At 64.5% G+C, this 57,671-nt stretch carries 35 protein-coding genes (1 of these 35 running past the window's edge); 18 read left to right on the top strand and 17 right to left on the bottom strand.

The genetic code is table 11. The annotated features are described in order from the left end of the window. The 8 genes from B9N93_RS00960 to B9N93_RS00990 all read left to right on the top strand — a co-directional run. On the top strand, positions 1-34 hold the 3' end of the coding sequence (locus tag B9N93_RS00960) for a ParA family protein (protein WP_085210053.1). The gene continues 1,322 nt to the left of window position 1, outside the view; the window shows 34 of its 1,356 coding nt (coding positions 1,323-1,356); its start codon lies beyond the left edge, outside the window; it ends in the stop codon at positions 32-34. Continuing rightward, positions 27-1,496 (top strand): hypothetical protein, encoded by a 1,470-nt coding sequence (locus tag B9N93_RS24360; RefSeq protein WP_125468783.1) that lies wholly within the window; start codon positions 27-29, stop codon positions 1,494-1,496. The genes B9N93_RS00960 and B9N93_RS24360 overlap by 8 nt, the downstream gene beginning before the upstream one ends. Before the next feature lie 28 nt (positions 1,497-1,524). Continuing rightward, entirely contained in the window at positions 1,525-2,250 is a 726-nt protein-coding gene (locus B9N93_RS00965; protein ID WP_085210055.1) for a ribulose-phosphate 3-epimerase, read from the top strand. Between the two features lie 357 nt (positions 2,251-2,607). Next, positions 2,608-4,968: a DUF3772 domain-containing protein gene (locus tag B9N93_RS00970; RefSeq protein ID WP_085210057.1), complete on the top strand. Its 2,361-nt coding sequence runs from the start codon at positions 2,608-2,610 to the stop codon at positions 4,966-4,968. Between the two features lie 209 nt (positions 4,969-5,177). Next, positions 5,178-6,092, top strand: a complete 915-nt coding sequence (locus B9N93_RS00975) for an AAA family ATPase (RefSeq protein WP_085210059.1) — start codon at positions 5,178-5,180, stop codon at positions 6,090-6,092. A 72-nt stretch (positions 6,093-6,164) separates the two neighbouring features. Further along, on the top strand, positions 6,165-7,118 hold the full coding sequence (locus B9N93_RS00980) for a DUF58 domain-containing protein (RefSeq protein ID WP_085210061.1): 954 nt from the start codon (positions 6,165-6,167) through the stop codon (positions 7,116-7,118). Then, positions 7,115-9,097: a transglutaminase TgpA family protein gene (locus B9N93_RS00985; RefSeq protein ID WP_085210063.1), complete on the top strand. Its 1,983-nt coding sequence runs from the start codon at positions 7,115-7,117 to the stop codon at positions 9,095-9,097. The genes B9N93_RS00980 and B9N93_RS00985 overlap by 4 nt, the downstream gene beginning before the upstream one ends. Before the next feature lie 120 nt (positions 9,098-9,217). Then, positions 9,218-9,871, top strand: coding sequence for a hypothetical protein (locus B9N93_RS00990; protein WP_085210065.1), 654 nt, complete (start codon positions 9,218-9,220; stop codon positions 9,869-9,871). Positions 9,872-9,878: 7 nt separating this feature from the next. Here B9N93_RS00990 and cysE read toward each other — a convergent pair whose 3' ends face one another. Together cysE and B9N93_RS01000 are read right to left on the bottom strand one after the other, a co-directional pair. Continuing rightward, positions 9,879-10,643, bottom strand: coding sequence for a serine O-acetyltransferase (gene cysE, locus B9N93_RS00995; protein WP_085210067.1), 765 nt, complete (start codon positions 10,641-10,643; stop codon positions 9,879-9,881). Beyond that, on the bottom strand, positions 10,628-11,377 hold the full coding sequence (locus tag B9N93_RS01000) for an RNA methyltransferase (RefSeq protein ID WP_085210069.1): 750 nt from the start codon (positions 11,375-11,377) through the stop codon (positions 10,628-10,630). Before B9N93_RS01000 ends, cysE begins: the two co-directional genes overlap by 16 nt. A gap of 155 nt (positions 11,378-11,532) precedes the next feature. Between B9N93_RS01000 and B9N93_RS01005 the strand changes: the two genes are divergently transcribed. Next, positions 11,533-12,351, top strand: a complete 819-nt coding sequence (locus B9N93_RS01005) for an inositol monophosphatase family protein (RefSeq protein WP_085210071.1) — start codon at positions 11,533-11,535, stop codon at positions 12,349-12,351. Between the two features lie 177 nt (positions 12,352-12,528). Further along, the gene (gene kefC / locus B9N93_RS01010) at positions 12,529-14,331 is read left to right on the top strand and encodes a glutathione-regulated potassium-efflux system protein KefC (protein WP_085210073.1); all 1,803 of its coding nucleotides are present in this window, start codon (positions 12,529-12,531) and stop codon (positions 14,329-14,331) included. Between the two features lie 64 nt (positions 14,332-14,395). Here kefC and B9N93_RS01015 read toward each other — a convergent pair whose 3' ends face one another. From B9N93_RS01015 to B9N93_RS01035, 5 genes are all read right to left on the bottom strand, one after another. Continuing rightward, positions 14,396-15,313: a transporter gene (locus B9N93_RS01015; RefSeq protein WP_085210075.1), complete on the bottom strand. Its 918-nt coding sequence runs from the start codon at positions 15,311-15,313 to the stop codon at positions 14,396-14,398. A gap of 128 nt (positions 15,314-15,441) precedes the next feature. Next, complete coding sequence (locus B9N93_RS01020; RefSeq protein WP_085210077.1) at positions 15,442-19,401, bottom strand: beta strand repeat-containing protein; 3,960 nt, start codon at positions 19,399-19,401, stop codon at positions 15,442-15,444. A 160-nt stretch (positions 19,402-19,561) separates the two neighbouring features. Further along, on the bottom strand, positions 19,562-21,577 hold the full coding sequence (locus B9N93_RS01025) for a hypothetical protein (protein ID WP_085210079.1): 2,016 nt from the start codon (positions 21,575-21,577) through the stop codon (positions 19,562-19,564). A gap of 72 nt (positions 21,578-21,649) precedes the next feature. After that, entirely contained in the window at positions 21,650-23,050 is a 1,401-nt protein-coding gene (locus B9N93_RS01030) for a PKD domain-containing protein (RefSeq protein ID WP_085210081.1), read from the bottom strand. A gap of 22 nt (positions 23,051-23,072) precedes the next feature. Continuing rightward, entirely contained in the window at positions 23,073-24,614 is a 1,542-nt protein-coding gene (locus B9N93_RS01035; protein WP_085210083.1) for a hypothetical protein, read from the bottom strand. A 514-nt stretch (positions 24,615-25,128) separates the two neighbouring features. Between B9N93_RS01035 and B9N93_RS01040 the strand changes: the two genes are divergently transcribed. The 4 genes from B9N93_RS01040 (at position 25,129) to B9N93_RS01060 (ending at position 38,888) form a co-directional block, all read left to right on the top strand. After that, complete coding sequence (locus B9N93_RS01040; protein WP_085210084.1) at positions 25,129-25,680, top strand: molybdopterin-binding protein; 552 nt, start codon at positions 25,129-25,131, stop codon at positions 25,678-25,680. A 51-nt stretch (positions 25,681-25,731) separates the two neighbouring features. Continuing rightward, complete coding sequence (locus B9N93_RS01045; RefSeq protein WP_085210086.1) at positions 25,732-27,078, top strand: hypothetical protein; 1,347 nt, start codon at positions 25,732-25,734, stop codon at positions 27,076-27,078. Positions 27,079-27,296: 218 nt separating this feature from the next. Then, complete coding sequence (locus tag B9N93_RS01055) at positions 27,297-37,958, top strand: filamentous haemagglutinin family protein (RefSeq protein WP_125468784.1); 10,662 nt, start codon at positions 27,297-27,299, stop codon at positions 37,956-37,958. 114 nt (positions 37,959-38,072) lie between these two features. Further along, positions 38,073-38,888 (top strand): TOBE domain-containing protein, encoded by an 816-nt coding sequence (locus tag B9N93_RS01060; RefSeq protein ID WP_085210090.1) that lies wholly within the window; start codon positions 38,073-38,075, stop codon positions 38,886-38,888. A gap of 54 nt (positions 38,889-38,942) precedes the next feature. Here B9N93_RS01060 and B9N93_RS01065 read toward each other — a convergent pair whose 3' ends face one another. The 7 genes from B9N93_RS01065 to B9N93_RS01095 form a co-directional block, all read right to left on the bottom strand. After that, entirely contained in the window at positions 38,943-40,667 is a 1,725-nt protein-coding gene (locus tag B9N93_RS01065) for a mechanosensitive ion channel family protein (RefSeq protein WP_085210092.1), read from the bottom strand. 82 nt (positions 40,668-40,749) lie between these two features. Beyond that, entirely contained in the window at positions 40,750-41,739 is a 990-nt protein-coding gene (locus tag B9N93_RS01070; RefSeq protein WP_085210094.1) for a DUF2950 domain-containing protein, read from the bottom strand. Beyond that, a complete protein-coding gene (locus tag B9N93_RS01075) occupies positions 41,739-43,664 on the bottom strand; it encodes a DUF3300 domain-containing protein (protein WP_085210096.1) in 1,926 nt (641 codons plus the stop codon). Before B9N93_RS01075 ends, B9N93_RS01070 begins: the two co-directional genes overlap by 1 nt. A gap of 173 nt (positions 43,665-43,837) precedes the next feature. Beyond that, positions 43,838-44,710: a Kdo hydroxylase family protein gene (locus tag B9N93_RS01080; protein WP_085210098.1), complete on the bottom strand. Its 873-nt coding sequence runs from the start codon at positions 44,708-44,710 to the stop codon at positions 43,838-43,840. Positions 44,711-44,821: 111 nt separating this feature from the next. Further along, positions 44,822-45,550: an LOG family protein gene (locus B9N93_RS01085; protein WP_085210100.1), complete on the bottom strand. Its 729-nt coding sequence runs from the start codon at positions 45,548-45,550 to the stop codon at positions 44,822-44,824. Positions 45,551-45,767: 217 nt separating this feature from the next. Further along, positions 45,768-46,292 (bottom strand): NAD(P)H-dependent oxidoreductase, encoded by a 525-nt coding sequence (locus B9N93_RS01090; protein ID WP_085210101.1) that lies wholly within the window; start codon positions 46,290-46,292, stop codon positions 45,768-45,770. Positions 46,293-46,438: 146 nt separating this feature from the next. Beyond that, entirely contained in the window at positions 46,439-47,185 is a 747-nt protein-coding gene (locus tag B9N93_RS01095) for a rhomboid family intramembrane serine protease (protein WP_085210103.1), read from the bottom strand. Between the two features lie 485 nt (positions 47,186-47,670). On the opposite strand from B9N93_RS01095, the gene B9N93_RS01105 reads away from it, so the two are divergent. The 4 genes from B9N93_RS01105 to B9N93_RS01120 are packed head-to-tail and all read left to right on the top strand — an operon-like array spanning position 47,671 to position 54,681. Next, a complete protein-coding gene (locus tag B9N93_RS01105) occupies positions 47,671-51,444 on the top strand; it encodes a PAS domain-containing protein (protein ID WP_085210107.1) in 3,774 nt (1,257 codons plus the stop codon). Continuing rightward, a complete protein-coding gene (locus tag B9N93_RS01110) occupies positions 51,441-52,973 on the top strand; it encodes a vWA domain-containing protein (RefSeq protein WP_085210109.1) in 1,533 nt (510 codons plus the stop codon). Before B9N93_RS01105 ends, B9N93_RS01110 begins: the two co-directional genes overlap by 4 nt. Continuing rightward, the gene (locus B9N93_RS01115; RefSeq protein WP_085210111.1) at positions 52,970-53,872 is read left to right on the top strand and encodes a hypothetical protein; all 903 of its coding nucleotides are present in this window, start codon (positions 52,970-52,972) and stop codon (positions 53,870-53,872) included. Before B9N93_RS01110 ends, B9N93_RS01115 begins: the two co-directional genes overlap by 4 nt. Positions 53,873-53,895: 23 nt before the next feature. Further along, positions 53,896-54,681: an oxygen-binding di-iron domain-containing protein gene (locus B9N93_RS01120; RefSeq protein ID WP_085210113.1), complete on the top strand. Its 786-nt coding sequence runs from the start codon at positions 53,896-53,898 to the stop codon at positions 54,679-54,681. A gap of 95 nt (positions 54,682-54,776) precedes the next feature. Here B9N93_RS01120 and gcvPA read toward each other — a convergent pair whose 3' ends face one another. The 3 genes from gcvPA to B9N93_RS01135 all read right to left on the bottom strand — a co-directional run bounded on the left by gcvPA (position 54,777) and on the right by B9N93_RS01135 (position 57,594). Continuing rightward, the gene (gene gcvPA, locus B9N93_RS01125) at positions 54,777-56,138 is read right to left on the bottom strand and encodes an aminomethyl-transferring glycine dehydrogenase subunit GcvPA (RefSeq protein ID WP_085210115.1); all 1,362 of its coding nucleotides are present in this window, start codon (positions 56,136-56,138) and stop codon (positions 54,777-54,779) included. Between the two features lie 33 nt (positions 56,139-56,171). Next, complete coding sequence (gene gcvH / locus B9N93_RS01130; protein WP_085210117.1) at positions 56,172-56,558, bottom strand: glycine cleavage system protein GcvH; 387 nt, start codon at positions 56,556-56,558, stop codon at positions 56,172-56,174. A gap of 145 nt (positions 56,559-56,703) precedes the next feature. Beyond that, on the bottom strand, positions 56,704-57,594 hold the full coding sequence (locus B9N93_RS01135; RefSeq protein ID WP_085210119.1) for an SDR family oxidoreductase: 891 nt from the start codon (positions 57,592-57,594) through the stop codon (positions 56,704-56,706). Positions 57,595-57,671 lie beyond the last annotated feature (77 nt).

The raw sequence follows: 57,671 nt of genomic DNA on the forward strand, positions 1-57,671 counted from the left end.
ATTGATCGAATTTCGGGAGAACACGAGTGAATGAATCCATAGATTTCGGAGCGATACGCCAAGCCCTGGCCGAATTAAGACCGGCATCGTCCCATCACGCCAATATTCCACCCAGCGTCGAAGAAATTTATGCCCCCGAAGGCCATGAAGCCGCGCTGGACCCGGATCGGCCCTTGGTGGTGGGTGGCCGCGGTGTCGGCAAGAGCTTTTGGTCGGGTGCTTTGTATAGCAAAGGAACCCGTGAGCTGATTGCTCGTTATTACCCGCGTTCTGGACTTGATAAATGCAACGTGGCGCTTGGCTTTTCTGGAACGGATACCACACAAGGCGGACCGCCATCCAAGGAAATTATCGATGAATTAATAACCAAAGATGGCTTTAAACCAGAAATAATATGGCGGGCTGTAATATTACACGGCCTTCGCGAATTTATCGATCTGCGATTGCCTAAAAATTGGCGCGGTCCTACTGGTTTAGTGGCTTGGGCGGCGGAAGACTCGGAAAGGCTGCAAATCACTTTCCGCACTGCTGATCGGTACCTTTCAGAGCAAGGTTTGCGGTTGATTGTGGTATTCGACGCCTTGGATAAGCTAGGCGATGATTGGATACAAATAAGGGAGCGCAGCAAAGCCTTGATGCGTGTCGCGCTTGCCTTGCGGAGCTATAAGGCAATCAAACCGAAAATATTCATGCGCGTTGACCAATATGACGATGTAGCGCTTTTTAATTTCCCGGATGCCTCGAAGCTTACAGGAGAAAAAGTTAGTTTAATTTGGGAAAGAAAAGACCTTTATGGAATTTTGTTTTATCAACTAGCTAACAATCAAGCCTCGTCCGCTGTTTTTAAAAGGCTGATGAAAAGTCGATTTGGAACCAATTTGGATGGAAAAAAAAGAAATGATCTGCCTATAGAATTGATACATGACGAACGCAAGCAAGAGGTGCTTTTCACCTTGATTGCTGGCCAATACATGGGTAGCGACCCAAGACGAGGAAAAACATATACTTGGGTACATAATCATTTGGCGGATGGCTTTGGCTTAGTCAGCCCGAGGACGTTTTTAGAATCTTTCAGGGCGGCAGCCCAACGCGGAAATCATTTGATAGGAAAAGCGTTAGACCCAAAAAGCCTGCAATATGGATTGCAAATCGCATCCGACGTTAGGGTGGATCAATTGAAAGAAGATTATGGATGGATCCGAATCGCGCTCGCACCCTTGGCTGACTTAGGTGTACCGTGCCAGGAAGCAGCATTGTTTGATCGCTGGGAATCAACCGATGCCATTAGGGACATACAAAAATCTGCGGAGCGAAAAGAATTCTTGGAGCCCGTGGAATTCAATTCTGGCGTCGGTGGCATGGAAAAATCATTATTGGAAGCGATGCGTCGTATCGGGGTAGCGGAACGTCGCCCGGATGGGCGGATCAACGTTCCCGATATTTACCGCGTAGCAGCGAAATTACTTCGCCGGGGAGGGGTTTCCCCCAGGCGTTGATAAATAGTAGAAAACCATAAGGAACAGTATGAACTCACCGAAATCCCACCACATCGCCATCTCCGCTTCCCTGATTTGCTGCGACCTGCTCAACGTCGAGCGCGAATTGCGCCAGATGGAGGAAGCGGGCATCGACTCCCTCCACATCGACCTGATCGACGGCCATTTCAGCCCGAGCATGCCCTTGGGGCTGGATTTGGTACGGCAGGCCCGCCGGAAAACCCGGTTGCCCTTCGACGCGCACCTGATGGTGGAGAACAACGAATTCTTCGTCCAGGAAATGCTGGATATCGGCGCGGAACGGATCGCCTTCCATTACGAATCGGCCTTCCATGTGGACCGGCTGCTGTGCCTCATCCGTGAGCGCGGCGTCAAGGCCGGGCTGGCGCTGATGCCGACCACGCCGCTGTCGGTGCTGGATTACTGCGTGGACCGGCTGGATTTCGTCCTGCTGATGCTCATCAATCCCGGCTTCGCGGGGCGCAAGGACGAAACCCAGGTACCCTACGCCCTGCGCCGGGTGGCCGATTGCCGCCGTCATCTGCAGGGTTTCGGACTCGATATCCCCATCGAGGTCGATGGCCGGGTGGATTTCGACACTATTCCGGGACTTATCGCCGCCGGAGCCACCGATTTGGTGGTCGGCACCCGCAGCGCCTTCCATCCCGGCGGCACACTGGCCGAAAACATCCACAGGATGCGGCAAGCCGCCGCCGCGGGCTTTTCCAAGCGTCCCGGACCAGCCTGTGGATAACTTTGAGTACGGCCCCGGCCTGTGGATAAGTCTTTGGATAACTACTGTATAACTCCCCCTGAACCCTGTGGATAAGCTGTGGAAAAAATTTCCGGTTGCGGAGACGCCGCTGGAATAGCAGGGTTATCCACAATCCATCCACAGCTTATACACAAGTTTTCCACAGGAAAAAAAGCTACAACATATTGATTTTTAAGTGAAAAAATCACTTATCCACAAAAACAGGGAAAGACAATAATAACAAGGTTTTCTTTTTGGTTTCTATTACGCGCCGGCGTCCGAGAGTTCCGGGAAGCTTCCTGGTGGGTGGGCGGACGAACCCCCATCCCGCGCCGCGCCCAACCCTGCGAATCCTCAATGCCGAAGCATCCTATCCCCCGCATCCACCCTATTCCTGGTTTACCGATCCTGCTGTTCCTAACCATCTCCGCCGCCGGGCTGGCCCAAACCGCCGACGCCCCGAACCCGGGCCTACGGGCGCAGGAATGGCAAAAAAGCCTCGACGAGGCCGAAAAAGCGACTGCGGAACCCAACATCCCGGACAGCAAGCTGGCCGATTGGCGCGACCGCCTGCTCGACCTGATCGCGCAGGCCAGGGAAGCGGTTCATAACGTCGAACCCGATATCCAAACCTTGCGGAGCGACCTGGAAGCGCTGGGACCGGCCCCGGCGGTGGACGCGGCTCCCGAGGCCGCCAACGTCGTGGCCCGGCGCAAGGAACTCAATGCCGGGATCGCCAGCCTGGAAGGCGTGGTGAAGGAGGCCGACCTGGCGTCCGTCCGGGCCGGACGCCTGCTCGCCGAGGTCAAGGCCACCCAGCGCACCCGTTTCACCGGGCGTATCCTGACCCGAAGCCCGTCGCCCTTGAGTCCCGCCATCTGGGGCAAAGCCCTACCCGAACTGGGTTCCGCCCTGGCCGCGCTCTACCACAGCCTGATGGACAAAGCCACGCCAACGGCAATCCTGACCATTGGGCGGCCCCTGGCCTTGGGGATGACCTTGGCCACCTTGCTGGCGTTCCCGCTACGGGCCGGACTGATCCGCAAATTCGGCTACATCGTGGTCGAGGATGCGCCGACCTACATGCAGCGCCTATGGACCGCCCTATTCACCGGCCTGGTGCGGACCTTATTGCCCACAGCGGCGGCGCTGGCCGTCTACCTGGGACTGCTCTACACCGATTGGCCGGGGGAAGCCGTGGCCGATGTGCTACGGGTGGGCCTGCTTTCCCTGGCGGCGCTGTTCTTCGTGACCGGCTTCACCCGTTCAGCCCTGGCACCGGACCAGCCGGATTGGCGGCTGGTACCCATCCACGACCCAGGTGCCCGGACTTTGAACCGGACCGTCACCGGACTGGCGATCCTGTTCGCGCTGGACCACACCTTGGGCGAACTGGCCAACCAGTACGATGCTTCGGTCGAGTTGGTCTCCACACAGAAATTCGTGTTCGGCGCCTTGATTTCGCTGGCGTTGCTCAGACTGGTCGGGCGGGGAGTCTGGCCCGAGGACCCGGCCCGGCCCGGATGGAACCGGGTCCGCTACGGCTTGACACTGCTGATCGCAGCGATACCGGCCTCGGCCATGCTGGGCTATGTGGCGTTGTCACGTCTACTGGCGACGCAATGGGTGCTGACCCTGGGACTCTACGCCACGGTCGCGCTATTGAACCGGATCGTCCAGGAAGCGGTGGAACACGCCTTGAACCCGGCCTCGCCCCAGGGCCAACGCCTGCGCACCGCCCTGGCCCTGGGCGAGGAGGGCGCGGAGATGCTGGCGTTCTGGGCGGTGGGATTCATACGCTGTTCGATCCTGCTGCTGGCGGCCTTGGCCTTGCCCTTACTCTGGGGCGTGCCAGGCAAGGATATCGCCGCTTGGCTCGGGAACGCCTTCGTGGGTTTCAAACTGGGGAATCTCAACCTGTCGCTGGGCGAAATCCTGGTGGCGCTGTTGTCGTTCACCGGGTTGCTACTCGCGACGCGGATGCTGCAAAAGACGCTGGACCAAAGGATTTTCCCCAAGACCCGGCTCGACCAGGGCATCCGCAACTCGATCCGCTCCGGCCTGGGCTATGCCGGTTTCTCCTTGGCCTTGGTGATCGCGGTATCGATCCTGGGGCTGGATTTATCCAACCTCGCCATGATCGCCGGGGCCTTGTCGGTGGGCATCGGTTTCGGATTGCAGAACATCGTCAACAACTTCGTCTCCGGCTTGATCCTGCTGGTGGAACGCCCCATCAAGGCCGGCGATTGGGTGGTGGTCGGCGAATACCAGGGCTATGTCAAGAAAATCAGCGTCCGGGCCACCGAGATTTCCACCTTCGACCGGGCTTCGGTGTTCATTCCCAATTCCAGCCTGATTTCCGGTACGGTGATGAACCGCACCTATGCCGACAAGACCGGGCGAGTACTGTTGCCCATCGGCCTGGCCTACCACTCTGATCCGCACCAAGCCCGCCAGGTATTGCTGGACATCGCCCAGGAACATCCCGATATTCGCGATACCCCGCCACCCTCGGTGTTCTTCCAAAGCTTCGGCGACAGCGCCCTCAACCTGGAATTGGTCGCCGTGCTGCACGATGTAGACAAGGTCAAACAAGTGACCAGCGACCTGTGTTTCGCCATCCACGCGGCCTTCCAACGGGAAGGGATCGAAATTCCGTTCCCGCAACGCGATATCAAACTCAGCCTGGACGAGGAACAACTACGGCGCTACCTCTGACTCCGAATTCAGATAGGCCAGGAAGCCACCTAGACCGTCCATGGCGCGGCGAAACGCCAAATACCGCCCCGCCACATCGGATCACGTTCCTGGCCCCTCAGCGCCCTCACCGCATCCTGGACCGGCGGGGGCATTTCCGCCCCGGCTATTCCAACCCGATAAAACCCTATACTTCTCATCCAACCTCCCAGCCCAACCCGAACAACCCCATGCGCAACTCCCTCGACGCCCTCCTCGCCACTGCCAACACCGTCATCCTGGGAAAACCCCGCCAAATCCGGCTGGCGGTGTGCTGTCTCCTGGCTCGCGGCCACCTCCTCATCGAAGACGTGCCGGGCGTTGGCAAAACCACCCTGGCCCATACCCTGGCCAACCTGTTGGGGTTGGATTACCAACGCATCCAATTCACCAGCGATCTGCTACCCGCCGATGTGCTGGGCGCTTCGATTTACGATGCCAAAAACCATAGCTTCCGGTTCCAACCCGGCCCGATCTTCCATCAGATGATCCTGGCCGACGAAATCAACCGCTCCACCCCCAAGGCCCAGAGCGCCCTGCTCGAAGCCATGGAAGAACACCAGGTCACGGTCGAAGGCGAAACCCGGCCCCTACCCGAACCCTTCTTCGTCATCGCCACCCAGAATCCCATCCATCAAATCGGCACTTTCCCACTACCCGAATCTCAACTCGACCGCTTCCTGATGCGCCTCACCCTGGGTTATCCCGACAGCCGCTCGGAATTGGCGCTGTACAAGGGCGCGGAACGCCACAGCTTGTTGGAAAAACTGCCGGTCCGCCTACCCGCCGATGAATTGCGTGGCTTGCAGGAGGCAATCCGGGCCATCCACGCTTCCGATGCCTTACTGGGCTATGTACAGGCTTTAGTGCGGTTCAGCCGCGAATCCGGGCATTACGAAATCGGCTTGTCGCCACGGGCAGGCTTGGCTTTGCTAAGCGCGGCGCGGGCCTGGGCCTATACCGAAAGCCGCGAAGTGGTGTTACCGGAAGATGTGCAGGCGGTGCTGGCCCCGGTCTGCGGTCACCGGCTGAAACCCGTGGGCAGTGGGGCCGTGACCGCCGAGGCCGTGGTCGGCCCGATGCTGGATCAAATCACGGTCATCTAAAGCTTGAGACCTGAGGCTTGGGGGTCGCAGCCTCGGGCCTCCAGCCCCGTACTTCACGCCGAGTCCCAACCCATGGCTTCCCCCACCCTCAAGCAACGCTTCGACCTGCAACGCTTTTTCCGGGGCGATCAAGCGGTGCCCGGTCCTATCGTGCTGACCCATCGTTTGGTTTTCATCGTACCGAACCAGCGCGGGCTGGGGCTGGCCTTGCTCTTGTTCATCCTGTGGCTGACCTCGATCAACTACAGCAGCAACCTGGGTTTCATCCTGACTTTCCTATTGGTCGCCATCGCCCTGCTGGGGATGCTTCATGGCTATCGCAATCTCGCCGGACTATCGATCCGGCCCAAACCCAGCCCGCCGGTCTTTGCGGGCGAGCAGGCCCGTTGGGAACTCATGGTCGCCAATCCCGGCCTGTTGCCGCGCTACGCGGTGTGGTGCCGCTGCAAGGGGGCGGAGCCGGTACGGATCGATATCGCCGCCGAAGCCACCGCCAACCCCGCGCTGGGCCTGCCGACCGCCCAGCGCGGCTGGCTCGAACCGGGCACGGTGCGGATTTACAGCGAATTCCCGCTGGGCCTGTTCCATGCGTGGTCGCTGCTGAATTTCCAGGAACGCATCCTGGTTTATCCGCGGCCCGCGCCCACGCCCATGGATTTCCCGATCTCGGGCGGCTATGGCCGCTTCAACCGACAAGCGCATAGCGCCGAGGATTTCCACGGCTTCCAGACCTATCAAGCGGGCGATCCCTTGCGACATATCCATTGGAAGGGCGTCGCCAAGGGCCACGATCCGCAAGTCAAACGCTACGTGGGTGGCGAGACCGAGGATTTGGCCTTCGCGTTCGAAGAAACCCCCGGCGGCGACACCGAAAGTCGCTTGAGCCGCCTCTGCCGCTGGATCATCGACGCCGAAGCCGCCGGGCTGCGTTATTCCCTCAGCCTGCCCGGTACCCGCATCGCCGCCAATTCCGGGGCCGCCCATAGCCGCCTTTGCCTCAAAACCCTCGCCCTGTTCCAGCTATGACCGCCATCCCGCTCCGCGATACCCTGACCGCCGCCTTCGAGAAACTGCTGCTGTTCAGTCTGGTGTTCGTCGCCCTGCCTCATGCCGCCAACCTGCATCCCACGGTATTCGGCTTCTTCGCCCTGTTGGCGGCTTGGCGCTATGCCACGGTGGAACGGCCCGGCCTGCGTCCCGGTAAATGGATGCTGGGCTTGTTGATGCTATGCGCCATGGCCTTGGTGTACGCCCATTACCATCGCTTCTACGGGCGGGAAGGTGGCTCGGCCTTGTTCCTGGTCGGCCTGGGGCTGAAGCTCATGGAGATGAAAACCCGGCGCGAGGTGTACCTGGTCATCTTCCTCGGCTTTTTCGTGGCGATGACCCAGTACCTGTTCTCGCAGACCATCCCCATGGCGCTCTATACCCTGGTGGCGGTGGGTTTGTCGGTGGGGGTTTTGATCGGGGCGGGCGGTGGTCCGGCCTTGGCTCCCGCCGCGGCGTTCAAGCGTTCCGCCGCCCTGGTGGCACAGGCCGTGCCGATCATGCTGGTGCTGTTCCTGTTCTTCCCGCGGCTTCCCGGTCCCTTGTGGAAACTGCCCGACGACGAGCGCCACGCCAAGACCGGCCTCAGCGACAAGCTCGAACCCGGCAGCATCAGCCACCTGGGCCGTTCCGCCGAACCGGCGTTCCGGGTCGATTTCCAGGGTGCACCGCCGCCCAACGCCTTGCGCTATTGGCGCGGCCCGGTGTTCTGGCATACCAATGGCACCCGCTGGGATGTGGCGGTGGATAAGCCTTTGCCGCACGACCAGGAACCCAAATTTTCCGGGCCGGCCTACCGCTACGCCATCACCCTGGAACCGCATCGGCGTCGTTGGCTGTTCGCCCTGGATTTACCCAGCGGCTTCCCGTCCGATGTGACGCAGACGGCGGAATATCTGCTGCTGACCAAAGACCCGGTCCACGAGCGCCGCCGGTTCGAGTTGGTTTCGCAACCCGCTTTCCGCACCGGCCCGCTGAGTCCCGTCGAGCGGACGCAAGGTTTACAACTTCCCGACCCACCGGACGGGCGCGTCCGCGCCCTGGTCGAGGCTTGGCGCGGCGAATCGGCCCGGCCCGGCGATTGGGTACAACGGGCTTTGCGCTATTTCCGCGAGGAAGCGTTCTTCTACACCCTCAACCCGCCCGCGCTGGAAGACCATCCCATCGAGCGCTTTCTGTTCGAGACCCGCCGCGGTTTCTGCGAGCACTACGCCACCAGCTTCGTCTACCTGATGCGGGTGGCGGGCATTCCGGCGCGGGTGGTGACGGGCTATCAGGGCGGGGTTTGGAACCCGGTGGGCCGATTCCTCGAAGTACGGCAGGCCGACGCCCACGCCTGGGCCGAGGTCTGGTTGCCGGAGCGGGGCTGGACCCGGATCGATCCCACCGCCGCCGTCGCGCCCGAGCGCATCGAGCAAGGCATCGACCTGGACGCCGCCAGCCCGGAAGGCGATGTGATGTTCAACCCGGTGGGCGAAGCCTTGGCCGGACGCGCCCAAGGCTTCCGCGACTGGCTCCGCCAAGGCCGGATGCTCTGGGCCAGCGTCGATCATGCCTGGAACCAATGGGTGCTGGCCTATGATCCCGAGCAACAACAGCGGTTTTGGGGGAGTCTCGGCATCATGGAATGGGGCAAACTGGCGCTATGGATGGGCGGCTTACTGGGTCTGTGCGGAGCTGCGGCGGCTTTGTTATTCTGGCCCCGCCGGAAAACCCCGCCCGACCCCGCCGTATTGGCCTATCAGCGCTTTTTGGGGAAATTGGCCCGGCGCGGCGTGGTCAAGCGCACCGGCGAAGGGCCGCTGGATTTCTCGCGGCGGGCCATGACCGAGCGGCCCGAGGCTGCCGCGACCATCGTTCGGATCACCGGGATATTCTTGGGATTGCGCTACGGGAAAACGGCGCGGGCGGAGGATTTGGCGCGGTTGCGGCGGCTGGTGCGGGAATTCCGGGTTTAGGGCGCGGAACGATCCCTTCAGGGACGTTCCCGGCGGCGGGGTCGCGCTATACTTGCCCGACCCTTGTGGGCGCAATGGACAAATCCCGGTCCAGCCGCCCATCCCTCAGGAGACCCAGCAGTGTATTACTCCTCCTCTTCCAGAAGCCGGGGCTACCGGAGTTCCGGTTCCCGCCGCTACGATCCCAACGACAATTTCCACCTCAAGTCCCGGAAAGACTCGGGTAAAACCAAGCTGCTGTTCGCGCTCGCGGTATTCCTGGTCCTGCAAAGCCTCTATTTGCTGGTGTCGTATATCCGCATGAGCATCGCCGAGGCCGATACTCTGGAACTCACCCTATCCGAAAGGAAACAGCAGCAGGAATTGGACATCCTGAGGCCGCAGGCGCAAAAGCTCAGGGCCGATATCGAAACCCTGGGCCAAGGCGGCCTGCCCGAACTGACCCGCCTGGAATTCGACAAGGTGTTGACCATGGACCAGGACTATGTGAAGAACATCGTGTTTACGGTCTCCGGCAGGGGCGACGACCGGGTATACGAATACAAGATGGTGATGCACAACGGCAGTTTGAACCTGATCCATCCGCAGGTGGATATCCTGTTCTTCGATCCGCAGGGCATCCAGGTCGGCATGTCGCGGCTGGGAGTGCAGGGCGATGGTGTCACGCCCACCCTGGAAGTCATGGAACGCGGCGAAATCCGCTCGTTCTCCTCGCAAATCCAATTGAGCGACAGCGCCAAGCCGGGTTATTTCCGCTTGAGAATCTGGAAATAAGCCCGGCCTATTCCGCTTTTTCACCGCCTTGCCGCAAGCCGCAAGGTTCGAGTTCGGGCAGCGGCGGCTCGGAGACTTCCAAGCCTTGTTGTTGCAACATCCGCTTGAGGGCTTCGATCTGGCCGTCCAGGGCTTGGATATGGTCGAGCATGTGGTTGACGGCGTGGGCCACCGGGTCGGGCATGTCGGGAGTCATACCGTAGGCGTCGAAGCCCAGCTTGCTGGCGATGTTCTGGCGGCGTTCTTCCTGGGCCTTGCGGTCGGGACTGACCATGTGGCCCGGAATCCCCACCACGGTCGCCCCCGCCGGGACGCTTTTCAACACCACCGAATTGGAGCCGATCCGGGCACCGTCGCCCACCGTGATCGGTCCCAAGATTTTCGCCCCCGCCCCCACCACCACGCCATTGCCCAGGGTCGGATGGCGCTTGCCCTTGCGCCAGGACGTCCCGCCCAGGGTCACGCCGTGATAGAGCGTGCAATCGTCGCCGATGGTGGCGGTTTCGCCGATCACCACGCCCATGCCATGATCGATGAAGAAGCGCCGCCCGATTTGGGCACCGGGATGGATTTCGACCCCGCTCCACCAGCGGGCCAGGGTCGAGAGGAACCGGGCCGGCCATCTCAGGCCATGGTTCCACAGCCGGTGGCTGAGCCGATGGACCAGGACCGCGTGGATACCGGGATAGATGGTGAAGATTTCGAAATAGGACTGGGCCGCCGGGTCGCGCTCGAAGATGCAGCCGTACTCGGCCTTCAGTTTTTCCCACATGTGGATGATCCTTGCCGTTTCAGTTGCAATTGCACGGCGGTGAGGATGCCGCGCAGGATATGGATTTCTTTTTGTTCCAAGCGCACCCGGTTGAAGATGCGCCGCAGCCGCCGCATCAGCGAGGGCGAGGACTTCTTCTCGTGCAGGAAACGCACTTCGTGCAAAGCCGTGTCGAGATGTTGGTAGAAGGATTCCATTTGCTCCGCGGTTGCCAGCGGGGACATGGGTTCTTGCAGGGCTTGGGGTTCGGTTTGGGCGGCGAGGAACAACTCGTAGGCCACCACTTGCAGGGCTGCGGCCACGTTCAGGGAGCTGAATCCGGGGTTGCAGGGGATGTGCAAGAGGTAATGGCAGCGTTCCAGTTCGGCGTTGTCCAACCCGGAATGCTCGCGCCCGAACAGGAGGGCGGTCTTGACCGGCGATTGCGCCACCATTCCGGCGCATTCCCTGGGATCGAGCTGCGGCCAGGGAATGGCGCGGAGCCGGGCGCTGGCCCCGATCACCAACTCGCGGTCGGCGATGGCTTCCTCCAGGCTGGCACAGACCTTGGCCCCGGCCAGGATATCGTCGGCCCCGGAAGCGCGGGCGGTGGCTTCGCCGCTGGGGAAGACCTTGGGGGCCACCAGGGCCAGGTCGGAAAGCCCCATGTTCTTCATGGCGCGGGCCGCGGCACCAATATTGCCGGGATGGGTGGTGCCGACCAGCACGATCCTGACATGCGCTAGGCGTTTCATCCTAAGTTGCGGAAGTCCAAAGCGAAAAAGGGCCAGCATCTTATCAGAACTCTGATAACCTTGTGCCCTCGCGGACTATCGGGCTTGGCCAGCGGGCCGGTCCAAAGCCGCGGGTTTTCCCCATCAATCGACAGCTTAGTGGTAACGATCCGACCATGGACCCCATGCTCACCATCGCGATCCGCGCCGCCAGGGCGGCGGGCGATATCATCGTCCGCGCCATGGACCGGGTGGACCTTCTCAACATCACCCCCAAGGGGCGCAACGACTTCGTCAGCGACGTGGACCGCCAAGCGGAACGCGAGATCATCAACACCTTGCAGCGGGCCTATCCCGGCCATGGCTTCATGGGCGAGGAAGGCGGCGTGCAAGGACCGGCCCACGCCGACCACGTCTGGGTCATCGATCCCCTGGACGGCACCACCAATTTCTTGCATGGCTTCCCCCAGTTCGCGGTGTCCATCGGGCTGTTCCACAAGGGCCGGATCGACAAGGGCGTGGTCTACGACCCGGTCAAGCAGGAGTTGTTCACCGCCGCCCGGGGCGCGGGCGCGACCCTGAACAGCCGCCGTATCCGGGTCACCAAGCAGGTCGGCATGGTCGGCGCTTTGCTCGGCACCGGCATCCCGTTCAAGGACCAGAGCTATCTCGACGCCTATCTGGGGATGCTCAAGGATTTGCTGAAGGATGCCGCCGGCATCCGCCGCGCCGGCTCGGCGGCCTTGGACCTGGCCTATGTGGCGGCGGGCCGCCTGGATGGCTTTTGGGAAATCGGCCTGAAGCCCTGGGACATGGCGGCGGGCATCCTATTGATCCAGGAGGCCGGCGGCATCGTCACCGACCTCGAAGGCGGCGACAAGCATTTCGAGACCGGCGGTGTCCTCGCCGCCACTCCCAAACTGCACCCGATCATGCGCGGTTTGATCGCCCCGCACCTCACCGACAGCCTGCGCCACCGCCCCGCCCAGGACTGACCCCATCCCCGCGACGGTCGCGGCTCGCTCCCGACCGTCTTCCCGCCGCACGACCCACCCGCGCTTTGCCGCCCGTAGAATCTGGGATACGCTCATTTTCCAATGCCGCGCCAAGCGGAACCGGGGAGTCGGCACTCCGACCGACGATGTGTGATAAAGCATTAGCGCGAGGCCACCATGCACGACGCCGTTTTCCTCCAACATTTGCTGATCTACCTGGGCGGGGCGGTGGTCTGTGTGCCCATCGCCAAGCGGCTGGGTTTGGGTTCGGTGCTGGGCTATCTGCTGGCGGGGCTTATCATCGGGCCTTCCGGGCTGGGCTTGATCGGCCGCGGCGAGGAAGTGCTGCATTTCGCCGAATTCGGCGTGGTCATCATGCTGTTCCTGGTGGGGTTGGAACTCGCGCCCAAACGGCTGTGGGAACTGCGCGGCCCGGTCCTGGGCCTGGGCGGCTTGCAGGTGTTGACGACCACGGGGCTGCTGGCGGGGTTCGCCCTGGTGTTCGATCTGGGCGGGCCGGCGGCCTTGATCGCCGCCATGGGCATGGCGCTGTCCTCCACCGCCATCGCCCTGCAAATCCTGGCCGAGCGCAACGCCCTCGCCACCCCGGCGGGACGGCTGGGCTTCGCGACCCTGTTATTCCAGGATTTGGCGGTGATCCCGATGCTGGCCCTGATTCCGCTCCTGGGCGATGGCGCCGCGGGTGGCGGTTTCGACTGGCCGGGCGCGGCCAAGGCGCTGGGGGTCATCCTGGGGATCGTGGTCGGCGGGCGTTTCCTGCTGTTGCCCTGGCTGCGTTTCGTGGCGGTGACCCAGCAGCGCGAGATTTTCACCGCCCTGGCCTTGCTCTTGGTGATCGCCATCGCCTTGTTGATGCGGGGGGTGGGAATGTCGATGGCCTTGGGCACTTTCCTGGCCGGGGTATTGTTGGCGGAATCGGAATACCGCCACGCCCTGGAAGCCGATTTGGAGCCGTTCAAGGGACTGCTGCTGGGCCTGTTCTTCATCGCCATCGGCATGTCGGTGGATTGGGCGACGATCCAGGCGCATTGGCAAACCCTGGTGCTGCTGACCTTGTGCTTCGTGTTGGTGAAGCTGGGCGTGTTGGCGGGACTGGCGCGGCTGTTCGGGATTCCCAAGGCGCAGCGCTTGTTCTTCGCCATCACCTTGTCGCAGGGCGGCGAATTCGCCTTCGTGCTGAACAACACGGCCTTGGCCGAGGGCATCATCCCGGCGGATATCGCCGGTTTGCTGGCAGCGGTGGTGGCGTTGTCGATGATGACGACGCCGATTTTGCTCAGCCTGCACGACCGTTGGCTCGAACCCTATCTCGCCGGGCGCGGCAAGCCGGACTACGACGCGCCGGAGGACGAGGGCAATCCCGTCATCATCGCCGGGTTTGGCCGGTTCGGGCAGATCGTGGGACGCTTGCTAACCGCCAACCGGATCGGCGTGACGGTGTTGGACCACGATCCGGTGCATATCGACACCATCCGCAAATTCGGCAACAAAGTGTTCTATGGCGACGCCACCCGGATCGATTTATTGCGGGCGGCGGGGGCGGAGAAGGCCAAGCTGATGGTGGTCGCCATCGACGATGTGGAGCATTCGCTACGCTTGATCGACGCCGTGCGCGAGGAATTCCCGCACCTCACCCTCCTGGCGCGGGTGCGGAATGTGCAGCACGCTTTCGAGTTGATGGAGCGCGGGGTGCATTTCCAGCGCGAGATTTTCGAGTCGGCCTTGCTGCTGGGGGAACACGCCTTGGTGCGGTTGGGCTATGGCCCGTATGCGGCCAAGCAGGCCGCGCTGAAATTCCGCGCCCACGACCTGCATTCGCTGGTCAAGCGCTACGAGGCCCGCGGCGACGAGGAGGAGTTGATTTCGGTGGTGCGCGAAGCCCGCCAGCAATTGGAGGAGGCCATGAACGCCGACCGCGAGGCTTATCAGTTGCAGGTGGCGCGGGATTATTGGAAGTGAGGGGCATGGGAATGACCAACCCGGTTTATCGAAGGCGTCCGTCCACAACTCAAACACCCACTCCTCAAGGCGTCCAAGCAAACCCGAAATAAGCCGTCACCGGCGGCGTCGATGAAGTCAAACCCACGCCGATATTGCCGAACACCGCGACATGGTCGTCCACGGTCCAGAGGGTGCCGCCGCCGATCATATGCTGTACATAATTCGCGGCGTCGTCGGCATATTGCTGGACCAGTTCCTCGGTACGGCACGGCCCGGAATGCGGACAAACCCGCACGTATTTGTCGGCCAGCCGTCCGATCCTCGGCAAGTTCGAGGCATTATGGTAGCCATTCACGAACACCGCGACATCCTCGACCACATCCCGTTGCAAGGCCCAGGACAGCGTGAAATCCCAGACCTGATCGGTCGGGTCGTCCGGGTCTTGGAACCGGGCCGCGCCCAGGTTGTATTCGAGGTCCACATCCCAGGGCAGCCCTTGGTCGAAGTTGAAGCTGAACGAGGGTTCGGTCCCGGCATCGAAGGCCGACGAGCCCAGCCAGGTGGTTTGCACCATGACTTCGAGTCCCGCCGCCGGCAGGAAATAAGCCTCGATCTCGTCCCAGAGATGGATTTTGGTATCCAGGGTCAGGGGGCTGAACCCCGTGGCGGAATTGGGACTGCCCTGCACTGAAAATCCCTGCGAATACAGCCGCAGTTCCACGGCGTCGAACAGCCCGTAGCGCAGCATATATTCCCAGTTGTATTGGGCCGAGAGGCGGCTGCTCTCCGTGCTGAAGAAGGCTGGGGCCATTTCCAGATAGAAACCGCCCCGCGGCAGGGTGAACGCGCTATTGGGGAAATTGGCGAGGTCCGCGCCGGGGTCGCGGATATCCAGGGGTTTTTTTTCCTCGGCGATGACATAGCCCGGCGGCGCGGCCAGGAGGATGGCGGCGAGCCAAGCCGGGATGCGGGTGGAGGAGGAACGGTTGCGTCCGATCATCGGGGGAGGGGTTTGGGTGGCGGTGGGTTCTCGATGCGCTTGGAGGCATCGAGGGCGTTCTGGCCCGCTTCAAGCCAAGCCGGGTGGACATGAGTATAGGCCCACCCGGCCCAGTCCGCCCCAATCCCTCACACCGCCGTCAAGGCCGCGTTGAGCAGGAGGTGCGCCGTCCCATTGTCGAACACATGATAGGTCACGCCGACCAGGGTCACGTCGGCCTTCTGCGCCCAGCCGGTATCCGAGAAGTGGTAATGGTCCCCGGCATTGCCGTTCACTTGCAGGGTGTTGCTAGTATCCGAAAGATTGACGAGGTCGCGTTTGAGCAGGGTCAGGGTATTGTCGCCGCCGCCGGTCAGGTCGATCTTCTCGATCCCGGCGATCCGGTCGCGGAAATTCGCCAGATTGAGGTTCAGGCCCGCGCCGCCCAGGGCCAGGGTATCGCTGCCGCCGCCGCCATCGACCCGGCGGAAGTTGAGGTCGGACAGCTTGATGAGGTCGTCGCCCTGCCCGCCATAGCACACATCCGCCCCGCCACCCCCTACCAGGGTGTCGTTGCCTTGCCCGCCGACGTAGCGCTCGGCGGCACCGGTGCCGGTCAGGCTGTCGTTGCCGGTGCCGCCCAGTTTGGCGACCGCGTTGGTGAAGTTGCCGCCGAACAGCACATAGCTGGAACCCGCCTGGCTGTTGCCATGGGGACTGGCTGTGGGATCGCCGATGATGAGATCGGAGAAGCCATCGCCGTTGACATCCCCGGCGGGGCCGACCCGGTCCGCGCCATCCAGGCGGAAGCCGTTGGTCCCGGTGAGGGTGGCGGCATCCAGGCGGGCCGGGAAGCCCGTGGCCTTGCCATAGATGACATAACTTGCGGCTTGATAGCTTTGGCTGGCCGGGTCGTATTGCTTGGTTCCGATCAACACATCGTCGTAGCCATCGCCGTTGACATCGCCCGCTGTGGCCACGGTAGCGAGGGCACCATAGCCCGTCCCCAGGCCGGTGATCTGGAATCCATTGCTCCCGTCGAGCGTGGACAAATCCAGGCTGGAACCAAACCCTGCGGCCTTGCCGAATACCACGGTGGCGCTATCGTCCGAGCCCACGATCACATCGCCGAACCCATCGCCGTTGACATCGCCCGCCGCAGCCACCGCGCCGGTATAGCCGTCGCCAGCGTCCAACCGGAAGCCATTGCCGCCATTGAGCGTGGATAAATCCAGGCCGGACCCGAAGCCGGTGGCCTTGCCGAACACCACATAACTCTGTTTGGCCTGGGCCGAGCCATAGGGCCGCACGCTATCGACCAGCAAATCGGCGTAGCCATCGCCATTGATATCGCCCGCCGAACCCACTACCACGCCGGAATGCTGCCCCGCCACGCCATCGATGCGGAAACCGTTGCTGCCGTTGAGGGTGGAGAGGTCCAGCCCGGCGCTGAAACCCGCAGCCTTGCCGAACACCACGAAGCTGGACCCGGCATAATCGCGGCCCAGGGGCGAGGCGTTCTTTTCGCCGACGATGATATCGGCGTAGCCATCGCCGTTGACATCGCCCGCCGCTCCGACCACCACGGCGGAAGGGTCCACGGCGGCGCTGTCGCTGAAGCGGAAGCCGTTGGTTCCGGTCAGCGTGGACAAATCCAGCAGGGACGAGAAGCCGCTGCCGCTGCCGAACACCACATAGCCGGTGGGCGTGCCGCCGGAGTCATCGCCCACCACCACATCGGCATAGCCATCGCCGTTGATATCGCCGGCCCCGGCGATGGAGAACTCCCCGCCGTACAGCGCGAAGCCATTGCCGCCGTTGAGCGTGGACACATCGGCGCTGGCCGCGAAGCCGCCCGCCTTGCCGAACACCAGATAGCTCATTCCGCTATAGGCCGTGGTCACGGCCAGATCGCCGTAGCCATCGCCGTTGATGTCGCCCGCCGCGCCCACCGCGGTTCCCGAGTAATCGAAGGTCGCGCCATCCAGCCGGAAACCGTTGTTGCCGTTGAGGTCGCCGAGGTCCAGGTGTGGCGGGGTGCCGATGTTGAGGTTGTTGGTGCCGATGGCGGTGCTGACCCACACGGTGGCCCCGGCCTGGGTATAGGTGCGATAGCTATGGCCGTTGGCTGTGGCGTTCGCGCCCTGGACCCAGCCGCCGCCTCCGCTGACGAGGCTCTGGGCCGAGCCGTCGATCACCAAGGTCTCGCTGGTGGTGGACAGGCTTTTCACCGTGGCGGGCGTGAGGACCAGGGTGTTCGCGCCGCCGCCGAGGTCGATGCCTTCCAATCCCGCCAGCTTGCCAGCCTGGGCCGCGAGGTCCAGGTAAAGCCCGGTTCCGGTCAGGGCCAGGGTATCCGTGCCCGCGCCGCCATCGGCCAGGGCGAAACCGAGATCGGGCACCACCAGGCGGTCGTTACCATCGCCGCCGCCTAGGCGGTCCGCGCCGCCGCCGCCGGTCAACACATTGGCCGCGCCGTTGCCGGTCAGGGTGTCGGCATAGGCGCTGCCGTCCAGGTTCTCGAAATGGAGCAGGGTATCGCTGCCGGACCCGCCGGTAGCCTGGGCCGTCGCGACCGCGAGGTTGACCGCGACCCCGGCCCCGGCGTTGGCATAGGACACGGTATCGCTGCCCGCGCCGCCGTCCAGGCGGTTGTTGCCCGCATTGGCGTAGACCACATTGTCGAGGGCGTTGCCGGTGCCGTTGAGGTTGCCGCCGCCCAGCAATTGCAGGTTCTCGACATTGGCGGGCAGGGTGTAGGCCGCCAAGCTGGAACGCACGCTGTCGATCTGGGTGGCGCTGGCGTTGGTCTCGATCACCCCATCGCCGCTGTTGTCCACGGTATAGGTGTCGTTGCCGTCGCCGCCGGTCAGGGTATCCGCGCCCGAACCCCCATCCAACAGATTGTCGCCCGCGTTACCGCTCAGCTTGTCGTTGAAGGCGCTGCCGGTGAGGTTCTCGAAATGGCGGAGGGTGTCGGTGCCCGAGCCGCCGGTGGCCTGGGCCGTGGTCTGGGCCAGGCTGACCGTGACGGCGGCGGATGAAAAGGCATAGGACAGGGTATCGATACCGCCCGCGCCGTTGAGGACGTTGTTGCCCGCGTTGGCGTAGAGCGTGTTGTCCCCGCCATTGCCGGTGCCGTTGAGATTGCCGCCGCCCATCAGCCGCAGGATTTCGATGCCATAGTCCCCGCCGCCGAAATAAGGCAGGGTGTAGTCGGACAGATAGGACTGCACAGTGTCGATGCCGCCCGCGCCCAGGCCGGGGATATAGTCCTGCACCATATCGCCGGTATGGTCCACCACATAGGTATCGTTGCCCGGCCCGCCATAGAGGCGGTCCGCTCCCGCCCCTCCGTCCAGCACATTGCCGCCCGAGTTGCCGTAGAGCGTGTCGTTGAAGGTGCCGCCAGTGAGATTTTCGATATTGGCGAGGGTGTCGGTGCCGGAACCGCCGGTGGCTTGGCCGCCGCTCTTGCCCAGGTCCACTTTGACGGCGGCGCTGGCGTAGAGATAGGACGCGGTGTCGGTGCCCGCCCCGCCGTTCAGGACGTTGTTGCCGGAACTGGCATAGAGCAGGTTGTTGAGGCCGTTGCCGGTGCCATTGACGCCGCCCGCGCCCACGAGGCGCAAGTTCTCGACATTGGCGGGCAGGGTATAGGCCGCGAGATAGGACAGCACGGTGTCGATCTGGCCGGTGCTGGCGTTGGTCTCGACCACCGCGTCGCCGGTGTTGTCCACGACATAGGTGTCGTTGCCGTCGCCGCCGGTCATGGCATCGGCCCCGCCCCGTCCGTCCAGGTAATCGCCGAAAGCCGTGCCGACCAAGGTGTTCGCCAGGCTGTCGCCCGCCGTGCCGGAACTATTGTCGCCGATCAGCAACTTGCTGCCGTTGGCGAAGCTGAAACGGGCGCTGGACACCTGGTCCAGCGTGGTATTGGCCAGGACGAGGGTCTTGCCCGCATAGGTGACGAGCAGGTTGGTGCCGGATGGGGCGAGCGTGCCGGTGGCCGCGTCCAGCCCGGCGATATCGAATGCCAGCGTATCCACCGCCGGTTTGAACGCCAAGGTTTGGTTATTGCTCAAGCTGCTGAAGTAATAGGTCGCCATGGGGTGCCTCTGGATATTTGATATTCGCCATGTCCATCGCCACGCGCCGCAATCCGGTTTTCCCGGACCCGCCGCTGAAAAAAAGCTGGCGGTCAGGGGCACCGCCAGCAAGGCCATCAGGAGTAGGGAGCGTGGGGACCGCGATTCGGGAATGGCTCTTTCAGCGCCGGACCGCGAACGCGCCCGAGGAGGTGCCGCAGACCGCCGCCGCCTTTTTGGTCTTGGGGGCGCACACCCGGATCAGGCCGGTTTCGGTGGCCTGCCCCTTGAGCGGCTTCCACACCACGAAACCACGGCCCAGCTTCACTCCGGCCTTCAACGACTTCCATTTGGTGCCACCGTTCTTGGAAAACTGCACATGGACCTGCCGGGTGGCGCTGGTCAGGCCGAATTGCCAGGCGATGGTTTGCTTTTTGCCCACGGTCAAGACATCGCCGCCGTTGGGGAACGACAGTTGGATATAGGGTCCGGTGGGCGCGGTGGGCGCGGTGCAAGCGGCATAGGGATAGCTGCCGCTCAACGTTCCGTTGGCGCAGGCGCGGGTTTCGGCGGTCGCCGCGCAATCGGCGCTGGTCGCGGATGAATAGGCCGTCACCGTCTGCCCATCGGCCAGGGTGCCGCCCCAGGGCAGGTTGCAATCGGCGTGGGTGGCCGGTGCGCTACACGTGGGATAGGTGGCGCTGCCGCTCAATACCCCGTTGGTGCAGGCGCGGGTTTCGGCGGTCGCCGCGCAATCGGCGCTGGTCGCGGATGAATAGGCCGTCACGCTCTGCCCATCGGCCAGGGTGCCGCCCCAGGGCAGGCTGCAATCGGCGTGGGCGGTCGGTGCGCTGCACGCCTGATAGGTGGCGCTGCCGCTGAGTTTGCCGTTGTTACAGGTACGGACTTCGGCGTTCTCCGCGCAATCGCTATCGACCTTGACCCGGTAGGCCGTGACCGATTGGCCGTGGGCGAGGGTGCCACCCCAGGGCAGGGCGCAAGCCGCCGGCGCTTGGCAGGTCTGGAAGGTATAGCTGCCGCTCAACTGGCCTGTGTGGCAAACGCGGGTTTCGGAGGCTGCCGCGCAATCGGCGCTGAGGTTGGTTGGGTAGGCGGTGACGCTGGCACCGTCGGCGATTTTCTGCGTCGTGTCCCAAGGCAGGGTGCAATAGGTGTTGGCGCAGCTCGCATATGGGTAGACATCGCTGCCCGGTAGGCTGCCGTTGTCGCAGGTCAGCAGTTGGGCGGCGGCGGCGCAATCGGCGCTCTGCTCGGTGGAATAGGCGGTGACGGTCCCGCCGTCGGCGATGACCCCGGCCCAGCTCAGTTGTTCGCAGCCCTGGCCGGTGCCGCCGCCGCCCGAACCGCCCGCGCCGAAGGACAGGGTGGCGTTGGCGATATCCAGGGTCGCGACCAGGGAACCCTGGCCGAGGTCGGTGGCCTGGGTCTTGTTGATGCCCGGACCCTGTAGGCCGAAGAAATACAGCCGGAGGTTCTGGTCGGTGCCCCCGCGCACGCTGGCCGCGTCGGAAAAACCGAACTGGCCCGACAGATCGATACCCCACCACGTGTCGAAATAGGCGCTGTAGGGATCGCCCGCACCGGAGTCGCTGATATCGGTGACTTCGCTCAGGTTGGACTGGAAATCGGTCATGGCCGAGATATCGCCCGGATTCAGTCCGTTCTGCGCCGCCGCGCTGAGGTTGAGGGTGTTCGCCCTGGCTTGGATGACCGAGGACAACTGGGCGATGTTGACGCCCGCCGTGCCGGTCAGGCTTTCCGCCTTGGCGATGGCGGTGGGGTCGTTCAGCACCGAGGCGAGGACGCCGTAGCCGGAAGGCACCGCGCCGACCGCCGCTGCCGAAATGGTGCCATAGGTGTTGTTGGCGGCGATGTTGTAGACGAGGGGGTTGCCGGCGGCGGCGAAATTCTTGAAACGCTGGTCCAGCGGCCAGGACTTGATGGCCGACGGGTTGCCGAGGAAGGCTTCCACCGTGGTGCCGAGGTCCAGGCTATAGGACTTGGCGGCGGTGGCATCCCACACGTTGAGGAACAATTCGCCGCTGCTATTGGAGCTGGCGTCGCCGGGGGTGGTGTGCAAGGCGCCGTTGGCGATGGCGGCCAGGGCCTGGCCCGCGCCCAAGGCCAGGACCAAGCCGGCCAGGGCGCGTAAAAAAGGGTTCGATTTCAAATCCATGGTCGTGCCTGAAGGGATTCGGGAAAAACAACGCCGGGAACCATCCCGCGGACGGTTCCCGGCGGACCCGCATTACTGCGCCTTGATACGGATTTTCTTTTGCACGCTGGCAAGCCCGTGGTTATCGGTCACCACCAGCGAGAACTGGTAGACCGATCCCTTGGCCCCCGCCGTGAAGCCCAGGGTGGGCAGGGCGCTACCGCTCAGGCCGGTGGCCGGTCCTGCGATCTGCACCCACTGGTAGGCCACGATGCCATCGCCCGCGTCCGGGTCGTAGCTGGTCCCCCCGTCCAAGTTGACCGTGCCGCCGGGAGCCACCGTGGCCGGCCCGTGGATCACGGCCACCGGCCTGTGGTTGGGCACGACGACCCGCTTGTAGGCCTTGCCGATCCTGCCGCCGGCGTCGGTCACGGCCAGTTGGAACAGGTAGGTATCGCCCGCCTGTCCGGCCACGAACACCGCCTTGGCCGGGCCCGCGCCCGAACCCAGCGTCACCGCCGGGCCGGACACCTGGGTCCAGGCATAACCCAGGTCGCCGCTGTAATCGGGGTCGTAGCTGGCGCTGCCGTCGAGGACCACCGTCGCGCCCGGTTCCACCTTCATCGCCGGTCCCGGCACCGCCACCGGGGTCAGGTTGTCGCCCCGGCCCCCGTGGGACCACAGCAGGGTGGCGTTGGCGGGATTCAGGCTGAAGAAGGCCGTGCCGCCGCCCAGGTCGGTGGTTTTCAGCTTGTTGACGCCGGGCGCTTTGAGGCCCAGGAAGAAGAACCGCAGCTTCTGGTCCTTGGCCCCGTCGGCGTCGCGCACCGTGGCGGCGGTCGAGAACCCGAAATTCCCCGCGATATCGATGCCCCATAGGTAATCGAAATACGCGCCATAGGCATCGTCGGTGGCGTCGGTGGTTTCGCTCAGGTTGGCCGCGAAATCGGTCATGGTGGTGAAATCGCCCGGCGTTAAGCCGTTGGCGGCGGCGGCGTTGAGGTTGAGGTGGTCCACGCGGGTCTGGATCGCCGCCGAGATTTGGCTGACGGCGAGGCTGGCGCTCTTATCGTTCAGCTCCATCAGCAGGCCCAGCGACACCGGATCGTTCAGCGCCGTGATCGCGAAACCCCAGCCCGAAGGTGCCGCGCCGACGCCGGGCGCGGCGATGCCGCCATAGGTGTTGTTGGCCGCGATGTTGAAGCGCAGGGGATTGCCGGCGGCGGCCAGGGCCTTGAAGCGCGGGTCCAAATGCCAGACCCGCCCGGAAGCGTCGAGCAGGAACTCCTCGGCGGTGACGCCGAGATCGAGGCTATAGGACTTCGCGGCAACCGGGTCCCAGACGTTCAGGAACAGTTCGCCGCTGGCACCGGAATGGGTATCGGTGGGAATGGCATGGGCCGCGCCGTCGGCGATGGCGGCTTCCGCGCCGGGAGTGGACAGCAGCAGGCACAGGCCCGCCCCGCCCAGCAGGTTGAATCGTGTTGTTTTCATCGTTTCGCATCCCCTTCAAGGATCAACGCAGCTCGGCCGTGCCGTAGTCGGGATTGACCACGGGCACCGTGCAGGCGTCGATGCCGCCACCGGCGCGTTTATGGGTATACGGGGTCACCGGGTTGGCGGCGTTGAACACCGGGTCGGGCACGTAGCCGTTGGCGCTGAGGGCCACATAGCCCGCCGTGCCGAAGCTGTGGATATCGGCTTGGTTGCGGGCGTTCACGTTGTCCGGCCTCTGGCCGTACTTGACCAACGCCCTCAGCACATTGCCCTGGTCGGCGGTGACGTTGTTCATCCATTGGATGCCGTATTCCGACCACAGCGGATATTTACCCAGTGCCACCTGTTCCACGGTGGGGGCCGCCCCGTCGATCTTGATGAAGCGGTAATTGGCGGAGCGCGAGACATTGCGCTCGGTGGTCTGGATGCCGATGGCCCAGCGGTTGCCCTTGGCGGTCGGGAGGAAATTGGTGGTGCCGTTGTTGAAGTCGCTCAGGCAGTTGTCCTCGGCTCCGAGGCTGGTGGCGAGCTGGGCGTCGGTGAAACCGCCCGGCTGCACCAAGCGCGGCGCGGAATTGCCGAGGCAGGGGTTTTGCAAAATGGTGGCGAGCAGGGCGACCTGCTGCCCGGCCCCGTTCTCGCGGCGGCAGATATGCACCGTGGTGTCGTCCGGTGCCTTGAGATAGCTGGCGCTGCCACCGTTGGAGGCCCAGCGCGCCGCCACTTGGCTCAGGGTCAGGGCCGTGCCCGAGGCGTTCACAGAAAAACTATCCCAATCCGACACCGCGCCGCTGAATAGGCTGGCGAGTTGCTGCTTGCTCAGGCTGGGCATACAGGCGGCGGTTTCGTCCATATTGGCGCTGGTGGTGCTGCCCGGCACGGCGCAGTTGCTCGGCAAGGCACCGCTCAGCACCTGGGCATATTGCAGGGCGTTGCGTAGTAATAGCGTGACCGGGGTGCCGATGATATGGCCGGCGATGGCGTTGCGGTTGGGGATGCCGCTGGCGACGATCTCGGCCTGGCCGGTGGGGACGTTGTCGCCGCCGCGGAAGGCGTCCGGGGTGACATCGGACACGCTGCCGGTGGCGGTGATATTGGGCGTCACCGTGGTGCAGGAATAATCGTAATTGAAGGTGGTGCCACCGCTGGTGAAGCTGCCGCTAAAGGCGGTGCAAGCGGCGGTGGAAGGTTTTTCCAGATAGGTCAGCTTGGTGCCTTTGAGGGCGTCCAGGCCCACATAGGACGCGCCCAAGCGCCGCCGGGAAATCCACAGCTTCTTGGTGCCGACGAGGCCGCTGACCTTGCTGCCGTCGGTGCTGCAATAAATCGCCCAGTAATCGTTGTTGGTGGCCTTGCTCGGGTCGCTGGTGTAGTTCTGGAAATAGGTGTGGATGTTGGACGAACAGAGGGCGGGCGCGAAGAACTTGTCGTTGGCCTGGGAACCGGGGACGTAGAGGACGATATCGGGATCGCCGTCGCCGGGGGTCAGCGCGGACGCCGTGCCCGCGAACGCGGCGAGCAGCGTGGCGAATAGGGTTTTCGGGAAAACGGGGGTTGGCATGTGAAGGCTCCTGGATTCGGTGGCATCGAAGGATGGGCAATCGGGCGAAGCGGTTCCGCGCCGGGGACCGGGCACCGCCCACGCGGCGGATTCCGGTCCCCAGGCGCATTCGCAACTATATGGATGGCTACATAGCGCGATCCAATCCTAAAGCAAGCCATAGCCTTGAGTAAACAACGATGCCTCACCGTCTAGCGCGATTTACCTCCGCAATGATGGAAATGCCGCATTTCACAAGTCTGGTAAAATACAGAATAACTAAATGATTTTATTGAAAAATATCTCGAAGCGCCGCTGGTGTTCTATCCCGTGCATGGGACGGATCGGATCAAGCGCTGTTTTTTAAATACATAGCGACTTGCCCAGTCCAGCGGGAATCAATATAACTAGGACAACATCGCGTAAACCCGCGCCACCTTCTGGGGTGGCGCATGGCGGAGCCAGGGGGATGGACGGCACATCGGACGAGCGTTCCCGCGATGGCTGTTCCCACTTAACGATTCAGGAGCAAACCATGCTATTCCGCACTTTCGTTCCACCGGCCTTGGCCGTGTCGCTGCTGCTCGGCTTGACCGCGACTGCCGAGGCCGCCTCCAGTTGCCTGGGCGGGCCGTCCACCACCCTCAGGCTGGCCGGTCCCGCCATCGCCACGCCGAAAACCTTCACCCCGGCCAGCCTCGCCACCTACCCGCCCTCGAAAGTGACGGTCAGCTATTTTTCCGGCGCGTCGGGCATGGTGACCAAGACCTTCGTCGGGGTGCCCCTGTACGATTTGATCCAGGCCGCCGGCTTGGTGGTCGATGCCAACCGCAAGAACGACAAGCTCAGGAAATACCTGGCCGCCACCGCCACCGATTGCTACCAGGCGATCCTGTCCTATGCCGAAATCGACCCCGGCTATGGCGGCCAGCAAGCCATGGTGGCCTATGCCACGGTGGATGCCACCGGCACCCAAATTCCCCTGGACGACACCGAAGGCGCGATGAAACTGGTCATCCCCGGCGACAAATTCGGCGGCAGGCAGGTTTTCCACCTCGAATCGCTCACAGCGCGCTCGGCCCCTTGACCCACCGGGGGCGTCCTGGGTGGGCGCCCCCGCCTCCGCCCGGAATCCGCCATGACCGCAATCCGCTTTCTCCCCGCCTTGGTGCTGGCTTCGCATACCGCCCTGGCCCTGGACAACGACACGCCTCTGCCCAACGCCACCGGCGCGGTCGCCACCCACAACACCCTGGGCGTGATCGACGCCGACAATCCTTTTTTCCAAGTGCTAGGGAGCAATGGCCGGAGCTGCGATACCTGCCATAAACCGGAAAACGGCTGGAGTATCACCCCCGCCGCCCTCAAGCAACGCTTCGACGCCAGCCAGGGCACCGACCCCATCTTCAGGACCCACGACGGGGCCAACCGCCCCGACGCCAAGGTCAAAACCCTCAAGGACCGCCAAAGCGCCTACAGCCTCCTGCTCAACAAGGGTTTGATCCGCTTCGGCCTGGCGTTTCCGGCCCAGGCCGAGTTCCAACTTGCCGCCGTCAGCGATCCCTACGACTATCTCACCCCGGTCTCGACCGAACTTTCCCTCTACCGCCGCCCGCTGCCCGCCACCAACCTCAAGTTCCTGAACGCCGTCATGTGGGACGGGCGGGAAACGGTGGACGGGAAACCCATCGCCTTCGACCTGCGCAACCAAGCCAACACGGCCACCACCGGCCACGCCCAAAGCTCCCCGCTCCCCATGGCGCAACGCCGCGCCATCGTCGCTTTCGAGACTCGGTTGTTCACCGCCCAAGTCGAAGACTTCCAGGCCGGGGCGCTGACCCCGGCCCCCCTCAAGGGCGGCCCCATCCCGCTGTCGAAACAGCGCTTCTATCCCGGCATCAACGCCTTCGGCGGCGACTCCCGCAGCGGCGCGGCCTTCGATCCCACCGTATTCACCCTGTTCAACGCCTGGAATAAGCTGATCGACACCGACCCCACCGACATCCGCGCCGCCATCGCCCGCGGCCAAAAGCTGTTCAACACCCGCACTTTCGTCATCTCCGGGGTGGCGGGGCTGAACGATTCCCCCGATTTCGGCAGTCCCGCCACCCTGGTCGGGACGTGTAGCACCTGCCATAACGTCCCCAATGTCGGCGGCGATTCCGGCGTCCATTACATGGATACCGGCGTTGCCGACGCCGCCAACCGTAGCGGCGATCTGCCGCTCTATACCCTGCGGAATAAAACCACCGGCGCGACCCTCGCGACCACCGATCCGGGCCGGGCTATGCTCACCGGCCTGTGGGCGGACATAGGCCGCTTCAAAGTGCCGGGGCTGCGCGGGCTCGCCGCCAGGGCGCCTTATTTCCACAACGGCATGGCTCCGGCCTTGGGGAATGTGCTGGACTTCTACGATGGCCGTTTCCATCTCGGGCTCGACAACCGGGAACGGCTGGATTTGATCCTGTTCCTGAGGTCGTTATGAACCCGAGTCCTGTCACCGAAGCCCACATCGCCGAACCGGGACCGGGCTTCGCCCGCGTCGAACCCAGGCCCGGCAAACCGGCCCGGCGGGCGGCGGAGTGAGTTTATGGTGGAGGGGGCACAGGGTTGGGAGGCAAGGCGGGCCGATGACGACCGTAGGCCGGTGCCGCGTCCCGCCCTGACCATACGGCCACGGGGTATGGCCGGGGTCCGGCATTGATGGGCCGGACCCGGCGGGACCGTCGCGCCGGAGGCTGGCATTTACGCCGGGCCGTGCGGGGTTTGTTGCTGTGCGGCGGCATCGGCGCGGCGCGGGCCGAATTGCCGGTGCCCGCCGCCGCCTGGGCCACGGCGGGACAAGCCACCCGCGAGGTCGTGGGCAACGCCATGACCATCCACCAGCAGACCGACAAAGCTATCCTCAACTGGCAAAGCTTCGACATCGGCCTTAACAACGCCGTCCATTTCAAGCAGCCCGGCCCCGCCGCCGTCGCCCTCAACCGTATCGGCCCCGGCGACCAACCCAGTCGCATCCTCGGCACCCTCGACGCCAACGGCCAGGTCTATCTGGTCAATCCCAACGGCTTCGTGTTCGGCCCCGGCGCACAGGTTAATGTGAATTCCCTGGTCGCCAGCACGCTGAATATCTCCGACGCGGCCTTCAACAGCGGGCTGACCAAGCTCATCAACCAATCCCAGGGCAGCGAGCCGGTGGCGGCCCTGACCGGCACCGGCCAGGTCTACCGCCAGGACGCCCAGGGCCGTCCCCTGCTCGACGCCCACGGCCAGCCCCTGAAAATCAGCATCGAAACCCAGCCCGGCTCCCGCATCGCCAGCAACGCGGCGGGCGGGCGCATCCTGTTGGTGGCTCCCGCCATCGTCAACCAAGGCACGGTCAGCGCTCCCGACGGCCAGGTGGTGCTGGCCGCCGCCACCGACAAGGTGTACTTGCAGGAAGCCGACGCCGATTCCAAGCTGCGCGGCATCCTGGTCGAGGTCAAGACCGGTGGCGACATTCAGAACCTGGGCAAACTGGTGGCGGCCCGCGGCAATGTGACCGCCCTGGGCTACATGATCCATCAACAAGGGCGGGTGTCGGCCTCCACCTCGGTCAGTCTGAACGGCACGGTGCGGCTATTGGCGCGGGAAGGCGCGGCTATCGAGCGCGACAGCAACGGAGCCCTCCACCTCGTGCCGCAAACCACCCGCCGCGCCAGCGACCTGGGCGATGGCCTGGGCCTCCAGGCCACGGTGAGCCTGGACGCGGGCAGCACCACCCGCGTCGATCTCGACGCCTCCAAGGGCAAGGCGGTGGACGAACAAGCCCAGACACCCTCGCGGGTCGAAATCGGCGGCGGCAAGATCGTCATGGCGGCGGGGTCCGCCCTCGTGGCGCACGGAGGGCAGGTCGATCTCACCGCCAGCGCCCATCCCGCCCATCCCCTGCTCGCCACCACCGCCGACAATCCCAGCCGCATCGTGCTGGAACCCGGCAGCCGGATCGACGTGTCCGGCTCGCGCAAAACCGTCCTGCCCATGTCGCGCAATGTGGTGTCGGTGGAACTGCGCGACAACGAACTGCGCGATTCGCCCTTGCAGAAGGACGGTATCCTGCACGGCCAGACCGTACAGGTCGATATCCGCAAAGGCACGCCCTTGGCCGATATTTCCGGGGCCATCGCCCGCATCCGCCGCTCGGTGCAGGAGCGCAACGCCAACGGCGGCACGGTGAACCTGGAGTCGGAGGGGGATGTGTTGTTCGGCCAGGGCGCGGTGGTCGATGTCTCGGGCGGGGCGGTGCGCTATCTCGACGGCTGGCTTAAAACCACGCAATTGGTTTCGGGCGACCAGGTTTACGATATTGCCCAAGCCGACCCCAACCGCCATTACGACGCCCTCCTGGGCCGGTTCAGCCTGCTGCATCCGCGCTGGAATATCACCCAGACTTGGGACTTGCCCGGCCCCGTCGGCCAGGGCCGTTTCGAGCAGGGCTATACCGAAGGCCAATCCGCCGGAACGCTGAATATCCAGGCCCGCGACCTCTCCCTGGATGGCACGGTAAAAGCCGCCACCGTGGCCGACCGCTATCAACGGGCCATCTCCGAACGGCCCGCGGGCGGCACTTTGTCCATCGATCTGGCTTGGTCGGGCCAGCGCCAGCAAGCGGTGGAATTCCGCAACCTGGGCGCACCGCTCAAGCTATCGGCCAGCGATCCCGTCTCCGGCTTCGGCGCCGACGGCACACCGCCCACCCTGGTGCTGGGCAACGAGCTATTCCGGGGCGGGGTGCAGAAGTTGCAGATTTCCAGCGGTGGCCGGATCGCCATCGCCCAAGACACCGACCTCGAACTCCCCGCCGCCGGTAGCCTGGACCTCGATGGCGGGGCGGTGTCGGTCGAGGGCAATATCTCCGCGCCCTCGGGCAGCATCACGCTCGCCACCCAGCACATCGCCGGGGCTGCCGAAACCTTGTCGGGCGATCTCCAACTCGGCGCGGCCACCCGTCTGGACACCAGCGGACTCTGGGTCAACGACCAGCCCGGCAACCGCCAAACCCTCGATCCTGTGGCCCTACCTATCGCGGGCGGGAGCATCGCCCTGCATGCCGTGGGCGGGCTGGATTTGGCGGAAGGCAGCCGGATCAGCGCCGACGGCGGGGCGTGGCTGGCGAAGAACGGCAAGGTCACGGCGGGCGCGGGCGGATCGATTGCGCTGGGCGTGGCGGGCAACACCCCGACCACGCTCGCGCTCGGAGCCAGCCTCAGCGCCCATGGTTTATCCGCAGGTGGCAGTTTGGCGATCACCGCTAATGCTATCCGGGTGGGCGCGGACCCGGACCCGGACCCGGCGGAGGCCGCCGCCACCCAGTTGAATCTCGCGCCGGACACCCTGGCCTATGGCGGTTTCGGCCAGATCGCCCTGACCGCCAATGGCGGCGATTTGTCCATCGCGCCCGGCACGGCCTTGGATTTACGGCTGGAAACCTGGGAATTGGACCGCGCTTATCCGGCCCAGGCCAGCGGCACCCCGCTGGCCGGTTTCAGCCATGCCGTGTTGCAACCGGAAGCCTTCCGCACCCCGGTCGATCTGACGCTGACCCTGGATCACGACGCCCAGGTCGGTGCCTACGATCCCCAGCACAGCTTGAGCCTGGGCGCCGGCGCGTCCATCGCCACCGATCCCGGCGGCAAAATCGCCCTCGTTTCCGACACCGGCATCCGCATCGACGGCACGCTCAGCGCCCCCGCCGGGACGATCCAACTCACGATCAATCCCATCGGTGCCACGCTGGACCGGGGCTACGATCCCAACCAAGCCATCCGCCTCGGTCCCGATGCCCGCTTGCTGGCCCAGGGCGCGGTCGTCGCCCAGCCCAACAACGCCGGGTTGATATTGGGTCAGGTCGAAGCGGGCGGTACGGTCGCGCTCACCGCCCACCGGGGCTATGTGCTGATGGACCGGGACGCCGTGATCGATGTCTCCGGCACCGCTGCGCCGCTCGATATCCCCCAGGACAACCAGGGCGGCTATGCCCGGCGGCTGATTGGCTCGGACGGCGGCACTATCGCCTTGACCGCAGCGGAAGGCATCGTGGCCGATGGCAAACTCAGCGCCCAGGCCGGAGCCGCGCCCGGTGCCAGCGGCGGCGGCCTGAGCCTGACCCTGGACGCCCGGAGCCGGGGTTTCGCCACCGACAACCTGCCCGCCGACGCCCTGCCCATCCCCACCGGGGCACGCACGCTCCACCTCGCGCAGATCGCCACGGCCCAACTCGCGGCGGGCGCGGCCCTGGACGGCGCGATTCCCGCCAGCCTCAACGGCCAAGCCTATCTGGGCGCGGATCAAGTCGAGTGGGGCGGTTTCGCCAGCCTCGCGCTCAAAACCGCCGTCGCGGCTCCCGGTACACCGGGCTTCCAGGCGGAATTCCCTAAGCAGGGCAGCCTCCAGTTCGAGGGCGATGTCTCCCTGAAACTGGCCCAGTCCCTGACCTTGGACAGCCCCATCCTGGCCTGGAACCGTGGCCAGCCGGGCGATACCGGCACGGTGGACCTGAGCGCCAACAGCGCGACCTTGGGTTCCAGCCTGAACCGGACCGGCGCATATGGAACGCAGGGCGGCGACGGGCGTTTGAACATCAAGGCCGATTGGATCGACCTCACCGGCTCGACCGAACTCCAAGGCTTCCAGCAAACCGGCCTCCACAGCCGCAACGATATCCGCCTGATCGGCCTCAACCCCAACGCGGAAGGCGATTTGCTCGGGCAATTCGCGGCGGCGGGCGAAATCGACCTCGCCGCCCGGCAAATCTATCCCAGCACCCTGAGCCAATTCACGCTGCAAATCGACCCGGCGCAAAACCCCGCCGGGCTCATCCGCATCCTGCCGGGCGACACCCAGGCCAAAGCTCCCTTGTCGGCGGGCGGACAACTGAATCTGTCAGCGGCGCGGATCGACAGCCAAGGCGTACTCCGCGCCCCCTTGGGCCAGATCAAGCTCGACGCTTCGCAAAGCCTGGATTTGGCGGCGGGCAGCCTGACCTCGGTTTCGGCGCAGGGTCTCATCATCCCGTTTGGCCGCACCCAGGGCGGATTGGATTGGATTTTCCCCTTGGGGGCCGATGACCGGATTATAGAGTCGCCACCCACCAAATCCATCCAACTCCAGGGTCCAGCGGTCCGGGTCGCCAGCGGGGCCAAACTCGACCTCTCAGGCGGCGGCGATTTGCAGGCGTTCGAGTTCATCCAGGGACCGGGCGGTTCCACCGACCAACTCGATCCCAACGATCCCGGCTATCTTGACGGTTCGTTCAGCTACCAAGAGAAATACGCGATCCTGCCCCAATTCGGCAGCGCCTATGCGCCCTACGATCCCATCGAATTCCAGGCTTCCGGCCTGAAGCTGGGCGATAGCATCTATCTGGGCGCGGGTAGCGGCCTGCCCGCCGGGCGCTATGTTTTGTTGCCCGCCCATTACGCGCTGTTGCCGGGCGCTTTCCTGGTCACGCCGCAAACCGGCACCACCGACCTGCCCATGGGTTCGCATTACACCCGGCTGGATGGCTCGACCGTGGTCGCGGGTTATCGCTACACGGCGGATACCGGGTTTCGTGACGCCCGCACTAGCGGCTATACAGTCGAACCGGGCCGCATCGCCCGCACCCGCTCGGAATACGAAATCCATCGCGCCAACGCTTTCTATCCCCAACGCGCCCAGGATCAAGACCAAACCACGCCGCGCCTGCCCCTGGACGCGGGCAGTCTCGTGGTCGCGGCGGATCAATCCCTGCAACTGGCGGGCACGCTCGCGGCCAGTGCCGCGAACGGCGGACGCGGCGGACGCGGCGGACGGGTGGATATTGCCGCCAGCCGCTTGAGCATCGTCCCCACCGAAGCCAACGCGGACAGCGTGGACGATGGCAGCGTCGCCCTCGCCGCCGCCGACCTCAACCGGCTGAATGTGGAAAGCCTCCTGCTTGGCGGCAGCCGCAGCAGCGGCGACGATGGCACGACCCGCCTCAACCTCACCGCCCAATCCGTGACCGTCGCTCCCGGCACCTCGTTGCAAGGCCAGGAAATCATCCTGGCGGCCCAGGACCGGGTGGACATCGGCGCGGGAGCCACGTTGCAAGCCCAAGGCAAAGCCGTCGCGGGCGATGGCGTTTGGCAAATCGGCGCGGCGGACGGGACTTACACCGGCAGCGCCTGGGTGCGGCTCTCGACCGGCCCGCAAATCGACCTCAAAACCGACCCGCTGGCTGATGCGGCGCATACCGGCAGTCTCGCCGTCAACGCCGGTGCGGTGTTGAGCGCCACCGGCTCGATGGGGCTGTATGGCACCGTGGATAACCGGCTACAGGGCAATCTAAAAATGGACGGCGGCTCCCTGGCCCTGGGCGCGGAGCGGATCAGCCTGGGCAGCGCGCCCGCCGCCACGCCGGGCTTGGTCCTCGGCGATGCTTTGCTGAATTCGCTCAAGGTGGATGAATTGCGCCTGACCGCGGCTGGCAGCCTGGATGTCTACGGCGACGCCGGGGTGAACGCCCAAAGCCTGGTGGTGCAAAGCGCCGGGCTGCGCGGATGGGGCGCGGCGGGACAAACGGCCCGGATCACGGCGGATCAAGTGAGCTTCACTAACCCCGACGGCGCGACAGCGACCGATTCCGGCACCGGGCTGGGCGATTTGGTGGTCACGGCCCAGCAAATCCAAACCGGTTCCGGCGACCAAACCTGGAACGGCTTCCACAGCATTTCGCTCATGGCCAGCGATGCTTTCCTGGTGGCGGGCACTACCACTTGGCGGGTGGACAGCGATTTGTCGATAGCTACCGGCAAGCTCGCCGCCCTGGCCGGGGCCAACCTCGCCCTGGACGCGGGCAGCCACCGCGTCACGCTCGACCCGCTCGCGGGTGGGAAATCCGCCAGCGTGGCCGAGGGCTTGGGAGCCCGCTTGGATATCCAAGCCGCATCGATCTCGGTGGCGACACCCATCGTCCTGCCCGCAGGCTCCCTGAGTTTGGCCGCGAGCGGCGACATCGCCCTGAACAGCGGTACCTTGCTCGACGCCGGAGGCCGGGCGGTGACTTTGGGGGGGAAAACGCTGTACGCGCCGGGCGGCAGCGTGGCCCTGTCCTCGGCAGCGGGCAATATCGACTTGGCGGCGGGGGCGCGGATCACGGTGGCGGCGGACGCGGGCGGCGGCGATGCTGGCAGCCTGGAATTCTCGGCGGGACAAGGCCGGGTCAATCTGGACGGCGGCTTGTCGGCGCAAGCGGGCCAGGCGGGCGCGGGCGGCTCGTTCAGCCTGGACGCGCTGAACTTGGGCCTGGCCCATTTCTCCGCGCTGAACACCCAGCTACAAGCCGCCGGTTTCAGCGAGAGCCTTGCCCTGCGGTTCAGGCAAGGCGATATCGCCATCGCCCAGGGCGATACGGTCCGCGCCCATAGCCTCAATCTCACCGCCGATAACGGCAGTATCGCCCTGTCTGGCAGCCTCGACGCCCGCGGCGAACAGGGCGGCACGGTAGCCTTGAACGCCGGGCAAACCGTGCGGTTGACCGGCACGGCCCGGATCAAAGCCAGCGCCACGGCCAGCGACGGCGATGGCGGGACGGTGGTCCTCAATGCGCTGGGCGATGGTAGCCGCGCCAGCGGGGTCCAGATCGAAGCGGGCGCGAATATCGACGTGGCGGCGGGCGGCAGCGGTCAAGGCGGCACGGTGCGGGTGCGGGCCGGGCGGGTCGGCACGGACGATGCCGCCGTCGCCATCGCCCCCGGCACGGTCAGCGGCGTGGCCACGCTGGAAGTGGAAGCGGTGCGGGTCTACCGCGACATACCGCTGACCAATGCCAATATCGCCGCTTGGTATGCGGAGACTGCGGCCTATATGGACGCCGCCACCAATAACCCCGATCTGCAAACCCGGCTCGGCGGTTTCCAATTGACGCCCGGACTCGATATCCAGGCCAGCGGCGACTTGAACCTCGACCTGGGCGGCAGCCTCGCGGGCCATGCCTGGACCGCGACCAGCAGTGCCCAGGTCTGGACCACCCGCCTGGACGATATCGCCGGGCCGGTCGGCGGCCTGACCCAGATCGGCTCCGACGGCACGGCGCGGACCTTGACCGCCGGGACTTCCAGCCTGCTGGGCAGCGACGGCAGCTATTATTTCGACGCCGATCCGGCCTCGCCCACGTTCCGGCAATTGTTCGTGCGGGTCTTCCCCAGCGGCGGCAACCGCTACGATCCCGGCCAAATCAAGGGCGATTTGGTCGAAGCCAATGGCTGGGACTTCTCGTTCCCGGACAGCCAGGGCAACGCCTGGCGCTTCGGTCCCGACCAGGTGCCGGGCCATCTGACATTACGGGCGGCGGGCGGCTTGACGATAGGCCAGAATCTCTCCGATGGCTTCGTCACCTATAACGCCCAATCCTTGGCGAACTTCTTCCAGATCGACGGCGCGGCTCCCAACTTGCTGGATACCCTGATGCCGCAACCCGGTTTCTCCTGGAGCTACCGGCTGGCGGCGGGCGCGGACCTCGGCAGTGCCGATCCCGCAGCGACCGCGGGCGCGGCCCACGACCTCGTCATCGGCGCGGGTGCCTCGGTACGCACCGGCACCGGCGATATCAGCGCCACGGCCAGCGGCGATATCAAGCTTACCGACTCGCGCTCCACGATCTATACGGCGGGCCGTCCCACCGACGCCCAGCGCTACGGCAGCTTCGGTTTCGACCTGACCCGCAAAGCCTTCTACGCCGAATATCCGGTCGATGGCGGCGATCTGAGCCTCAGCGCCCAGGGCGATATCATCGGCGCGGCCACATCGCAATTGATGTCGGATTGGCTGGTGCGTACCGGCAGTTGGAACCCCGACGACGGCATCGACACCAAGGACCGGCCCACAGCCTGGGGTATCGCTTTCGATAACCTGGTGGTGGCGGGTTCGAGCGATGCCGAAACCCAGAACCTCAAATTCGGCTTCCGGCAAAACCTGGGCGCTTTGGGTGGCGGCGATATCACGGTGCGGGCGGGTGGCACGGTGCGCGACCTCTCGGCCATGCTGCCGACCACGGCCAAACCCACCGGGTCAGTCGGCGGCGACGGCCAAATCACTCAGAATACCCAGCGGGTGCGTGGCGGCGGGGATTTGCGGATCACGGCGGGCGGGGATATCGCGGGCGGGGTGTTCTATGTGGAACAGGGCACGGCCCAACTGACCGCCCAGGGCGCGGTGATCGGCGGTTCCCAATACACGGCGGGTCCGGTGTTCGCCTTGGGCGATGCCCGGTTCGAGGTCCGTGCAGCCCAGGGCATCGCGGTGGGCGCGGCCTTGAATCCCTTCACGCTCACGGCCTCCGCATACACCGACAAGACGGCTTATTTCTCCACCTATTCGGCCCAATCCAGCCTCAACCTGCAAAGCTCGGCGGGCACGGTGGCGCTCAACAACGACACCGGCATCATCCAGCAAAACTATCTCCTGTACGACGCCACCACGCCCGACGGACGCCCGGTGTTGAGCGATATCGACGCCGCCCGGATGCTGACCCTCTATCCCGGCTCGCTGCAAGCCTACGCCCTCGGTGGCGGGCTTGTGGTCGGGCATTCCTTCGACCTGTTCCCGGCGGCGCAGGGCGATTTGGAGTTGCTGGCCGACGGCGATATCCATTTCGACCAGGGCGGGCAGGTGTTCATCAACCAATCCGACACCGACCCCGCGCTGCTGCTACCGGTCTCGGCTCCCCAAGCCAGCCTCAACGACGCCGCCAAGCGGCTGGATATTTTCAACCTCGCCAATACCGATTTCCTGCACGCCACCGTGCCGGTCCACCAGGACGATCCCGACCCGGTGCTGATCGCCTCCGAACACGGCGATATCGTGTCGGACCACGCCTCCCTACTGGTTACCGCCGAACCTGCCGAAGTCAGCGCAGGCCGGGATATCGTGGGACTGGGACTCGAACTCCAGAACCTCCGTGCCAGCGATATTTCCGAAATCCGGGCCGGGCGCGATATCCGTTTTCCCATCCTCCGCGACCCCGTTACCGGCGACTTGGACAGCAGCCTCGACGGCCTGCCGATCTCGGCGGCGGGACCGGGCCAGTTGCAGGTGCTGGCCGGGCGCGACCTCGACCTCGGCACTTCGGCGGGCATCACCACCCTGGGGAATCTGACCAATCCCGCGCTTCCCGCAGGCGGGGCGTCGATAACGGCCTGGGCCGGTTTGGGCCGGGCACCGGATTATCCAGGCTTCATCCAGACCTATCTGCAAGGCCGTTATGCCGGGCCGTTGACCTTGTACATGCGGGCCTTGCTGGGCGACCCCAACTTGGACAGCGCCACCGCCCTGGCCCGCTTTCAAGCCTTGCCCGCCGTGCGCCAGCGGGAATTGATCCTGGCCGTGCTGTTCCGGGAACTCAAGGCCGCCGGGATCGCCGCCGCCCGGACCACCGATCCTGTCCGCCGCGCCGCCGCCTACCGCCGCGGCGAACAAGCCATCGCCACGCTATTGCCGGGGCAGGATGACCAAGGCGATATGAAGCTGTTCTTCAGCAAGATACAAACCCTGGACGGCGGCGATATCCAACTCATGGCCCCCGGCGGCTTGATCGATGTCGGACTCGCGACTGCCTTCAGCGGCAACAAGACGGCGGCGGATTTGGGTATCGTGGCGCAGCGCTCGGGGCGGATCGAGGCGCTGTCGCAGGGCGATTTCCGGGTGAACCAATCCAGGGTGTTCACCCTGGGCGGGGGCGATATCACCCTGTGGTCGGAACAAGGCGATATCGACGCCGGGCGCGGGGCCAAGGCGGCGCTGTCGGCTCCTTCTCCTACTTACAGCTTCGATGCCAAAGGCAATCTGGTGGTGGTGTTCCCGGCGGCGGTGTCGGGCAGCGGCATCCGGGCGCAATCGGGTTCCACCGGCGCCGATATCGGCGCGGGCGACACCGCCGCCAGCCCCTTGACCGGCATCTTCGGCGACCGCGCCCGCACCGCCCGCTTCGGCGATGTCACCCTGGTCGCCCCCCGCGGCGTGGTCAACGCGGGCGAGGCCGGGATCGGCGGCAAGAATGTCGCCATCGCCGCCACCGCCATCATCGGCGTGTCCAATATCCAAGTGACCGGCAATCTGACCGGGGCACCGCCGCCCCCGCCCTCCCTGACGGCGGTGCTGACCGGGGCCAACACCCTGGCCGCAGGCGCGAACACCGCCGCCCAATCGGCCTTGGACGACAACCTCGCCGCCACCCGCGCACAGGTCCAAACCCCGGCGACCGGACCCGCCGAACCGGCCCAACAATCCAGCCTCCATGCCCAGGTGGTCGGCTTCGGCCAGTGCAGCCTGGGTGATATCCGCCGCGGCAGCGACGGTTGCCGTTGATCTCCCCGGTGCCCACGCGGCGTGTGGGAACCCGGAAAATACCGTGTATGCTGTGCCGCCAAACCGGCCGCCGCCGCGCGACCCCGCTCCCATCCCCGCACAGGAAGTCCTCGCATGTCCCATCCCGTCCCGGAATCCACCCTGCCCGCCCTGGTCCAGGGCGAACTCACCCTGATCGGTGGCCTCAACGAGCGGCTGTTCCGCCTGCTCGCCGCCATCGCCAGCACCGGCTCCATCACCCAGGCCGCCCGCGCCATCGGCATGAGCTACAAAGGCGCTTGGGAGTTGATCGACCGCGCCAACAACCTGTCGCCAGAACTGCTGGTGGATAGCAGCCCCGGTGGCCGGGCCGGTGGCGGTACCCGGCTGACCCCGGCCGGCCAGGAATTGCTCAACCTGTTCCAGCGGCTGCAAGAGGAACACCGCGTCTTCCTCGACCGGCTCAACCGGGAACTGGCCGCCAATCCCAATTTCAGGTTCCTGCACCGCCGCTTCGGGATGAAATCCAGCGCCCGCAACCAGTTGTTCGGCAACGTCAAGCGCGTGGTGCCGGGCGCGGTGAACGCGGAGGCGATCATCGCGCTCAAGGGCGGCGACGAACTGGTCGCCGCCGTGACCCACAAGGCGGTGGAAACCCTGGGGATCGAAGCTGGCCGGGAAGTGGTGGCCCTGGTCAAAGCGCCACAGGTTGTCGTGGTCAAGGACTTCGGCGGCTACCGGCTCTCGGCCCGCAACCAGTTGGCGGGCGTCGTCGAGCGGGTGCAGCGCGGGGCGGTCAGTGCGGAAGTGGTCATCAAGTTGGCGGGAGGGGATGCCTTGGCGGCCAGTATCACCAACGACAGCGTGGACCAATTGGATATCAAGGAGGGTGAGGCGGCGACCGCCGTGTTCAAAGCGGGGGCGGTGATTTTGGGCGTCGCCGAGCGGTAGGGACTTCCGCCGGTTCCCAAGCGGCGTTGGGGAACCGGCGGGAACGGGGGGAACTCAAGCCAACTTGCCCGGCGGCAGGCTCTCGATATGCAAGGTCTGGGTCGGGAAGGCGAAACCGATGCCGGAAGTCTCGGCCAGTTGCAAAATCTCCAGCAGAATCCGCTGCCGGACCGCCAATTCTTCCCGTCGGCTCGAAACCCGGATCAGGAAATTCAACAGGATATCCAAGCTGCTGGCCCCGAAGTCGTTGAACGCCACCTGGATATTGTCCTTGCGGGTGTCGGGGTCGGCCCGGAGGATGAGTTCCACCCCCGTGACGAAGGCTCCGAGCTTGGCGGGCGTGGTGTCGTAGGTCAGGCCCAGGGTGGTCTTGACCTGGCGGTATTGGCGCAGTTCCATATTGTCCACGGTGCTGTTCACCAACTCGCTGCTGGGGATGCTCACCAAGGAGTCATAGAAGGTGCGGATGCGGGTGCTGCGGAAACCGACGCTCTCGACCACGCCCTCGATATCGCCCACCTTGATCCAATGGCCGATGGTGAAGGGCTTCTCGAACATGATGATGAGCGATCCCAGCAAATTGGCCAGGGTCTGCTGCGCCGCCAGGGCCACCGCCAAGCCGCCCACGCCCAAACCCGCCACCACCGAATAGGCCGGCACGCCCACCCGGTCCCCGCCCACCACCAGGATCACCACCGCCAGCACCAAAGTCACCAAGCGCAATACCAGCCGGATCAACTGGCTGTCGATGCTGCTGGTGATGAGCCGTTCGGACTCGATCAAGCTTTCCGCCAAGGCGCCGCCCGCCACCCACACCAGCCAGGTCAGGGCCAGATAGAACACGCTCCACAGCGACAAGGTCAGCACCGCGTTGACCTCGCCCGAAATGCGCAACATCTGGGTCAGCACCAGCACCGCGACCGGGATAATCAGCACCAAGCTGAGCGGCCTCAGCAACTCGGTCCAGCGTTCGGCGGCCCCGGTCCGGCCCACCCAGCGCTGGCTCAGGCGGAAGCTCAGCACCGCCAGGCCGAAGCCGAAGCTGAACACCCCCATGATGCCGATCCAGCGCCACACCGGCTGGTCCAGGAAACTGGCCATGGCCCAGCCCGGCACCCCGAGTATCCAGCGCGGCGGCACGATGGCGCGTAGCGCCAAGACCACGCCGGTGGGCCGGTAATAGACGAAATCGTACAGGCCACCGCGGGCGCCGGACCGATAGGGCAGATACTTGACCTTGGCGTAGAAATCGGGGATGCGCTGTACGGTTTCCGGGCCGAACAGGTATTCGCCCGCCCGCGGCCCGGTTTCCATCCGCACGAGGCGGATTTCGGTGCCGGGTATCGTCCAGCGTTTGAATTCGGCGGCGGCCATCGCCGGGGCGTCGGGGATGGCTTCCCAGGGCGGTAGTTCGATGCGGTCCAGCACCTCCTTCAATTGCAAGGTCAGCCGCCGCCCCGCCTCGTCCAGCATGGCGGGCGGCACTTGGCTCAAATCCAGCGCCCGTTCGGCGGAAAACAAGTCGTAGCGGGCCTTGGCGATGGTCCCGACCTCGTCCGGCGACAGGTAGAGCCGCGACGAGGCCAGATAGTTGTTCACCAGGCCGTCGCCCTTGGCATAGGCCTCGTCCATGAATTCGAGGAAGCCGCGCAGGGTGGTCCTGGGGCTGGAGGTGTCGATGGGTTCGAGCGGCTTGATCTCTTCGGCGGCGACGGCCAAGGAGCATAACAGCGTGAGCGCCAGCCACGGCAACAGGGAACGGAGGAACCTGGGATTCATGCGGACCTGTGGGATCGGAAGGGAAATGAAAGGGAAAATCCTGGCCGGGGCGCGAACAGGGCGGCGGACCCGCCCGGCCCGCTCATTCGCCGGTCGCCACCAGCTCCCAGCCGGGACCGGGGTTGTATGCCTTGATATCCTGGGCCAGTTCCGCCGTCTTGGGACCGAGGTCTTTCTGGTAGATTTTGCCCTGGTGGTTGACGATGAAGCTCATGACGCCGGATTGGCCGTACTCGGCGGGAACAGCCACCAGGCCGAAACCGGCGATCATATTGCCGTTGATGATGTAGTCGTATTTGCCGCCGGGCGCGTCCGGGCCTTGGCGGGTCAGGATGCGGTAGTAATAGCCATGGTAGGGGACGGATTGGCCCGCGCCCTTGCCATAACCTTCGGCGCGGGCTTCGGCCACCAGCGGTCCCATCGGGCTGGACGGTTGGCCGGGTTCCTCCTCCCAGAACAGCCCGTCGTGCTGGCCGGGGCTGCTGGCCAGCTTCTGGGCATATTCGGCCACCGTCTCGCCGTCGTGGTCGAGATTGGCGTACTCGAACTGGGCTTCCACATAGGCGTTGATCACGCCCAGGGTGTACAACTCGTTGCGCCCGATGCGGCGGTTGATGATTTCCTCCCGGCCCTGGGCGGCGTCGAAGTGCCAACCGGCGGCGGTTTTCACCAGCGGGATGGGGAAGGGCCAATGGTCTGGACCGGCGTAGAGGACGGCCTGATCCGGCCCGGCGGTTTCGGTGGAGAGCTGGGCCGTGGCCTTGGCGATGAAAGCCTCGCGGTTGCGTTGATCTTCCGCCGGATCGCCCGAAGACAGCAAGGCCGCGCCTTCGGCACCGAACAAGGCGTCCAAGCCCTTGGGATCGCTGGAACGGGCGGCTTGCAGCAAGGCCTGGGCCGCCGCGTCGGGGGTGGGGAAGCTTGGCACCGCCGGGCTGTCCGGGGCGGGATGGGCGGCGAGCGGAATCAGGGCCAGGGTCGCGAATAAAGCGGTGCGGAGCTTGCGGTGCATGGTGTGGTCCTCGGATAGGGTGTTCGTGCTGGAATGGGCCGGGATCATGGGAGGGATCATCAGCGCCTCCCTCTGAGTCCACCGCCCTCGCCGCCGCCTTGGAACCGGCCTCCTCCACCGCCCCCGCCCTGGAAATTACGCCCACCGCCGCCTTGCGCCCCACCGCCCGCGGCGGCGAGATTCTGGCGGCTGGCCGCGCCGCGCTTGGAGAAATCCTGCATCCGGGCGTTGTCGCGGGCACCCTCGAAGGCATTGGGCCGGGCGGCTTCAGCGCGTTTCTGGTTGTCGCGGAACTGGCTGGAATCACGCTGGCCCTGGGCGGGCCGCTGGGCGGGTTCGGCCCGCCGTTCCTGGACCTTGCTGCGGGCTGATCCCGTTTCGGCCTGGGCTGTGGGTTGTCGTCCCGCGGACTCCCGCCGGGGCCGTTCGCCCGCCTTGGGTTGGGCTTTCTCCCGGCTGGCCGCGCCGCGGCGTTCTTCCGCCCGTGCCTGCCGTCCGTTGCCGGTGTCGGCCAGACCTTCCCAAGCGCTGGGCCGGTGGCCTGGGTCCAGCCGTTTTGGAATATCGGTGGTCGCCGCCGGGCGGTTGGGTTGGGCCAGCTTGGACCCGAACTTTTGTTCCAACTGGGTATCCTGGCCCAGGCGTTGGCGGACTTGCTCCGCCGATGGGCGTTGCCCGGCGGGTAAACTGGCCGGACGGTCCGGGCTTTGCCCGAAACCCCGCACATTGGCGGGCAAGGTCTGCGCCGAGCCTAGGCGGTCCCCGGCCAAACCCGGCTGCTGGATAGCGCCCCAACGCTCGCGGGCGGCGGCGGGATATTGCTGGCCGCGGCGGTGGCGGGCGTCGGGGGTCCAGCCTTCGCGTCCTTGTTTCCAGTTCGCCAATTGGTCCTGGTTGATGCTGCGGCTACGGTCGATGTTGATTTCGTTGCCGGAGACATTGACGTTCTTGTTGTAATTCACGTTGCCCCGGTCGTAGCCGCCGCCGCTGTTCCAGCAGGTGCCGTTGCGGCAGACCGTCCCGCCGTAATAGTGGCTGACCGGCGGGTAATAACCGCCGTAATAGCCGCCATGCCAATCGTTGTCGTTGTGGGTCCATTCCATGATGCCCCAGGTTAGCAAGCCACCGACCAAGGCGCCCGCCCCGAAAGTCAGCCATGGATCGGTGCTGGATGCCGTGGTGGTGGCGGTGGCGGGCGCGGCACCGGGGTAATAGTTGTTGACCACCGTGGTCGGCGCGGAGGCGGGCGGCGGGGCCAGCGGGGCGGAATAGGCTTGCTGCGGGTTGTATTGGGGCACGTAGAGCGTGTCGGACTTGGCCGGTTCGATGTAGACCACTTCTTTCTTCGCCACCGCCGGTTGCACCTGGGGCATCCCGGCGGCGGGCGTCGCCGCCTCGGCCTTCACCGTGACCTTCTGCTGCGGCGAGTCCTTGAGGAAGCCCGAAGCCCGCGCCCGGCGGCGCAACTCCTGGACCGCGTTCATCAAGGCTTCCGGCTGGGCCAGGAAGGTATCGCCCAAACGGGTGGTCCAGTCCAGATGGTCGTTCATCATCTTGAGGACTTGCGGCACTTCCGCCAAACGCAGGATGCTGGCGTCCCAGGTTTGATCCTTGAGGCTCGCGGGGTCGGGCTTGGAATCCAACCAGCGGGCGGCTTGCACCACTTCCAAGGGATAGGTGGACGCGACCAGCAGCTCCGCCAACAACGGATCGGGATAGAGCGCGATGGGGGCCACCAGGGATTCCAAATCCGACAGCGCTTGGACCGGGGCGGCGGGCGGCGGGGGCTGGGTCGGAGCCGCGGCGGGTGGGGCCGCGGTCGGCGGCGGGTTGGCCACCGCCTGGGCGGGCGGCGTCTGGGCCGGTGGCTTGGCACCCGCCGTCCGGTCTTCCCCGCCGCATCCGGTCGGTGACAAGGCCAGGGCGATGAGCATGGCCCGGCATAGGGCGGAGCGCTCTCCTATCGAAGTTGGGGTCACTGTCATGGCGTTGCTCGCGGAATCAAGGAATGGGGCCGGTGGTGGGCACCGGAAGCGGTGGAGGCTGGGACGGTCGATGCGCTCCTGTCCGGCGCATCCTACGCTTCCACCGCCATGTTGCAACCGTAGCCGGGATGGGCGGTGGCATCCAGCCTCCCAGGGCGATGCGCCCCTCGCGGTCAGGATACCAGCCGCCGCCCCGTCAGCCGTTCCAGCACCTTGAGCGGGGCGGTTTCCGGGCGGGCTTGGTGTGCCACCTCCAGATAGAAGGTCTGTTCCAGCATGAACTGGCCGGATAGGACCGCGTGCAGCACTTGGTCGGAATAGACGACCCAGGTGCTGCCCGCCGGGAAGGCGAAGGTCTCCTGCGCTGCCTGGGCCTGATAATCCAGGTCGGCCTTGCCGAGATCGTGCAACTGGCCCATGAGATGGTCGTATTCGCTGCGGCGGGATTTGGTGAGGCCCAGCCGTTCCAAGGCCCAGGCCGATCCCGGCCAGGGGCGGCGGGTCAGGGGCAGGAATGTCCGGGCATACGGCTCAAACGGTTCGCCGACCCGCCAGACCCTGGGTTTCCCCTCGGGATTGATATTGGCGAACACCCGCAACAAGCGCTTGCCGCCGGTGGGGTTGGAGGGGAAGGAATCCACATGCAGGCGGGAATCGTCCTTGCGCCAGCTGGTCTCGCGGCCTTCCGCCTTCACCGTGCGATAAGAAGCGAAACCGCGCCGCAGGTAGGGGCGGTATCCCGGAAACAGGCCGTGGACCAAGCGTTCCGCCCCGTCGGAAAAGCGGGTCAGCATCGCTTGCAGCGCCGCGACTTCGTCCGGGGTGCCGACCGCGCCGCGCAATTCGGTCCCGCGCAGGCTGATGTTCTTGGCCTTGCCGTCGGTCCAGCTTTCGGCGAGGAAGCGCCGCTCGGCCTCCCCGACCGTGAATGCCAGCCGGGGCAGATATAGCACCTGGCCGGTTTCCAAGCATTCGGTCCAGTGCTGTCCGTCCGGCGCGGTTTCCCAGGTGTCGATGGGGCATTCGCGGATGAGGCTCGGTGTCATGGGTCGCTCCTTGGGCGAGGGTGGATCGGGTAGGCGGGCCGGGGCATAACCCCCGGATCGGCGGTGGATTTAACCATTTGCCACCGGGTTTAGCGACCGTTTGCGGAACCCTCAGCCCAGCGTGGCTTCCGCCGCCCGGATGATGCGCACGGTGTCCTCGGGATAATCGACGCCATGCAGGAAATAGGTTTCCTCCGCATCGACGCAGCCATGCTCCAGCAGGATGTCGCGGGCGAAGTCGCCCAGCCCGCCCCAGAATTCCCGCGCCATGAACACCACCGGGAAGGCTTCCAGCTTGCCGGTCTGGATCAGGGTGATGACCTCGAACGCCTCGTCCAAGGTGCCGAAACCACCGGGCAGGATCACGAAAGCCCGCGAGTATTTCACCAACATCAGCTTGCGGGTGAAGAAATGCTCGAATTCGATGAATTTGTCGAGATAGGCATTGGGCTGTTGCTCGCAGGGCAGCTTGATGTTGCAGCCGATGCTCAGGCCGCCCGCTTCTTTCGCGCCGCGGTTGGCGGCTTCCATGATGCCGGGACCGCCGCCGGTCATCACGGCGTAACCGGCTTCGGCCAGGGCGCGTCCGGTGGCCCGTGCCAGGTGGTAATAGGGATGGTCCTCGGGGAAGCGGGCCGAGCCGAATACCGTGACGCAAGGGGCTTCGAGGTCGAAGCTCTCGAAACCGCGCAGGAATTCCAGGAAGAAGGTGACGGCGCTTTCGAGGTCGGCGGCGCGGTCGCGGGGACCGGAGAGCAATAGCTTTTCGGCTCCTTCGACCTTGCCCAGCAAAGAGAGCGAGTGGTTTGGACCGGCGAAGGGCGGGAGGGCGTGGGTCATGGCATGGCCTCGTGGGTTGGGGGAGGAAAATCGCGGATTAGCGGGCTTGGGAATCCAAAAGCCATGCGCCGCGCCGGTTCCACCGCCATCAATCCCCGCCGTCCGGTGTCATTGCGGGCACTGGAATACCGCCAAGGCTCCGGGTGGGTCCATGGCCGCGCTGCATGGGGGTTTGGTTTAAGCCGGCCGCGGCGGGCCGCGATCCGCCCCGTCGCGGCTAGGCCAAGGTTTCCAGCCTGCGCCGTAACGCCTGCCCGTAGCGGGCCATCTGAGCCTCGTCGGCGGCGTAGGCACCATGGAAGATCATGGGTTCCAGCCAGGTCATGCCGCAGAAGCAGGCGGTCAGCTCGAAGGGTTTCAGCAATTCGGCGACGGCGATGCCGTTGATGCCGTCGGGCGCGTAGGCGGTGGCGGGCATTCCGGTGGTGACGCTGTGCAGCCAGCGTTTACCGCGCAGGGCCAGTCCCTTGGCACCGTAGGCGAAATCTTGTTCCAGCACCACGTCGATCCATTCCTTGAGCAGGGCCGGGCAGCTATACCAATAGAAAGGATGCTGGAACAGCACCACATCGGCTTCCATCAAGAGGGCTTGCTCGCGTTGGATATCGATGTAGAAATTGGGATAGAGCGCGTAGAGATCGTTGACGCGGGCACCGGGCAGGTCGCGCAGGGCGTCCAGCACGGCGTGGTTGGCCCGCGAGCGTTCGGGGTAGGGGTGGATGAACTGTATCAGGATGGTCATGGCGGCGGGCTGGGAGCGACGAGCCTGGATCATAGCATGGCCCCCGCGCCGCCCAGATGTTGACGCTGAGTTTCGGCGCTTCCCGCACGGCATCGCCGTCGCCCGGATTCCGCTAACACCGCAGCCGGGCTACGGCCCGGTCCCGCTCACCAGCGATAACCGCCGAAAAAACGCCGCCGATGCTCGGCCAGATAACCCGGTCTTTGCATCGGCCCGACCAGGACCAAGCCCGCCAGGAAGCCGCCCACATGCGCCCAGAACGCCACGCCGCCGCCCGCGCCGTGCAGCCCCGGCATCCCGCCCGCCAATTGCAGGATGAACCAATAGCCCAGCATCCCGATGGCGGGCACCGAAATCGTGGTGACGAAAAACCCGAGGAAGATCAAGGTATGGATACGGGCGTGCGGATAGAGTCGGGCGTAGGCGCCCATTACTCCGCCGATGGCCCCGGAAGCCCCGACCATGGGCGCGGTGGTGGCCGGGTCGGAGAGGATTTGCGCCGCCGCCGCCAGCCCGCACAGGAGATAGAACACCACGAACCGCAGCGGTCCCATGCAATCCTCGATATTGTCGCCGAACACCCACAGGAACCACAGGTTGCCGATGATGTGGAACCAGCCGCCGTGCAGGAACATATGGGTGAACAGGGTGGGCAGGGAGCCTTCGTCCTCCAATTCGCAGCCCAGATGCTCGTTCAGCGGGATGACGGTGCCGGGCGGCACCCGGCCCAGGAGGTCGCCCGGAATCAAGCCGAGTTCGCATAATGAGCGGGCCAAGGGTTCGTCCGCGCCCAAGCCTTGGATGAAGACCCAACTGAAAATGTTGAGTCCGATGATGATGAGCAAGGCCAGCGGCCTGCCCAGGGTGGGATTCTCGTCGCGCAATGGGAACATGCTTGCCTCGCTGGATGATGGCCTGGATGGAGGATGGGCGGGAACAAGCTTTGGGGTTTGGCCGAAAGCAACTTCCCGGTTCCGCTGGGGATAAAAACGCGCTGGAGTGCGAACCTCAGTTTGCGCGGGGCCGGTGCGTGCCAACCGAAGTTGGTACTCCAAGGCGATATGGGGAAGTTATTCCCGGCCCAACCCTCGGAGCCGGCCCGGCAGAAAGAAGTTCGGGAGGCGTCAAGCCCGCTGTGGATTTTCAGAGCCCTGCGGAATGGGCTATCCGGGCGGCTGTGGCGACGATGGATGGGCAAGGACCGCGAAATTCTCGCCGGTACCGCCGCGAACCGCCCATGGAAACCCCCGCTCGACCTTGGCTTGGCAAGTGCCGGGGGGTTCTGAAAATCTGCCTATACTGTGTACGAGCATGACCGCCTTGGCCCATCACACAATAAATATCTTTTATTAATCAGGCATATAGGGGATAGCCCCGCATGAGAGCCCGAACTGGTCTGAATCTCCTGGCGCTGGCGGTAGGCAGTGCGGGCATGGCCTTATCTCATGCCGCCTTCGCCGGGACGTTCACCGATGCCATCGCACTTGGCTGGTGGTGGGAGGGGGGTTCCGCAGCCGTGTTGTTTGCCGCCGTGTTCTGGTGGCACCATCGAAGAAAGCTTGGAAATAGCGATGGGCGCTTATCTCCGGCTGCTCATCCCGGTCAGGTTCAAGACGAAACACCCGATGCCAAGTTACGGCCTCGGCCTTGGATTCCGCTGGGGATTTTCCTGGGGATCGCCACATTGATCGGTGTGTTCGGTTGGGCTTTCTACCGCCATGAACGGTTGGAATACCGCGCCATACAGGAAAACCAACTGGCCGCCATCGCCGACTTCAAGCGGCAACAAATCGAAGCCTGGCTCGGGGAACGCCGCCGGGCCGCCATGACTTGGCGCAAGGGCAGTATTTTCGGGGAAGTCGTCGTGCAATGGTTGGCGGGGAATGGCAAGGACCGCTCCCAGGAGCGGCAGATCGAAAAGCGCTTATGGACCATCAAGGAGTTCCTTGGCTACACCAGCGTGACATTGTTGGACGGCGAAGGGCGGGTGCGGTTGCGGGTGGGGGCGGAACCCGCGCTGTCGCCCCAATTCGTGGAACTGAGCCGCATGGCCATGGCCAGCGGGCAGGTTCAATTCTCCGATCTGTACCGGATGGTGAAGGGGGCCGGTTCGGAGGTCAATATGGATTTCATCGCACCGCTCAGCGGGCTGGATAGCGAACGCCCGGTCGCCGTGTTGGCCTTCACCACTTCCGCCAACGAATTCCTGTTCCCCTTGATCCAATCCTGGCCGCTGCCCAGCGGTTCCGCTGAAACCGTGCTGGTTCGCCGCGAAGCCGGTTCGGTGTTGTTCCTAAATGCCTTGCGGCACCATCGGGATGCGGCTTTCAACCTGAGTTTTCCCTTGAGCAACCAGGCGTTGCTGGCCGTGCGTGCCGTCGAAGGCCAGCAAGGCATCGCCGCGGGCCAGGATTATCGCGGAGTGCCGGTATTGGCATCCATTACCGGCATCGCGGGCACGCCTTGGCGGTTGATCGCCAAGGTCGATGTCGGCGAGATCGATGCCCCGGCCCGCCGCGACGCCGCCATCGTTACCGGGACCTGTCTGGCGTTGATGTTGGCGGCGGGCACGGCCACCGCGCTGGCCTGGCGCAGGCGGCGCTATGCCTTGGAGTCGGCCTATCAAGAGGAGCGGGCCAAGCGGGCCATCCTATCCATGCGCTTGGACGACCTGGCCCGCGATGCCACCGATATCATCTTATTGACCGACGGCGATGGGAATATCCGCGATGCCAATCAACGCGCCATCGACACCTATGGCCAAAGCCACGAAGCTTTGTGCGGCCTGTCGTTGCTGGATTTGGTCCCGCCCGAGCTACGCGCCGCTGCCAAGGCGGAATGGAACAAAGCCGTGGACCAAGGCCAAGCGCGCTTCGAAACGCTGCACCGTTCATGGCAAGGCGGGGATTTCCCGGTCGAGGTGAACACCCGTCGCATCGGTTATGGCGATGTCCTGCTGATGCAAAGCGTCATCCGCGATATCAGCGAGCGCCGCCGGGTGGAGGCTGAAATCCGCCGCCTGTCCGAACTGGGCAGGGTGCTGAGCCGCTGCAATCCCTGCGTCTTATCGCAGGTCGGGCCGGACGGGTTTTTGGGGGAAATCTGCCGTTTGGTGGTCCGCCATGGTGGGTTTGCGATGGCTTGTGCCTATGGCGGCATGGGACGGAATGGCGAGTCGATGTTGTTGGCCTATTTCGGCAACCATCCGGGAGCCTTGCCGGTGGACCAAACGCACCGGGGAACCATCCGGGAAGTGGCGGACGAGGTGCGATGCGCCCGCGATGGTGGACCCGCTTGGTTCCCCGATGCCCGCGGACTGGTATTCCGTTTGCCTTGGCTGGGCGAAACACCCCTGACGGGGTTCGGGTGCTACGCCGCGGTACCCATAGCCGGGGAACCGGGCTTGACGGGGGCTTTGTTGTTGTTCGGCGGCCAACCCGAACCGTTCTCCCGGCATGTCGAACCGTTCCTTGAGCGCTTGGCGGAAAACACCACCCGCGGGTTGGAGTTCCTCGCCCAGCGCGAGGCGTTGCGGTCCAGCCGCGACCGCCTAGGTGCCATGCTGGATAATATCGATGGGGTCGTCTGGTCGCTGGACCCCTACAGCTTCGATCTTGTTTATACCAATCCTTCGATAGTGCGTATGACCGGCTACGCGGCGGAGGTTATGCTTGCCCAGCCCGGCTTATGGCGGGACATGTTGCTTCCCGGTGACCGGGTTCGACTCATGGATGATCTGAACCAAGCCCAATTGACCGGGACGCTGGGCGGCGACTACCAGATCATGCGCCTGGATGGCCACCGGCGCTGGATCAATATCCAAGGCCGCATGGTGTTCGACGCCAACGGCCGACCCCAGCGGTTGGACGGGATCGTCTTCGATATCACCGAACGCCGTTTGAACGAGATCGCCAACGAGGCCATCCAATTGATCTCGGCGGTATTCCTGAAGCATCGCCAGGCATCGGAACCCTATCGGCAGGTGGCCGAACTCCTCGCGCAACGTCTGGAGTTTCCGATGGTTTGTATCGATCTTTATAACCCCATGACCGAGCGGATGGAGTCCCTGGGCTGTTCCATCGCCTCCGACCCGGTTCCGCAGGCTGTCGGCGAATCCATCACCGCCACCGTCTCGGCCCGTGGCACCTCCTGGTACGAAACCGACCTCGCCAGGAACGGCGGCGATGCCGGCTGCGAGGGGTTGCGCCAACTCGGTGGACGGTCTTTCATCGCCATGCCCTTGTGGATAGGCAACGAACCGCTCGGTGGCTTGTTGTTGGCCGATACCGCGCCCCGCCCGGATATAGGGTCCTGGCAAATCTATCTATGCTTGATCGCCAGCCGACTCGCCATGGAAATGGATCGACGCCGCAGGACCCGTGGCCTCGACCGCCAAGCCCAAGAATTCCGTCAGTTGCTCGACAGCCTGTTTATCTATGCCGGCATCCTGACGCCCGAGGGCATGGTGATCGACATTAACCGCACCGCGCTGGAAACGGTGGGGCTGCGATTGGAAGACGTGCAGGGTCGGCCTTTCGAGGATACCCCTTGGTGGAGCGCTTCGGAAGCGAGCCAGCAGCGGCTGCGTGAAGCATTGGCCGAGGCCGCCCAAGGCAGGACGGTCCGTTACGATACCCAAATACAGTACCGTCCCGGCGACTGCGCGACCATCGATTTCGGAATCACGCCCATCTTCGATGCGGAGGGGCAGGTGACATACTTGGTTCCTTCCGCCCTGGATATTAGCGAACGCCGCCGTGTCCAGGAGGAATCGCGCCGTCAGGGCGCTTGGTTGCGTGCGGGGATCGATAGGGTGCCTATCGGCCTGATGATCGTCGATCCCCGTTCCGGCCGCTTGCAAAAGGCCAATCAAACCCTTTGCCAATTCCTGGGTTATCGGGAGGAGGCTTTGTTGGGCATGGTTTGGCTGGATTTGCTCATGCCGCTGGATCATGAAACTCATCGCCAAGGGATTGCAAGCTTGCTGCGCGGGGCGGTGGAAACCTATACAGCCAGGGAGCATTACCGGCATGGCAACGGCGATGCTCTGCCTTTCCTGGTCGAAATCCGTTATGGCCGCTACGCCGATGCCGATCTGGACGCCCTGATGGCGACCTTGGTTCCATCCGCTATGGAAGGCCCGCCGCCATGAAGCCCATATACCTTCCCTGCTGCATCACGGTGCTGGCCGCCCTGTTCGGTGGCCCTGTCCAGGCCGCCCCGGTGGATGTGATATTGGCCCTCGACCACTCCGGCAGCATGAAAAGGACCGATCCCAACCGCGATAGCGTCCAGGGCGTGGAATTGTTCGCCGACCTGCTCGGCAAGGATGACCGGCTGGAATTCATGGGTTTCGCCGGGCGGGCCGAGACCTTGCTGCCGCTCACCGCCGGGTCCGGGCCCGCCGTCCGGGAACGGTTGTCCCGGCTGGCGCAGGCGCTCCCCATGAACGGCCAGCGCACCGATTTCAGCGAGGCCCTGCGGTTGGCCTATGAGGACCTGATCGTCGCTGCCGCCCCGCCGGATACCCGGCGCATGGTGGTGATATTCTCGGACGGTCAACTCGATCTCGGGGACGCCGCCGCCAACAATACGGCCCAAGCGCTGATTTTGGCGTTGCTCCCCGAGTTCCGCGCCGTCGGGATCAAGGTTTATTGCGTGGCCTTCTCGCCCGAAGCCGATCTGGCCTTCCTCGGGCGCATCGCCGAAGCCACCGGCGGTCGGGCGCTGCGGGCGGAACGGGTGGCCGATATTTACAAAGCGTTTATCCGCTTGTTCGAAGAAACCGACCAGCCTTTGTCGATACCGGTACGGGACGGGCAAGTGGCGGTCGATAAGACAGTCCGGGAACTCAAGCTCTTGGTGGAGCGGGATTCGGAACGGGAGCGGATTCGGCTGGTCGATCCCAGTGGCAAAGAATTCGACGGGCAGGATAAGGCGCTGGGTTTGGAATGGCGGCACCATGGTCTTTTCGACCGGATCACCGTGCCGCGCCCCGCCGTGGGAACTTGGCGGATGCTCGGCGCGGCGGGCGAAAAAAAAGCCTATTTGGATAGCGATCTGGACCTGGGTATGGAAGTTCATCCGCCGGTCCGGGCGGGGCGACCGGTTGAAATCACCGTGCGCCTGAGTTATCGCGGCCAGCCAGTGTCCGATCAGCGGTTATTGGAAGGATTGAAAATCGAGGTCACGGGCCATGGCGAAACCGGGATGTCCTTGGAACCCTTGGCTTGGCTGCCGGATGCCCAGACCGGACATCCTGGGGAATTCCACGGGCGATTGCGCTTCGCGGCGGAAGGGGACTATCGGCTGGCGGCCTTGGCGGAAAACCCGGTATTCCAGCGCCGCCGGGAAATGTCGGTGACTGTTTTGGCGGCGGAACCCGCAGCCATCCCGCCACCGGCGGCACCGCGCGAGGAGGGGCCGTCACCGCCCGCCCCGGTTCCTACTGCTTCGATTCCGGTACCTGGGCCACCTCCTCCCACGGCGGGCGATCCCTCGCTGAGCGGCCTGGGCTGGATCGTCGCGCTGAACCTGGTCCTGGTGGCCTTGGTGGGTGGCGGCATTTGGTTTTGGAAGTACCGGTCGGGCCAGGATAAACAGCAGACCTTGGCCTTACGTGCGGCGCGGAAATCCACGGAACACGGCGTCCCGCCGCGCCGTCCAGGACCCATGCCATGAACCAAAACGACTATGTCTGGATTTATATCTTGGCCGAAGCCCTGCTGGTCAGCCTCGGGCTGATGGGGTTTTTCGGCTACCGTTGGTGGCGCTTGCGTTCGGAGCGGCGATTGTTGATCCGGATTTGCGGGCAGGTGGCCGAACATCTCACCGAATCCATCGAGGCCGTCCAAAAGGATCCCTTGCGCTATCCCGAATTCCGCCAGGCCGAAGCTGCCTGCCTCAGCGCGTTGTTGCCGCCATTCGCCGATTTGCGGTTGGCCGATGTCGAGGCTTGGGACGATATTTTCGCCAATATCCACGCACTATTTGATTTGTTAGCCCGGCGGCTGGCAGCCTTGCCCGCCGAGACGCACCAAGGAGCCGGCAAACCCACCGATGACGACATGGAGCGGGCCGATATCCAGGAATGGGATGCGGCGTTTGCGGAATTCTTGTCCCAGCATAACCAAGGCTTGACCTTCCTGGCCGCGACCCGCGATGTCACCGCCGATATCAAACGGAAGTGCGAGGATGTTCGGCAAGCCCATCATAACCTGCGGGTCAATCTCGAATCCGTCGTCAAGATGGACCGCGGCGGTCAATTGCAACCCTTGCTGGCCGATATCGAAAAGAGCAATTTCGAATTGCAACAAATGGCTTATTCCTTGGAGCGCGCCCAAGGCAATATGGCACCGCAGCTCGAAACCCTAGGCCAACAAGTCCGCAATCTGCAATTGACCGTCCAGAACTATCGCAAATCGCTGCCTAAAATCGTGCAGGAGCGGGATAGGCTGGCCGAGGAGAAGGGGGATTTGACCAAGCAATTGGAAGCCAAAGTCAAGCTGGTGGACCGTCTGAACCGGAATTACGAAACCTTGCGCCGCGAGTATACCAAGCTGTATCAGGCCACCCGTTGATTATCTACCGCCGGAGTATCGCCATGAACCGTATCGACTTATTGGATTATGCCCACAACAAACCGGCACCCGATATCCCGACCCGCTTGTTCCAGGATGGCCACCACGCCATATATTGGCTGGGGATCGAGCAGGATACGGCTTTCCGCTGCAATGTTTACTTGATCGAGGATGGCGGAGAGGGATATCTGGTCGATCCCGGTGGCAGGCCAGGGTTTTCCCAAATCAAACAGCGGGTCGAGCAAATCATGCCCACCGGGCGGATCAAGGGCATGGTGCTTTGCCATCAAGACCCGGATGTGGCCGCCTCGATGGTGGATTGGCTGGACCTGCACCCGGATATTAAGGTGTATAGCTCGACGCGTACCCACGCTCTTTTGCCGCATTACGGGAAGCTCAAATATCCAGCGGTCGATATCGTCGAGAAACCCGTGCTTGAATTTTCCTCGGGTGCCCGCCTGCGTTTTATCGAAGCGCCTTTCCTACATTTCCCCGGTGCTTTCACGAGCTATGATACCGCTTCGGGATTCCTGTTTTCGGGGGATATTTGGGCTGCGGTGGGTATGGATTGGACCCTGGTCAGCGACGATTTCAATACCTTGTCGTTCAAAATGGAAATGTTCCATACCGACTATATGGCGAGCAACAAGGCCAGCCGGGGATTCACGCGCAAACTACGGGAGGTCGATATCATGGCGATCTTGCCCCAGCATGGCTCGATTATTCCCCGCGCCTATGTGGCCGAGGCCATCGACTATTTGAACGATCTACCCTGCGGGTTGGATTTGCTGTATTTATCCGGGCAATGAGCGGATAAAAAGGAAGGGGTATCGGTGCGGTATAAGGTTTTTGAAGCTCGTACTCCAACTTTCCCTCGGCACCGTACACCCAAACCGAAAATGCCCTAGTCCGCCAGGACCGCCCGCAGCGCTTCCGCGTAGGCCGCGATATCGGCTTCGGTCCTGAGTTCCGTGGCGCAGGTCAAAATCGCCGCGCCCAACTCGGGATAAGCCCCCGATAGGTCCACCCCGCCCAGGATGCCCCGTTCCGCCAAACCTTCCAACACCGTGGTGGCGGGAAGCCGCGTCCGGTAGACCGCCTCATGGAAGCACGGCTCCGCGAACACCCGTTCCACGCCCGCGATGCCGGTCAGCGTTGCCAGCAAGGCGCGGGTTTGGTGATGGCAGGCCAGCGCGACCTGTTTCAAGCCTTCCGCTCCCAGCAGGGCCAGATAGATCGTCGCCGCCGTGACCATCAAGCCTTGGTTGGTGCAGATGTTGGAGGTGGCCCGTCCGCGCCGGATGTGCTGTTCGCGGGCTTGCAAAGTGAGGGTGAAGCCGGGTTGGCCGGCGAGGTCCACGGTGTGGCCCACGAGGCGTCCCGGCATCGAATGCACCAGCGCCTTGCGGCAGCACAGGAAACCGAAATATGGCCCGCCACCCGCTAGTGGAATCCCCAAAGGCTGGCCGCTGCCACAGGCGATATCGGCCCCCGCCGTGCCCCATTCTCCGGGCGGTTTGAGCAGGCCCAGGGCGGTGGGGTTGACCAGGGCGACGGCCAGGGCGTGGTGGGCTTTGGCCCAATCGGTCAGGGTGTCCACCGGCTCCAAACCGCCGAAGCCATTGGGCTGGGGGATGACCACGGCGGCGATATCGCCAGCCGCGTGGGCATCGAGGCCGGCCAGATCGGTACAGCCGGTGTTGGGATCGTAGGACAGTTCGATCAATTCCAGGGCTTGGGCCTGGACGATGCTCGCCAGCACGGCGCGATAAACCGGTGGCACGCTGCGTGGCACCAGTACCCGTCGCGCATGGGATTCACGGTTGGCCCGCACCGCCATCAGCACCGCTTCGGCCAGCCCGGAAGCCGCGTCGTACAGCGAAGCGTTGGCGACTTCCATTGCGGTCAGGCCCGCCATCATGCTCTGGTATTCGTAGAGGGTTTGCAGGGTGCCCTGGCTGGCTTCGGCTTGGTAGGGCGTGTAGGCGCTGTAGAACTCGCCCCGGCCCGCCACCGCCCACACCGCCGCCGGGATGTGGTGTTCGTAGGCACCGCCGCCCGCGAAGCACAGCAGTGGCCGGTTCATCCTGGCCCGTTCGCGCATGAGCCGGGCGATCTCCATTTCCTTGAGTCCGGGCGTGGGGTCCGCATCGGTGTCGGCCCGCAAGGCCGCCGGGATTTCATCGAACAAATCGTCGATGGCGCGGGCGTCCAAAGCCGCCAGCATCGCTTGGATATCCGCTTGGGTGTGGGGGATGAAGGGCATGGGTGAAAAGCTAGGGATGTGGCGAGGCCGGGCTTAGCCCGGTTCCACCGCTTCCTGGTAGGCCGCGGCGCTCAAGAGTTGGTCCAGTTCGGCGGTGGCGTCGGCCTGCACCACGAACAGCCAAGCGGCGTAGGCGTCTTCGTTGAGGGTTTCCGGGGTGTCGGCCAGCGCGGGGTTGGTGGCGACGATCTCGCCCGACACGGGGCTGAAAATATCGGAGGCCGCTTTCACCGATTCGACCACGGCCACGGCTTCGCCCGCCTTGACCTTGCGTCCCACCACGGGCAATTCGACGAACACCACATCGCCCAGTTCGCTTTGGGCAAAATCGGAGATGCCGACCCGCACCGTGTTGCCGTCTTCCAGCTTGGCCCATTCATGGGTATTGGCGTATTTCAAATCATCGGGAAAATGGCTCATCTTCGCACCTGCTGTGGGTTGGGTTCCGGGGTTTGGAGTGGCCAGCAAATTACGGGAAAAGCGGGGGCAGGTAAAGCGATGGCGTGTTGGCCGGTCTGTCGCCCGGAGGTGTCGGGTAGGGTCCGAATCCAGCCCGCCCCAGGCCTCATACTTCCGCCAAGCAGGCGGGGAGGCCGCTGGCCAAATCCGGGTAGCGTAACACCACGCTTAGTTCTTCCAGCATCCGCCGGTTGTCCAGGCGTTTCGATTCTTCCAGGAACGACAGCATGGCGGGCGAAAAAGTCCGCCGGGCTTCGGCGAGGCTCACCAGGGGCGGGCGGGGCAGGCCCAGTGCGTCGGCGACCCGCTGGAAATAATCGGTCATGGTGGTGGGATGGCCGTCGCTGAGATTGTAGGCCGCGCCGGGCCGCCCCTGGCGGGCGGCGGCGCGGCAGGCGGCGGCGAGGTCGTCGGCATGGATGCGGTTGCTATAGGGCGCTTCCGCGGGATGGACCACAGGGACACCCTGGCGGATGCGTTCCACCGGCAAGCGCCCCGGCCCGTAAATCCCCGGCACCCGCAAGATTATGCAGGGCACGCCCTGGCGTCCGCTCCAAGCCAGGAGGGCCGATTCCGCCGCCACCCGCCGCCGGGCGCGGTCGGTCCGGGGTTGGAGCGGGGCGGCCTCGTCGATCCAAGCGCCTTGGCAATCGCCATAGACGCCGCTGGTGCTGATATAGACCACGCGCTCCGGCGGGGCGGGAAGCGCCGCCAGCAAGGCCCGGAGCCTCGGGTCGTCGCCGCCGGTGGGCGGGGGCGGGGCAAAGTAATACAGGGTTGCCAGCGCGGCGGGCAGTTGGTTCAGGGTATCGGGATGGTCCAAATCACCCCAGACCGGGCCGATGCCCCGCGCCGCCAGCGTCCGGGCCGAATCGTCCGAGCGGGCCAGCGCCGCCACGCTATTCCCGGCGGCGAGTTCCAGCCGGGCCACGCGCTGGCCGATGTCGCCGCAGCCGACGATGAAGATGCAAGGACCGTGGGGTTCGGTGGCGGTCATGGCGGAAGTGGGAAGCAATAAAGGCGCAAAGCATATCGCCTGCGACCCGCCCCGGTCTAACCGCTGGTTTCCCCACC

It is taken from the genome of Methylomagnum ishizawai, from assembly GCF_900155475.1.
Taxonomy (GTDB): domain Bacteria; phylum Pseudomonadota; class Gammaproteobacteria; order Methylococcales; family Methylococcaceae; genus Methylomagnum; species Methylomagnum ishizawai_A.

Bases quoted from the DNA above. Each gene is read 5' to 3' on its own strand.
- B9N93_RS00965 (WP_085210055.1), top strand. From the start codon at position 1,525: ATGAACTCACCGAAATCCCACCACATCGCCATCTCCGCTTCCCTGATT.
- B9N93_RS00970 (WP_085210057.1), top strand. From the start codon at position 2,608: ATGCCGAAGCATCCTATCCCCCGCATCCACCCTATTCCTGGTTTACCG.
- B9N93_RS00975 (WP_085210059.1), top strand. From the start codon at position 5,178: ATGCGCAACTCCCTCGACGCCCTCCTCGCCACTGCCAACACCGTCATC.
- B9N93_RS00980 (WP_085210061.1), top strand. From the start codon at position 6,165: ATGGCTTCCCCCACCCTCAAGCAACGCTTCGACCTGCAACGCTTTTTC.
- B9N93_RS00985 (WP_085210063.1), top strand. From the start codon at position 7,115: ATGACCGCCATCCCGCTCCGCGATACCCTGACCGCCGCCTTCGAGAAA.
- cysE (WP_085210067.1), bottom strand. From the start codon at position 10,643: ATGTGGGAAAAACTGAAGGCCGAGTACGGCTGCATCTTCGAGCGCGAC.
- B9N93_RS01000 (WP_085210069.1), bottom strand. From the start codon at position 11,377: ATGAAACGCCTAGCGCATGTCAGGATCGTGCTGGTCGGCACCACCCAT.
- B9N93_RS01005 (WP_085210071.1), top strand. From the start codon at position 11,533: ATGGACCCCATGCTCACCATCGCGATCCGCGCCGCCAGGGCGGCGGGC.
- kefC (WP_085210073.1), top strand. From the start codon at position 12,529: ATGCACGACGCCGTTTTCCTCCAACATTTGCTGATCTACCTGGGCGGG.
- B9N93_RS01015 (WP_085210075.1), bottom strand. From the start codon at position 15,313: ATGATCGGACGCAACCGTTCCTCCTCCACCCGCATCCCGGCTTGGCTC.
- B9N93_RS01020 (WP_085210077.1), bottom strand. From the start codon at position 19,401: ATGGCGACCTATTACTTCAGCAGCTTGAGCAATAACCAAACCTTGGCG.
- B9N93_RS01025 (WP_085210079.1), bottom strand. From the start codon at position 21,577: ATGGATTTGAAATCGAACCCTTTTTTACGCGCCCTGGCCGGCTTGGTC.
- B9N93_RS01030 (WP_085210081.1), bottom strand. From the start codon at position 23,050: ATGAAAACAACACGATTCAACCTGCTGGGCGGGGCGGGCCTGTGCCTG.
- B9N93_RS01035 (WP_085210083.1), bottom strand. From the start codon at position 24,614: ATGCCAACCCCCGTTTTCCCGAAAACCCTATTCGCCACGCTGCTCGCC.
- B9N93_RS01040 (WP_085210084.1), top strand. From the start codon at position 25,129: ATGCTATTCCGCACTTTCGTTCCACCGGCCTTGGCCGTGTCGCTGCTG.
- B9N93_RS01045 (WP_085210086.1), top strand. From the start codon at position 25,732: ATGACCGCAATCCGCTTTCTCCCCGCCTTGGTGCTGGCTTCGCATACC.
- B9N93_RS01055 (WP_125468784.1), top strand. From the start codon at position 27,297: ATGGGCCGGACCCGGCGGGACCGTCGCGCCGGAGGCTGGCATTTACGC.
- B9N93_RS01060 (WP_085210090.1), top strand. From the start codon at position 38,073: ATGTCCCATCCCGTCCCGGAATCCACCCTGCCCGCCCTGGTCCAGGGC.
- B9N93_RS01065 (WP_085210092.1), bottom strand. From the start codon at position 40,667: ATGAATCCCAGGTTCCTCCGTTCCCTGTTGCCGTGGCTGGCGCTCACG.
- B9N93_RS01070 (WP_085210094.1), bottom strand. From the start codon at position 41,739: ATGATCCCTCCCATGATCCCGGCCCATTCCAGCACGAACACCCTATCC.
- B9N93_RS01075 (WP_085210096.1), bottom strand. From the start codon at position 43,664: ATGACAGTGACCCCAACTTCGATAGGAGAGCGCTCCGCCCTATGCCGG.
- B9N93_RS01080 (WP_085210098.1), bottom strand. From the start codon at position 44,710: ATGACACCGAGCCTCATCCGCGAATGCCCCATCGACACCTGGGAAACC.
- B9N93_RS01085 (WP_085210100.1), bottom strand. From the start codon at position 45,550: ATGACCCACGCCCTCCCGCCCTTCGCCGGTCCAAACCACTCGCTCTCT.
- B9N93_RS01090 (WP_085210101.1), bottom strand. From the start codon at position 46,292: ATGACCATCCTGATACAGTTCATCCACCCCTACCCCGAACGCTCGCGG.
- B9N93_RS01095 (WP_085210103.1), bottom strand. From the start codon at position 47,185: ATGTTCCCATTGCGCGACGAGAATCCCACCCTGGGCAGGCCGCTGGCC.
- B9N93_RS01105 (WP_085210107.1), top strand. From the start codon at position 47,671: ATGAGAGCCCGAACTGGTCTGAATCTCCTGGCGCTGGCGGTAGGCAGT.
- B9N93_RS01110 (WP_085210109.1), top strand. From the start codon at position 51,441: ATGAAGCCCATATACCTTCCCTGCTGCATCACGGTGCTGGCCGCCCTG.
- B9N93_RS01115 (WP_085210111.1), top strand. From the start codon at position 52,970: ATGAACCAAAACGACTATGTCTGGATTTATATCTTGGCCGAAGCCCTG.
- B9N93_RS01120 (WP_085210113.1), top strand. From the start codon at position 53,896: ATGAACCGTATCGACTTATTGGATTATGCCCACAACAAACCGGCACCC.
- gcvPA (WP_085210115.1), bottom strand. From the start codon at position 56,138: ATGCCCTTCATCCCCCACACCCAAGCGGATATCCAAGCGATGCTGGCG.
- gcvH (WP_085210117.1), bottom strand. From the start codon at position 56,558: ATGAGCCATTTTCCCGATGATTTGAAATACGCCAATACCCATGAATGG.
- B9N93_RS01135 (WP_085210119.1), bottom strand. From the start codon at position 57,594: ATGACCGCCACCGAACCCCACGGTCCTTGCATCTTCATCGTCGGCTGC.